Below are 55,544 nucleotides of genomic sequence, written 5' to 3' on the forward strand. Positions count from 1 at the left end.
TCTCTTATATCTTTTCACCTTTTTTTCTTTCTCCGCCCCCCCGCCGCGGGGGGGCCCCGCGGCCCCCCCCCCCCCCCCCCCCCCCGACAGTGGGGTGTGAGGCGTCGACGTCGGCGCTTCACATTCAAGCCTTACGCGTACCGCCCGTGGCAGTGCTTGTACTTCTTGCCTGAGCCGCACGGACAATCCTCGTTGCGGCCGATCTTGCCCCAGCTGGCCGGGTTCTTGGGATCGCGCAACGCGGCGTCGGTGGCCTGCGCTCCGAGCGTGACGCTGGCGAGCGCCATTTCGTCCTCGCCGGTGTTCGGGTCGAATTTGTGCGCTTCCATCTGAGGCAGCACCGGGGCTTCCTGCTCCGGCGGCACGATCTCGACCCGCATCAGCTGCGCCGTAACGGCCTCGCGCAGATGCGCGCTCATCTCCTGGAAAAGGTTGAACGCCTCGGTCTTGTACTCCTGCAGCGGATCGCGCTGGCCGTAGCCGCGCAGGCCGATGACCTGGCGCAGATGGTCGAGCATGATCAGATGCTCGCGCCAGAGATGGTCGAGCGTCTGCAGCAGAATGGTCTTCTCGACGTAACGCATCACGTCGGGACCCCATTGCCCGACCTTGGCCGCCATGTGCTCGTCGGCGCGGGTCTCGATGCGCGTGAGCAGCTCCTCGTCGGCGATGCCCTCTTCCTTGGCCCAGTCCTCGACCGGCAAGTCGAGATCGAGCACGCGCTTGAGCTCTTCCTTCAGGCCCGCGACGTCCCACTGTTCGGCATAGGCGTGCTCGGGCACGTGCTTGGCGACGAGATCGTCGATGAAGGCGTGGCGCATGTCGGCGACGGTCTCGGCGACGCTGTCGTCCTTCATCAGGTCGACGCGCTGGTCGAAGATCACCTTGCGCTGGTCGTTCTGGACGTTGTCGAACTTGAGCAAATTCTTGCGGATGTCGAAGTTGCGCGCCTCGACCTTCTGCTGCGCCTTTTCGAGCGCCTTGTTGATCCAGGGATGGATGATGGCCTCGCCCTCTTGCAGGCCGAGACGCTGCAGCATGCTGTCGAGGCGATCCGAGCCGAAGATGCGCATCAGATCGTCTTCCAGCGACAGGAAGAATTTCGAGCGGCCGGGGTCGCCCTGACGGCCGGAACGACCGCGGAGCTGGTTGTCGATGCGGCGGGATTCGTGGCGTTCGGAGCCCATGATGTAGAGGCCGCCGGGCTTCTTCACCGTCTTGGCGGGCTTCGAACCCTTCGCCGGCTCGATCTCGACCTCTTCTTCGGCCTTCAGCACGATGTCGCGGAAGTGCTCGATGTCGGCCTTGATCTGCTCGATCTTCAAGGCCTTCTCGGCCTCGTCCTCGATCGAAGCGGCCTCCTGCTGGATGCGCATTTCCAGCGAGCCGCCGAGCTTGATGTCGGTGCCGCGGCCGGCCATGTTGGTCGCGATCGTGATCGCGCCGGGGACGCCGGCTTCCGCGACGATGTAGGCTTCCTGCTCGTGGAAGCGCGCGTTCAGCACCGCGAACAGCTTTGCCGGCTTGCCGGCGCGGGCCGCGGCGTACAGCTTCTGCATCGAATTTTCGCTGCCGAAATCGATCTGCCGATAGCCGTGCTTCTTGAGATATTCGGCGATCACTTCCGATTTTTCGATCGAGGCGGTGCCGACCAGCACCGGCTGCAGCCGCGCGTTGGCGCGCTCGATCTCGGCCAGGATCGCGGCGTATTTCTCGTTCTGGGTGCGATAGACCTCGTCGTCCTCGTCGAGACGGGCGACCGGCAAATTGGTCGGGATTTCCACGACCTCGAGCTTGTAGATGTCGAACAATTCGTCGGCTTCGGTCAGCGCCGTGCCGGTCATGCCGGCGAGCTTTTCGTACATCCGGAAATAGTTCTGGAAGGTGATCGAGGCCAGCGTCTGGTTTTCCGGCTGGACCTGCACGTGCTCCTTGGCTTCCAGCGCCTGATGCAGGCCTTCCGAATAGCGGCGGCCCTGCATCATGCGACCGGTGAACTCGTCGATGATGACGACCTCGTCGTCGCGGACGATGTAGTCCTTGTCGCGCGTGAACAGGGTGTGGGCGCGCAGCGCCTGGTTGATGTGGTGCACGACGGAGACGTTCTCGACGTCGTAGAGCGACTCGCCCTTGAGCTGGCCGGCATCGCGCAGCAGCGTCTCGATCTTCTCCATGCCGGCTTCGGTCAGCGTCACTGTGCGCTGCTTCTCGTCGACGTCGTAGTCGGACTTGTCGAGCTTGGGCAGGAAGCCGTCGATGGTGTTGTAGAAGTCGGAGCGGTCGTCGAGCGGACCGGAAATGATCAGCGGCGTGCGCGCTTCGTCGATCAGGATGGAATCGACTTCGTCGACGATGGCGTAGAAGTGCGGCCGCTGGACCATGTCCTCGAGCCGGTACTTCATGTTGTCGCGCAGATAGTCGAAGCCGTATTCGTTGTTGGTGCCGTAGGTGATGTCGCAGGCATAGGCCGTCTTGCGCTCGGAATCGTCGAGGCCGTGCACGATCACGCCGGTGGTCAGGCCGAGGAAGCCGTAGATCTGGCCCATCCAGGCGGAGTCGCGGCGGGCGAGGTAGTCGTTGACGGTGACGACGTGGACGCCCTTGCCGGCGAGCGCGTTGAGGTAGACCGCGAGCGTTGCGACCAGGGTCTTGCCTTCGCCGGTCTTCATCTCGGCAATGTCGCCCTCGTGCAGCACCATGCCGCCGATCAGCTGGACATCGAAATGGCGCTGGCCGAGCGTGCGCTTGGCGGCTTCACGGACCGTGGCGAAAGCGGGGACCAGAAGGTCGTCCAGGGTCTTGCCCTCGGCGAGCTGCTGCCTGAACTCGACGGTGCGGGCCTTGAGGGCTTCGTCGGAGAGTTTCGAAACCTCGGGCTCCAGCGCGTTGATCGCGTTGACGCGGGACTGATATCCCTTCACCCGCCGGTCGTTGGCGGAGCCGAAAAACTTGCGGGCGAGCGCGCCGATCATGCTTAGTTCCTGTGTTCGCGATTCAACCGCGTTCGCGTTGCAGCCAAGAGGTTGTCACCCGCCTGCCTATCAACTCACCGTGACGCCTGCTGGGCGCCGGAGCCCGGACTGCGGGGGGTCCATCCGCCATATGGGTGGGAGTTGGGCAAGTCTGGGTTCAACGGCCAAAAACGCAGCAAAATAAACGCCATCGCATGGACGCGACCGGGCAGAGATATGGCCCGGTCAGGGCCTTGTCAACGGCGGGTGCATTGCGGCTAATTCATCATTTTGACAGACTTTTCGCGTTGCCAAGGCCCCCTGAATTGGGCGAGTGTCCGCCCCGCTCGAGCAGCCCCCTGCTTCAACAAAAGGATTTTCCATGACCACCTCGTTCCCGGTAACCAAAACCGGCCTGCGCTTCGGCCTCGCCACCGCCCTCGTGGGCTGCCTTGCGCTGGCGCTGATCGCAGGTCCCGGCCGGGCTGCCGACGATCCGGTGCTGGCGAAGGTCAATGGCGCGGAAATCAAGAAGAGCGACGTCGCCATGGCCGAAGAGGAACTCGGGCCGAGCCTTGCCCAGATGGACCCGGCGACCAAGGACGAGAACGTCCTGTCCTTCCTGATCGACATGAAGATCGTCGGCAAGGCCGCCGAAGACAAGAAGCTCGCCGACGGCGAGGAGTTCAAGAAGCGGCTCGCGTTCGCCCGCAACCGCCTGCTGATGGACAGCCTGCTCGCCGGCGAGGGCAAGGCCGCCACCACCCCGGATGCCATGAAGAAGGTCTATGAGGAGGCCTCCAAGCAGATCACCGGCGAGCAGGAAGTGCACGCCCGCCACATCCTGGTCGAGACCGAGGACGAGGCCAAGGCGGTGAAGGCCGAGCTCGACAAGGGCGCCGATTTCGCCGAGCTCGCCAAGAAGAAGTCCAAGGATCCGGGTTCGGCCGACGGCGGCGACCTCGGTTTCTTCACCAAGGAGCAGATGGTGCCGGAATTCTCGGCGGTCGCCTTCGCGCTCGAGCCGGGCAAGATCTCCGACCCCGTGAAGTCGCAGTTCGGCTGGCACGTCATCAAGGTCGAGGAAAAGCGCAACCGCAAGGCGCCGGACTTCGAGCAGGTCAAGGCGCAGATCGAGCAGTATGTCACCCGCAAGGCCCAGGCCGATTACGTCGCCAAGCTGCGCGCGGAAGCCAAGGTCGAGCGGCTGGACCAGCCGGCGGATGCTGCCAAGGACGCCAAGCCGGCTGATGCGGCCAAGCCTGCCGATGCGAAGCCGTCCGACAGCAAGATGGCGCCGCCTGCGAAGAAGTAAGAATTCGCTGTCACTTCGGTGACGTGAAGAGTATCTAAGCCTTTGTGATGCCCGGCCCCCGCGCCGGGCATCTGCATATCCAGATCCCATCAAGGCGCCCGCGATGTCCTCCTCCGTCTCTCCCCTCGCCCCGAAACACGTTCCCGACATGCCCGTGATCGCGGGGGTCCGTCTCGCGACGGCCGAGGCCGGCATCCGCTACAAGAACCGCACCGACGTGCTGCTCGCGGTGATGGACAAGGGCACCGCGGTCGCCGGCGTCTTCACCAAGTCGAAATGCCCCTCCGCGCCGGTGGAATGGTGCCGCGCCAAGCTGAAGGGCGGCAAGGCGCGCGCGCTGGTGGTGAATTCCGGCAACGCCAATGCCTTCACCGGCAAGACCGGTCGCAGCTCCACCGCGCTGACCGCGAAGATCGCGGCCAAGGCCGTCGGATGCACCGAGGGCGAGATCTTCCTGGCCTCGACCGGCGTGATCGGCGAGCCGCTGGATGCGACCAAGTTCGACGGCGTGCTCGGGCGGCTCGCGGAAACCGCCGAGGCCGGCGATTATCTCGCCGCCGCCAAGGCGATCATGACCACCGACACCTTCCCGAAGGTCGCAACCGCGACCGTGAAGCTCGGCAAGGCCAAGGTCACCATCAACGGCATGGCCAAAGGTGCCGGCATGATCGCCCCCGATATGGCGACGATGCTGTCCTTCATCTTCACCGACGCACCGATCGCGCCGGCCGCGCTGCAGGCGCTGCTCAAGAGCGGCGTCGAAGACACGTTCAACGCGGTGACGATCGACGGCGACACCTCGACCTCGGATACGCTGCTGGCGTTCGCCACCGGTGCTGCCGCAGAACACGGCGCGCCGAAGATCAGCCGCGCCAGCGACCCCCGCCTGAAAGCCTTCGTCAAGGCCTTCAACCAGGTGCTCGCCAATCTTTCCGAGCAGGTGGCCCGCGACGGCGAAGGCGCCCGTAAGCTGGTCGAGATCACCGTCGAGGGCGCCAAGACCAAGGCCTCGGCGCGCAAGATCGCGATGTCGATCGCGAACTCGCCGCTGGTGAAGACCGCAATCGCCGGCGAGGACGCCAATTGGGGCCGCGTGGTGATGGCGGTCGGCAAGGCCGGCGAGCCGGCCGACCGCGACAAGCTCTCGATCTCCTTCAACGGCATCCGCGTCGCCAAGAGCGGCGCGCGCGATCCGTCCTATGACGAGGCGCAGGTGTCGGAAGCGATGAAAGCGCCGGAGATCGCGATCAAGGTCTCGCTCGGCCTCGGCAAGGGCCGCGACCGCGTGCTGACCTGCGACCTCACCAAGGAGTATGTCGCGATCAACGGGGATTACAGGTCGTAAGCGTCCCGACCGGCGGCTATTTCGTGATGTGCGCAGTGATCAGCGCCTGATTGAACATGGCGTTCAGGGCGGCCGTGATGTCCGCCGGGGTATTCGCCGTATAGAAGTAGCCCGGCGTCGCGCAGCCCTGCAGGCTCGCCGGAATGAGCGGTATGTTCCAATTGGCGTAATCGTCCTCGTCATTGGCAAAAGACGCGTTCACCGGATCGATCACCTGGTAAGGAATGTAGAGCACCGAGATGATGATACCCTTGTCCTTCAAGGGTTTGCAGACGGTCGCCGGATTGATGACCGTGGCATGGTTACTGCCCGACCAGCCTCCATTCGGAACGCCTTTGACTTGCGGATCTTGTGCGCCGTCGGTGACGAGGAATACATAGGGTCGCGCGTTGCTCGAGGCGCTGCCGTCGCCGGCGCTGACGATCAAGCTGTTGAGCGAACTCAACGCGTTGTCGATATGGGTGCCGCCCGATCCGAGAGCCGTATTCATGTTGGTGTCGAGCAACGAAGCGAGGTTGGCGGCTGCGTAGTTGATTGTCGACGGATTCGTCGAAGAACCGTTGATGCTGGACGTCAGCGGAAAATAGTTCTTATCGAGGTACTGAATGAACGGATAGATACCAATCCGGAATTGATTAGCGACCTTCATGCTGCTGTTGGCGGTGATAAACAGCTGGTTCACGGCGTAGCCGACCGCATCCAGCCGGAGCTGAATGCAGTTATCGGTTCCGGCGGTGGGGCAGTTCGCAACGGTCGGAAGGGTCGAATACAGTGAGCCCGGTAGACCGGACACGACTGAAGACGACAGCTTCTTGCCCTTTGGATACGTTGAATTCACAGTCGTCGTCGAAAGCAGACCGGCATAGCCGCTTTGACTGACGCGCGAGATCGCATAGCCCAGACAGTAATTGTTGGTAGGATATCCCTGCGTTCCGCTATCGGTGCACGCACTGTTCTGGGGCGCGAAATGGCAGGCCAAGGTGCAGCCTGTGGGGTATTGCCTGAAGTTGTCCGGGTTGATCGATTGCATTCGGACGGCCTCGGCCGAGGTCGACGGCAGGCCCATGGATCCGGAGACGTCGAGCGTGAGATAGAAATCGAGATAGGGCGGCAGCGACGCGGAGGCATTCGAGGTGCCGGAGACGCTGAGCTTTTGGTAGCCGAGAATCTTCAGGAAGGTGACGGGGACGTCGGCACTGAACTGGACGCTGGCGGCCACGGCGATCCCAGTCTTCGTCACCGTGCTGTTGCGAGACAAGTTGGGCGGTGCCGTGACATTGCTCATGTTGGCGTCGAACACGTTATTGGCGTCGTTCACGCCCTCCGTGACGGAGCCATTGCCCGTCATGGCTGCGGCAGCGATAAAGCCGGGGGCCTTCTGTGAGACGGCGGCGACAGCGGCGCCATCGGCAGCAGCTTGCAGCTTTGCCTTCATCCTGGTCGCCATCGAATAGTCGACGGCGCAACCGATGAACGTGATCAGGGGGACGCAGCAGATTGCGAAGATCACCGCGACATTGCCGCGGCGATCGCGGAGAAACCGACGGAAGATGGGACGAAACTCAACGCGCATGGATCTGGCCCGGAATAGTTTCAGCGTTTCCACTCTAGGAACCGTGGATTAAATATGACTTATGGAGACCTCGGAAACACGGGCCGTCACAGGGTTAACGAACCGTTGCGGATGATCCTTCAGCGAGCGGAATTCCAGGGATGGCTGATCTCAAACTGACGCTCGTGGTGGCTTGCGCGCTGGTCGACGCCGACAAGCGCGTCCTGATCGCGCAGCGCCCCGAGGGCAAGACGCTGGCCGGCCTCTGGGAATTTCCCGGCGGCAAGTGTGAGCCCGGCGAGCGGCCGGAACAGAGCCTGATCCGCGAACTCCACGAGGAGCTCGGCATCAGCGTCGCGGAGCCCTGCCTGGCGCCGCTGACATTCGCGAGCTACGGCTACGAGACCTTTCACCTCCTGATGCCGCTCTACATCTGCCGGCGCTGGGAGGGACAGGTCACGCCACGCGAAGGCCAGACCCTGGCCTGGGTTCGCGCCAACAAGCTGCGCGACTATCCCATGCCGCCCGCGGACATTCCGCTGATCCCGCATTTGATCGATTTACTGATGTGAGCTCGGACCTCATCCTGAGGAGACCGCGCAGCGGTCGTCTCGAAGGATGGCTGCGGATGAGAGCCGGGCCTGCATGGTTCGAGATGGCGCCGACGCGCCTCCTCACCATGAGGAGTTACGTCCCTCCCGCCTTCTTCACCGCCTCCGCCAGGCTCGCCTTCGCTGATCCGGGCTTGAGCGGCTGCTGCTGGCTCGCATGCGGGGCCCAGCCTGAGAGCCAGATGATGTCGAATGTCGCACGGATGCGGCCGTCGGCATCGGCAAAGCGTTCCGCGTAGATTTCAGCCATCCGCAGCAGCGTCGATCGCCGGCTGGGCGTGCGTCGCCGTTCGATCAGCACATTGGCGGCGCCCATGCGCCTGATATCCTGCATCAGCGCGAAGGCATTGCCATAGCGCACCACGACGCGGTCGACATCGGTGACCGGCAGCGCAAATCCTGCCCGCTGCAACAGCGCGCCAACGTCGCGTAAATCGGCAAACGGCGCCACACGCGGCGAAACACCGCCCTCGCATTCGGCCTCGGCGGCGGCAAAAGCCTGGCGCAGCTCGGTCAGGCTGTCGCCGCCGATCATCGCCGCCAGCAGAAGGCCGTCCGGCCTCAGCGCGCGACGGATTTGCGCGAGCACCCCCGGCAGATCGTTGACGAATTGCAGCGCCAGCGCCGAGACCACGAGGTCGAGGCCCTCGGGCGCAAAGGGCAGCTTCTCCGCACCCGACGTATCGAGCTCAATGCGCTCGATCGAGGGCAGTCGCGCGCGCAACACGGCGAGACCCTCGCCGGGCGTCCAGAGATCGGCCGCTGTACGAAACTCCCGCATCACTGCGGCCAGCCGGTCGGACATGTCCTCGGCGACCCGATCCAGCAGGAAGCTCACGGCACCTTGCGCCTGCGCGCGGCGCTGTCGCGCGTGCAGCAAAGCACGGTCGAACAGAGCGGGCGCGGTTTGCGGGGTTGTGGCCATGGCGCTGGTTACGCCGATCATGCTGGTTCTGGCAATCCACTGCGCGCGGCGCTAGCCTTGCCTCGTGGAGGCCGACGCCGGCCCCCGTGTTCCAAACTAGCAATGCGCACCAGGTCCGCGGCGCCGGAGCGTCAAACGATGATCACCTGTTATCTGCGATACGAGATCCCCCCGGACAAGCTCGCCGAATTCGAAGCCTATGGCAGGATGTGGCTGGAACTGGTGCCAAGATTCGGCGGCATCCACCACGGGTACTTCCTGCCATCGGAAGGCGCGAGCGACGTCGCCCTCGCAATGTTCAGCTTCCCGAGCTTCGCGGCGTACGAACAATATCGGAAGGACAGCGCCGAAGATCCGGACGTCCAGAAAGCGATCGAATTCGCAAGGCAAACGCGCTGCTTTCGCCGTTATGAGCGATCGTTCTTCCGGCCCGTGCTGCCGAAAGAGCCGTAGGCCGGGCGCGGACGAGAACAGCCCATTGGCTTGAGCGTGGCGCAGGACGGCGCTAGCCTTGCCCAATGGGCGCCGAGGCATCACCACCACGCTCCATTTCCAGCCATCTGCGCGGCGCGCTCGAGGCCTGCCGCGGGGTATTGGCCCATCTGCCACGGCTCGCGCTCGACATCGCGCTGCCGACGCTGTGCGTGTCCTGCCGCGAGCCGGTCGATGGCGAGGGCGTGTGCGCTTCGTGCTGGGCGCGGCTGTCGTTCATCGAACGGCCCTACTGCCCACGGCTCGGCATTCCCTTCGTCTATGACCCCGGCCCCGACATGCTATCGATGGAGGCCATTGCGAGCCCGCCGGCCTACCAACGGGCGCGCGCTGCGGTGCGCTATGACGACGTCGCGCGCACCCTGGTGCATGCGCTGAAATACCAGGACCGCACTGATCTCGCGCCGGCCATGGGGCGCTGGATGGCGCGGGCGGGCGGCGAGTTGCTCGCCGGCGCCGACATGCTGGTGCCGGTGCCCCTGCATTGGCGGCGGGCCTGGCGCCGCCGCTACAACCAATCCGGCGCCCTGGCACGCATCATCGAGCGGCAGAGCGGGGTGAAAGTGAAAGCTGAGGTGCTGCGCCGGGTACGCGCCACCGAGCAGCAGATCGGCCTGTCGCGGGCCCAGCGCGCCACCAATGTGCAGGGCGCATTCCAGGTATCCCCGGACCGTCAGGCGGACGTCCAGGGTCGGCGCATTGTCCTCATCGACGACGTCCTGACGTCGGGTGCGACGCTGGATGCCTGCGCGCGAGCCCTGCTCCGGGCCAAGGCGGCGCAAGTGGACGTGCTGGTGTTTGCCCGGGTTGTCGAGAGCCGGTGAAGTCCCATATAATTCAATGAATTCATGACATGAAAGCGCCAGACAAGATGACCGCTGCTGTCGAGATCTACACCAGGCCGGGCTGCGGCTATTGTTCCGCCGCCAAGTCGCTGCTGACCCGCAAGAAGGCGACGTTCACGGAGTTGGATATCGCCAAGAACCCGTCCTGGCGCCAGGAGATGTACGATCGCTCCGGCGAGGGCTCGACCTTCCCGCAGATCTGGATCGGCGGAACCCATGTCGGAGGCTGCGACGAACTCTACGCGCTCGATCGTGAAGGCAAGCTCGACGCCATGCTCGAAAGCGTCAAGGCGGAGTCATGAGCGACAACAGGACCTTCACGGCAGCGATGGTGCAGATGCGCACCGGCCTGATGCCCGAGCCAAGCCTCGCGCAGGCCACCAGGCTGATCCGCCAGGCTGCGGCCAATGGCGCCGACTACGTGCAGACGCCCGAAGTCAGCAATATGATGCAGCTCAACCGCAAGGCCCTGTTCGAGCACCTCCAGAGCCAAGACGACGACAACTCGCTGAGGGCGTACCGGGCGCTCGCGGCCGAACTGAAGATCCACATCCATGTCGGCTCGCTGGCGCTGCGCTTTTCGGACGAAAAAGCGGTCAACCGCTCGTTCCTGATCGGGCCCGAGGGCAATGTGCTCGCGAGCTACGACAAGATCCACATGTTCGACATCGAGCTCCCTGACGGCGAGAGCTATCGCGAATCCGCCAATTACCAGCCGGGCGAGACGGCCGTGATCTCCGACCTGCCCTGGGGCCGCGTCGGGCTGACGATTTGCTACGATGTCCGCTTCCCCGCGCTCTACCGCGCGCTGGCCGAAAGCGGCGCGTACTTCATCACGGTGCCCTCGGCCTTCACCCGCAAGACCGGTGAAGCGCATTGGCACGTGCTGTTGCGTGCGCGCGCGATCGAGACCGGTTGCTTCATCTTCGCCGCGGCGCAGGCAGGGCTGCATGAGAACAAGCGGGAGACCTATGGCCATTCGCTGATCATCGATCCCTGGGGCGAGATCCTCGCCGAAGGCGATGTCGAGCCCGGCATCATCATGGCACAAATCGATCCGGCCAAGGTCGAGACCGCGCGCCGCGCGATCCCCTCGCTCCAGCACGGCCGCCGCTTCGGCGTCGCCGACCCCAAGGCCGGGCCGGACCACCTGCATCTGGTGCGGGGATCGGCATGATCCGCTACGCGCTCCGCTGCGACCGGAGCCACGACTTCGAGAGTTGGTTCCAGAGCTCGGCCGCGTACGATTCTCAGGTGAAGCGCAAGCTCGTGACTTGTCCGATCTGCGGCTCGGCCAAGGTCGACAAGGCGATCATGGCGCCGCGCATCGTCGGCAAGAAGGGCCGCGGACGCGCCACGCCGCCGCCTGAGCCCACCGCCACGACGACCGCGCCCGAGGCTGCGCAATCCGCACCGACCTCGCTGTTGATGGCGCAGGAGCGCGAGCTGCGCGCCAAGCTCAAAGAGCTGCGCGATCACATCGTGAAGAACGCCGACAATGTCGGTGAGCGATTCGCCAATGAAGCCCGCGCGATGCATTACGGCGACAAGGAGCACCGTCCGATCTACGGCGAAGCCTCGCCCGACGAGGCCAAGTCGCTGATCGACGAAGGCATCGAGGTGTCGCCGCTGCCGACGCTGCCGGAAGACCGGAATTAGACTCCCACCAGCACCGCCACGCCGAGCACGATCAGCGCGATGCCGATAATTTCGCGCGGCGCGATCGGCTGCTTGAACGAGTAATAGGCCACGCCTTGCGCGAACAGCACCTCGATCAAGGCCAGCGTGCGGACATTGGCGGCGGCCGTCAGCGCGAACGCCAGGAACCAGAACTGCGAGGCGAAGGCGCCGGTGAAGCCGGCCAGCATTGAGGGCCGCCACATTGAGAGGATGCCCTGAAGCACCTTTGGCGCGCGCCAGAGCAGATAGATCGTCAGGATCAACGTCTGCACGAACAGGCCGAGCACCAGCGTGAACGATGCCGCCGTCACGAACGAGACATCAGGCACGTTGATGATGGCGCCGCGGAAGCCGACCGCTGACAACGCGAACGCCGCCGCCGCGACGAGACCGGTGATGGTCGGCTTCAATTCGGCAAAACTCTTCTCGCCACCGGGCCGTAGCGCGGTGATGACGACGCCGATTGTCGCGATCACGATCGCCAGCACCTTGAGCCATGTCAGATGATCGCCGAGGAAGACGAAGCCGAAGATGGCGGTCTGGATCGCCTCGGTTTTCAGATAGGCCGTCGTCACCACGAAGGAGCGGTCGTTCATGGCGAGCAGCATCAGGCCGGTCGCGACGATCTGGCTGAGCGCGCCGAGCAGCAGCCACGGCCAGAACACACCGGGCGGCATGCCGAGATGATCGCCGGTGGCAACCAGCACCACTGCCAGGAACAGGAGCGAGAACGGAAAGCCGAATAGGAAGCGGATATTGGTCGCGCCCCAAGTCCCCAGCGGCTTTGTCAGTGACCGCTGCATCGCATTGCGCGCGACCTGGCCGAGCGCGGCAATGACGGTGAAGGGAATCCAGAGGCTGGCGATGGTGAACATGGGGAAATGGGTGGGAGGGCCAATGATTGCGGCCAACCTGCCGCTAGCTGTTCAATGGGTCAACCACACGAACGTCATGGGAGCGATGCTATCGCCAAATTCATCGTCGTCCTGGACAAGCGAAGCGCAGATCCAGGACCCATTACCCCTGGGAGTGGTTTGGCGAAGACTCGAGATTATCTGTCTCGCGCCACAACTTCTCCCAGGGGTAATGGGTCCTGGCTTTCGCCAGGACGACGCCGAATGTTTGGAAGCAGCAACGCCTCACACCATGCCTTCCGCCACCACCATGTAGTTCACGTCCATGTCTGACGAGAGGGTCCATTTGTCGGCGAAGGGTGAGTAGACGACGCCGGTCTGCTCGGTGATGACCAGGCGGTTGTCGAGCAGGTATTTCGTCAGTTCGTCGGGGGTGACGAATTTGTTCCACTCGTGGGTGCCGCGCGGCAGCCATCGCAGCACATATTCGGCGCCGACGATGGCGAGCGCAAAACTCTTCCAGTTCCGGTTCAGCGTCGAGACCACCATCAACCCGTTCGGCTTCAGCATCGCGGCGCAGCGCTTCAGGAAAACGCCGACGTCGACGACGTGCTCGACCACCTCCATCGCCAGCACGATGTCAAAGCGCTCGCGCGGGTCGATCTCCTCAACCGTGGTGCAGCGATAGTCGATCGCGAGATGCGCCTTGTCGGCATGCAGCTTCGCGGCCGCGATGTTGCTGACCGACGGATCGACGCCGATGACCTGCGCACCCAGGCGCGACAGCGGCTCGCAGAGCAGGCCGGCGCCGCAGCCGATATCGAGCACGCGCAGACCGCCGAGGCAGTTGAGGCTGCGCAAATTGCGCTCGAACTTGCGGCAGGCGGCATCGCGGATGTAGCCGAGCCGCAGCGGGTTGATCCGGTGCAGCGGCGCCATCTTGCCGTTGGGGTCCCACCACTCGGCCGAAAGTTTTGAGAATTTCGCGATCTCGGCGGCGTCGACGGTCGAGCCCGGCTGCGGGCTTGCGGTAGCGGAAGTATTTTGCTGCATGCTCATGGGTTGCGCGCGGTCCTACCGCGTGGTGATCGAACTGCGGAAGGCGAGCGGCGAGGCGATGGTCCGGATGGTTTCGCGACCTTCCCCCACGCCATTGATGGTGACGTCGCCATAGTTGAGAATACGTCCGAGAATGGTCTGATTCACATCGACGCTCTCGACCTTATCCAGCGCCATCTCGAAGGTGCGGCGCTTGATGAAGCCGGTCTTGTGCACGACCCGCAAATTGGTCACGTCGGTCTCGGTGGTAAAGCGATGGAACCAGCCCTTCACGGTCCAGTACAGCGCCGCCAGAGCCACTAGGCCGGCCGCGACCAGACAGAGCAGGACGAGCCCCTCGACGATGGTTTGCCGGGACAGGACGAACAGGACCAGCGCCACGATCCAGGCCAGGATCGCCGGAAAATAGAAGATCCAGTGCGCATTGGTCGAATACAGCACCCGCTCGCCCGGTTGCAGGATCTCGTCGATGTAACGCGCCATGACCTCGAATAACCCATTGCCCGGATTGGCCCGCGCAGGAACCTGCTTGCCCCCGGCCCCGCCCCTCTGTATACGCGCGGTCGGTATCGCAGGCACCCGTCCAGCGCGGGTCACCATACTTATCCTTATGAGGGAATGCACGCGTCGTCATGAGCCGCCTCGTGATGAAATTCGGCGGCACATCCGTCGCCAACATCGAACGTATCCGCAACGTCGCACGCCATGTGAAGCGTGAGGTCGACGCCGGCCATGAAGTGGCCGTGGTCGTCTCGGCGATGTCCGGTAAAACCAACGAGCTGGTGGCCTGGTGCACCGAGGCCTCGCCGATGCACGACGCACGCGAATACGACGCCGTGGTCGCCTCGGGCGAACAGGTGACGTCCGGCCTGCTTGCCATCGTGCTTCAGGGCATGGGTATCCAGGCCCGCTCCTGGCAGGGCTGGCAGATCCCGATCACGACCAGCGACGCCCATGCTTCGGCCCGGATCGAGGGCATCGACGGCAGCGAGATCATCAAGCGCTTCAGGGAGCGCAAGGAAGTCGCCGTGATCGCCGGCTTTCAGGGCATCAACCCCGAGACCAACCGCATCACCACGCTCGGCCGCGGCGGCTCCGACACCTCGGCCGTGGCAATCGCCGCCGCCGTCAAGGCGGACCGCTGCGACATCTACACCGACGTCGACGGTGTCTACACAACCGATCCGCGAATCGTGCCGAAGGCGCGCCGGCTCGACAAGATCGCGTTCGAAGACATGCTGGAGCTGGCCTCCCAGGGCGCCAAGGTGCTCCAGGTCCGCTCAGTGGAACTCGGCATGGTCCACAACATGCCGATTTTCGTCCGCTCGAGCTTCGACAAGCCCGAGGATATCGACCCGCATGCCAACCAGCCGCCCGGCACGCTGATCTGCAGCGAGGAGGAGATCATGGAAAGCCACGTCGTCACCGGCATCGCCTTTTCGAAGGACGAGGCCCAGATCTCGGTACGCCAGATCGAGGACAAACCCGGCGTGGCGGCGTCGATCTTCGGCCCGCTCGCGGAGGCCAACATCAACGTCGACATGATCGTGCAGAACGTCTCCGAAGACGGCAAGACCACCGATCTCACCTTCACGGTCCCGGCCGCCGACTATACCAGGGCCAAGGAGACCATCACCGCGGCCAAGAGCCAGATCAATTACGCCCGGCTCGACACCGCGACCGACGTTGCCAAGATCTCGGTGATCGGCAGCGGAATGCGCAGCCATGCCGGCGTCGCCGCCCAGGCGTTCTCGGCCCTCGCAGGACGGAATATCAACATCCGGGCCATTACAACCTCCGAGATCAAGTTCTCGGTTCTGATCGACACCGCCTATACCGAGCTTGCGGTGCGCACGCTGCACACGCTCTACGGTCTCGATCAGGCGTAGGCTAATTTTCTCTTAGCGGTCGCAGCAAACGCTGAGGTCTCCACACTTTCGCGTTTGGCAGGCGTTTTGCTTGGCAAAACAAGCCCCAATTCGCTATACGGCGAACAGGGTGGGCTGCCAGAAACTGTGCCCCAGTTGAGGCGGTGCTGATTCGGCCCAGGCAACCGCCGGGGCCGGCGCCGGACGAGCAAATTTGTTGTTTTTCTGGATTTCTGGGCGAGCCGCCGCGGGCCCTTTCGGCCCCGGCTGACGAAGGAGATTGACGGTTCATGCGGAGCGCGTCGGGAGGTCCCCGCGTCTTGTTGAGACGGCTCCGCGAAACCATGGCGGAGCAGGTCTCGGCCCAGGAGCGGCTGGACAAGATCGTGGTGCTGATCGCCGCCAACATGGTGGCCGAGGTGTGCTCGGTCTATGTGCTGCGCGTCGACAACACGCTCGAGCTCTATGCCACCGAAGGCCTCAACCGCGAGGCCGTGCATCACACCGTGCTCAGCGCCCATGAGGGCCTTGTCGGCCTGGTCGCCAGCGAGGCAACCCCTCTCAACTTGAACGACGCGCAGAGCCATCCGGCCTTCTCGTTCCGCCCGGAGACCGGCGAAGAGATCTACCACTCCTTCCTCGGCGTGCCGATCCTGCGCGCCGGCAACACGCTCGGCGTGCTGGTGGTGCAGAACCGCGCCAAGCGCAACTATGTCGAGGAGGAACTCGAGGCGCTTCAGACCACGGCGATGGTGCTGGCGGAGCTGATCGCCTCCGGCGAGCTGTCCGCGCTGGCCCAGCCGGGCCATGAGCCCGCCGCGCGCCATTCGGCGCAGAAGGTCGGCGCCATCCTGTCGGAAGGCATCGCGCTCGGCCACGTCGTGCTGCACGAGCCGCGCGTCGTCATCAAGGACTACATCGCCGAGGACCTGCCGAAGGAGATCAAGCGGCTCGACACCGCGCTCGCCAAGCTGCGCGCCGATCTCGATCGCATGCTGGAGCGCGGCGACGTCGCGGAAGGCGGCGAGCATCGCGAGGTGCTGGAAGCCTACCGCATGTTCGCCAACGACCAGGGCTGGTCGCACAAGCTGCACGAGGCGGTCGCCACCGGCCTGACGGCGGAAGCCGCCGTCGAGCGTGTGCAATCCGACACCCGCGCGCGCATGCTGCGCTCGACCGATCCCTATTTACGCGACCGGCTGCATGATCTCGAGGATCTCGGCTATCGCCTGATGCGGCAACTGGTCGGCCAGGATCACGCGCCGTCACGCGAACAATTGCCCGACAATGCCATCGTCATCGCCCGCGCGATGGGCCCGGCGGCGCTGCTCGACTACGACCGCAAGCGCCTGCGCGGCATCATATTGGAGGAAGGCACCGCCAATTCCCACGTCTCGATCGTGGCGCGCGCGCTCGGCATTCCCGCGGTCGGTGAGGTCCCGAACGCGCCTGGGATCGCCGATCCCGGCGACGCCGTCATCGTCGACGGTACCTCCGGCATGATCTATGTGCGCCCATCGCAGGAGGTCGAAGCGGCCTTCGCGGAGCGCGTGCGCTTCCGCGCCCGCCGCCAGGCGCAGTATCTGGCGCTGCGCGACCTGCCCTGCGTCACCAAAGACGGCCAGAAGGTCGAGCTGATGATCAATGCGGGTCTCGCGATCGACCTGCCGCATATCGAAGATACCGGCAGCGCCGGCATCGGCCTGTTCCGCACCGAGCTGCAATTCATGGTCGGCCAGAGCCTGCCGCGCACCAGCGACCAGCTCGCGCTCTATCGCACCGTGCTGGATGCCGCCGGCACCAAGCCCGTCACCTTCCGCACCCTCGACATCGGCGGCGACAAGGCGCTGCCTTACATGGAGGCGGTGATCGAGGAGAATCCCGCGCTCGGATGGCGCGCGATCCGGCTCGGGCTCGACCGTCCCGGGCTGTTGCGCGGCCAGATCCGCGCCCTGCTGCGCGCCGGCGGCGGCCGCGCGTTGCGCATCATGTTCCCGATGATCTCGGAGGTGGGTGAATTCGATTCGGCGAAGGCGCTGGTCGAACGCGAGCTGACCTATCTGCGCCAGCACGGCCACACACTGCCGGAGCGGATCGACATCGGCACCATGGTCGAGGTGCCGGCGCTGCTCTATCAGCTCGACGAGCTTCTCAAGAAGGTCGACTTCATCTCGGTCGGCTCCAACGATCTGTTCCAGTTCCTGTTCGCGGTCGACCGCGGCAATGCAAAGGTCTCCGAACGCTTCGACACCATGTCGGCGCCGATCCTGCGTGCGCTGCGCGACATCGCGCGCAAGTCGCAGGAGGCGAAGAAATCGCTGTCACTCTGCGGCGAGATGGCCTCGAAGCCGATCGGCGCACTGGCCCTGATCGCGATGGGCTATCGCTCGCTGTCGCTCTCGGCCACCGCGCTCGGCCCGGTCAAGGCGATGGTGATCGATCTCGACGCCAAGAAGGCCGAAGCGATGCTCGGCCCGTTGCTGGACGCGCCCGCCGGCAGCGTCTCGATCCGGCAGAAGCTGACGGAATTTGCCGAGGCTGAAGGCCTGGCGTTGTAGCGGGCCTGTCGCCCCTTCCTGCCGCCTCGCCCTTTCCCGCATTTTGAGACTGAACCGATGTCGTCACTCCCCGAAGCCAAACTGGACGTCCTGCTCGCGCATCACGCCTCGCTCGAAGCCGAATCGCTCGGTCAGCTCGCCTCCGAACGCTATGTGCAGATCACGCGTGAGCTCGCCGAGCTCACGCCATTGATCGAAGCGGTCAAAACCTATCGTTCGGCCGTCAAGGAGCTCGCCGACACCGAGGCGCTGATCGCCGATCCCGCGACCGATGCCGAGATGCGCGCCATGGCGGAAGCCGAGCGCGACGAGCTGACGCCGAAGATCGAGGATCTGGTCCAGAAAATCCGCGTCGCGCTGCTGCCGAAGGACGCCATGGACGACCGCAACGTGGTGCTGGAAATCCGCGCCGGCACCGGCGGCGACGAGGCTTCGCTGTTCGCCGGAGATTTGTTCCGGATGTACGAGCGCTTCGCGGCCCTGCAGGGCTGGAAGGTCGAGGTGATCTCGGCGAGCGAAGGCAGCGTCGGCGGCTACAAGGAAATCATCGCCGAGGTGCAGGGCCGCGGCGCGTTCTCGAAGCTGAAGTTCGAGTCCGGCGTGCACCGGGTGCAGCGCGTGCCGGACACCGAGACGCAGGGGCGCATCCACACATCCGCCGCCACGGTCGCCGTAATGCCCGAGGTCGAGGAGGTCGATGTCGAGATCCGGAACGATGATTTGCGTATCGAGACCATGCGCGCCGGGGGCGCCGGCGGCCAGCACGTCAACAAGACCGAATCGGCGATCCGCATCACCCACATCCCGACCGGCATCGTGGTGATGATGCAGGACAGCCGCTCGCAGCACAAGAATCGCGCTTCTGCCATGAACATCCTGCGTTCGCGCATTTACGACGCCGAGCAGCAACGCCTCGACGCGGCGCGCTCGGCCGAGCGCAAGGAGAAGGTCGGCTCCGGCGATCGCAGCGAGCGCATCCGCACTTACAATTTTCCGCAAGGACGCGTCACCGATCACCGCATCAATTTGACGCTCTACAAGCTGCCGCAGGTGATGGCGGGCGAAGCGCTGGGCGAACTGACCGACGCGCTCACCACCGAGCATCAGGCTGCGCAGCTCGCCGCCCAGGGCGCGGCGGCGTGAGGATCTGACGTCGCGTCAAGCCCCGCTGGAGGCGCGGAACGACTTCAGGAGCCGGCTCAATGCCGGGCTCGCGGCGCGGCGGAGCTCCTCGAGGTTCTTGCGCGAGAGCGCCTGGAGCTTCTGCTCACCCTTTTTCGTCAGCTTGAGATGAACGCGTCTGGCGTCTTCAGGGTCGGCAATGCGGCTGACCAGCCCAAGCTTCGCGAGGCGGTTGATCAGTTCCACGGCGGAGTGATGCCGGATCAGCAGAAACCGCGCGACATCACCGATGCTCGCGGGACCCGGACGCACGAAGCCCTTGATCCCAAGCAGCGCCTGATGTTGCGTCGGCGTCAATCCCTGCTGTGCTGCGGCTGCCTCGCTGAACGCCAGAAAGCTTCGGATCTGGTAGCGGAACTGCGCCAGCCCAGCATAGTCGGAGTCGCGCATCGTGCGGCGGCGTGAAGCCCGCGCAGGTATCGCCGCCGTCGACCGTTGCGCCTTCTTCGCCTGAACCATGCCGTGCCCCTCCGTTCTTGCCACTCGGCAACGCGGGCAGCCCAGCCAAAAGTAGCAAGCAGCGGCGCCGGGACCAACCAGCGGGAACTCCGGATACACAGCTATCCGTCGATCTATTCGAAGCTGGACAGCAGGATCTTCACCAGGATGACCTGGAACGCGATCGGGATGCGGACGCTTTTCCGCCGGATCGAGCGCTGCAGCGCGCCGGCAATCTCGGCGCTGGTCAAGGCACCCGCGGATGCATTGCCAATCAACTCCGCCCACATCTGCGACAGCGAGCCTCCGGGCGGGATCACCGGCTTGATCGTCACGCCACAGCCCTGCGCCCAGTCGATGATTTCCCTCATCGTGTGAGGACCGCAATTGCGCGCGGTCGCGAGGCGTTCGGCCGTCAGCGCAAGCAGCAACTCGCGCGAGGGCGACCAATTCCCCTTCGGCGGCTGCTCGGCAGTGAGCTCGACCGCGAGCTCCTTGAGGACGTTCTGGGCGCGCACGCTCAGCTTCTGCATCGGACCGGGTGCGCGCTTCGCCTGAGCGGGGCCGACGGCGGGCCCGCGCCGGCCGGCCGGCCAATTACGCGGATCCGGCATGCGCGACGCATCGCCGGATTGCGGTGTCGCCCGCTGCCCGTTCGCCTCTTCCACCGGCCACGCCGCCTCCTGCCGCCCCGCACCTTGCGGCCATGACCGTCGCTTCCGGGTACCCGCCACTGTCGTCTGCCGCGCCATTTTTCTCGCCGAACCCGCCAGCCTCGTACTCACAAAGGCTAATATATATCGTGATACGATATGTTTTCACGAGATAATTTTCGGCGTTCGACCAAAGACGAAATTGACAGAAGGCGTTCACAAGCAATGCTTGCGCCCAGGAGCTACACGCGGATGTGACGTGCCCGGCGCGGGCAGGCCCTCGAGGCCGGCCGCCGCCGGACAGGTCGTGCTTTGCCTGCAAACAACAACGATGTTCGGAGGAAACGATCATGACTGACAATCTCGTCCGCCGCGGCCTCTCGCGCCGTGGCCTGCTTCAGACCACCGCGGGCCTCATCGGCGGCGCGGTACTGCCGGGAATGCCGGCGTTTGCCGAGGACAAGCCGGCGATCGGCTCCTACCCCGCGGGGGTTTCGGGCTCCACCGCCTTCATCGGCATCTCGGTGCCGCGCACCGGCACCTATGCCGTGCAGGGTGAAGACGAGCTCAAGGGCTACCAGCTCGCGATCGAGCACATCAATGAAGGCCATGAGCTGATCAAGAAGATCTCGCCCAAGACCAGCAAGGGCGTACTCGGCAAGGAGCTGAAGTTCGGCGTCGCCGATTCCGCGGCCAAGCCGAACGAGGCGGTGCAGGCGCAGCAGCGCTTCATCAGCGAGAACAAGGCGATCATGATCACCGGCGGCACGTCGAGCGCCGTTGCGGTGGCGCTGAACAAGCTCGCCCAGCGCGAACATGTGATTTTCGTATGCGGCATTTCCGGCTCGAACGACACCACTGGCAAGGATTGCGTCCGCTACGGCTTCCGGCAGAACTTCTACGGCCAGACTGCGGCTGCAGCGATCGGCCCGGTGATGGTACGCGAGTTCGGCAAGGGCAAGAAGGCGGCGTATCTGACGCCCGACTACACCTACGGCCACACGGTTACCAAGTCGATGCAGGACTTCCTCGCGACGGCCGGCTGGACCACCGTGACCAACCAGGTCGCCCCGCTCGGCGCCCCCGACTACTCCTCGTACCTGCTGAACGTCGCGAATTCCGGCGCCGACGTGCTCATCAACGTCAACTGGGGTCACGACGCCGTGCTGTCGACCCAGCAAGCCAAGCAGTTCGGCGTGCTCGACAAGATGAAGCTGGTCGTGCCGTACCAGGTGCCTTTCATCGCGCGCGAGACCGGCGGCCTGATGCAAGGCGTCTACGCCGCCACCGACTATTGGTGGACCATCGAAGACAAATTCCCGCTGGCCAAGATGTTCAACGAAGCCTTCGAGAAGAAGTACGGCTACAAGCCCGAATGGGGCGCGGAGAACGCCTATGTCAGCTTCGCGCATTGGGCGCACATGTGCGAGCAGGCCGGCAGCTTCAGTCCGCCCGACGTGATCAAGGCCTACGAGAAAGGCGAGACGATCCCCTCTCTCGTCGGCGACGTGCATTACCGTCCCGAGGACCATCAGTGCGTTCGCCCGGTGATCATCGTCAAGGGCAAGCAGCAAAAGGACATGAAGAACAAGGAAGACTGGTACGATGTCGTCGAGATTGTCCCCGGTGAGGGCCTGATGCAGAAGCCCGACGCCTTCGGCTGCCATCTCGGCGACTACAGCTGAGACCTCGCTAATTCCTGTGACGCCGCGGACTGCACTCCGGTCCTGCGGCGTCACCCTTTTTGGACGCGCACCCTCGCGCGCCACAACAGCGATTGTCGCATGATAAGTTGGCCCAACCTCGTTTCACAGCTTTTCAACGGGCTCGCGCTCGGCGCTCTGCTCGCGCTGATCAGCTCCGGCCTGACCATCATTTACGGCACGCTCGGCGTGCTCAACCTCGCGCACGGCGCGATGTTCATGATCGGCGGCTATGCCGGCTTCGTCGCTTATCAGTACACGGAATCGTTCATCCTTGCGGTGATCGCGGGCTCGCTGTTCGTGATGCTGCTCGGCGTTCTCATGGAACGCGTCATCATCCGCCATTTCTATCATCGTCCGCACGAGGATCAGCTGCTCGTGACCTTCGGGCTCGGCATCTGTTTCGTCGAGCTCGTGCGCCTGATCTTCTCGAGCCAGTCGCAGCTGGTGCCGCCGCCGGCGCTATTCCAGGGCATCACCAATCTCGGCTTCATGTTCTATCCGACCTACCGCCTGGCCGTCGTCGGCATCGTCGCGGTCGCGCTCGGCGCACTGTTCATCGTCCTCTACCGGACCCGGCTGGGCATGATTGTGCGCGCCGGCATCGAGGATTCGGTGATGGTCGATTCGCTCGGCATCAACGTCTACCGCGTCTTCATGGTGGTGTTCGGCATCGGCGCGATGGCCGCCGGCTTTGCCGGCATCGTCAACGCGCCGGTGGTGTCGCTGACACCGGGCATCGGTGACGACATCCTGGTCCAGACCTTCGTGGTGGTCGTGATCGGCGGCGTCGGCTCGTTCCCCGGCGCGATTCTCGGCGGCCTGATCGCCGGCGAGATCATCAGCGTCACCTCCATGTTCAACCCCGGCTACGCCTATGTGATGCTGTTTGCGGCGATGACGCTCGTACTCGTGGTACGACCGCATGGCCTGCTCGGCGTCCAGGGCCGCGAGTAAGCGATCACCTGATGCTCAAGCAACGCCCGTTTCTGATCGAAGCCCTGACTGCGATCGGCCTGATCGCAGCCCCCTTCGTGCTGCCTCATCTCGGCTTCGCGCCGAACACCGTGAACAGGATCCTGGTCTGGGGCCTGTTCGGGCTCGGCTTCGACATCCTGTTCGGTTTCACCGGCCTGCTCTCGTTCGGCCAGTCCGCCTTCTACGGCACCGGCGGCTTCGTCGCCGCCTACCTGCTGACGCGCGCGGGCTTCGGCAACGTGCTGGGTGCGCTGGTCATCGGCATGATCGCGGCCGCCGCGACCGGCTATCTGATCGGCCTGATCGCGTTGCGCCGCACCGGCATCTACTTCGCGATGATCACCGTGGCGATCGCGGAAGTGTTCTTCTTCGTCGAGTTCAATCCGCTTTCCGATTTCACCGGCGGCGAAAACGGCCTGCCCGGCGTGCCGACGCCGAGCTTCGATCTCGGCTTCACCTCCATCCACTTCACCAATGGCTGGTCGCTCTATCAGTTCATCGCGCTGTGCTACTTCGTCGGCGTCGTCATCGCCCTCAGGATCGTGCGCTCGCCGGTCGGCGCGATTCTGAGTGCGATCCGCGACAATCCGCTGCGCGCCACGGCCGTCGGCCACAACATCCATGGCTACAAGCTGACCGCCTTCGTGATCGCAGCCGCTTATGCGGGCTTCGCCGGCGGCCTGCTCGGCGTGCTCCAGGCTTTCATGCCGCCCGACGCCTTCACCTTCGACACCTCGGGCCAGCTCGTGATGCAGACGGCCATCGGCGGCAGGGGAACGTTGTTCGGACCGCTGGTCGGCGCAACCGTTTGGCTCTTCCTTCAGGACTTCCTCCAGTCGGCGCTCGGCCTCGGCGCGGCCTGGAAGCTGGTGCTCGGCGTCGTGTTCGTGCTGCTGGTCTGCTTCCTGCGCGGCGGCATCATCGGCGGTCTTGCCGATCTCTACCGCCTCGTCTCGGGAAAGCGAAAGCAGACGGACGCGGAGATGGACCAGGAGGCCGCTGACGCCGCGGCCGCGCTGCAACCCCCACCGGCTCCGATGCAGGCCAAGGAAGTCGAGCATCCCGCCTATTCCGGGCCGATCCTGAAGGCCACCGGCCTGACCAAACGCTATGGCGGCCTCGTCGCCAACAGCGACATCGATTTCAGCGTCAATCAGGGCGAGCTGCGCGGGATTATCGGCCCCAACGGCGCCGGCAAATCGACCTTCTTCAAAATGCTGACCTGCGAGATCGCGCCGAGCTCCGGCCAGATCGTGTTCGAGGGGCGCGACATCACGGGATTAAAGATCACCGAGGTCTGCCAGCTCGGCCTCACCAAGAGCTACCAGGTCAACCAGCTCTTCACCGGGTTGACGGTGCGGCAGAACCTGACGATCGCCGCGCTGGCCGAGCTGCGTGGAAAATTCCGGCTCGACCTGTTCCGCAAGCTCTCCAGCGTCAAGGGCCTGACCGAGCAGGTGGAGCACACGCTTGCCCTCGTCAATTTGAGCCGCCGTGCCGATACGCCGGTATCCGAGCTCGCCTATGGCGAGAAGCGCAGACTGGAAATCGGACTCGCGCTCGCCACCTCGCCGCGCCTGCTGCTGCTCGACGAACCGCTTGCGGGCATGAGCCCACGCGAGCGCGTCGAGACCGTCAAGCTGCTCAAATCGATCGCGCGCGGGCGCACCATGATCATCATCGACCACGACATGGATTCGCTGTTCGAGCTGGTCGAGCGCGTGACAGTGCTCCAGGAAGGCAAGGTGCTACTTGACGGCACGCCGGAGGAAATCAAGGCCAACGCTGCCGTGCAGGAAGCCTATCTCGGCGGAGTTCACGGAGAGATCGCCGCATGAGCCTGATCGAGGTCAACGGCCTGAACAGCTATTACGGGGACTCCCACATCCTGTTCGACGTCGCCATGCGGGTCGAGCGTCATGAGGTGGTGGCGCTGCTCGGCCGCAACGGCGCCGGCAAGAGCACGACGCTGAAGAGCCTGATGGGCGTCCTGACGCCGCGTAGCGGCAGCGTGAAGTTCGACGGCATTGATATCGCCGGGCGAAAGAGCCACAGAATCGCCCAGGCCGGCATGCAGCTCGTGCACGAGGAACGCCGCATCTTCGGCAGCCTGTCGGTGGAAGAGAATATCCTGCTCGCCGGCATCACTGCGCCGAAACGCTGGCCGCTCGACCGCATTTACGAGATGTTTCCGCGGCTAAAGGAGCGGCGCAGCAACCGCGGCACCGAGCTGTCCGGCGGCGAACAGCAGATGCTCGCTATCGCGCGGGCGCTGGTGCGCGATCCCAAGATCGTGCTGCTGGACGAGCCGTTCGAGGGGCTTGCACCCGTCATCGTCCACGATCTCGTCAAGGCCTGCCGCGAGCTCGCGGCCGCCGGCCAGACCATCGTGCTGGTCGAGCAGAATTTGGCGGCGACGCTGGCGCTGGCGACGCGGATCTACATCATCAACAACGGACATATCGTGCACGAGGGGCCGGCGCGGGAGCTCAAGGCCCAGCCGGAGCTGCTCCAGCGCTATCTCGGCGTCTAGAGAGCGGCGATCATTCGCCTGGCGTGAGTGGCGAGCACCGTCGTGTCCTCCTTGTGCGTCTGCGCTGGCAGCAGCTCGATTCCGGCCCTGACAGGCATGACGTGCATGTGCAGGTGAAAGACCACTTGGCCGCTGGCGGGCTCGCTGAACTGCTGAAGGATGATGCCCTCGGCGTCGAACGCCTTCATCGCGGCAATCGCGATTCGCTTGGCGGTTCGGGCGACCGCGGCGAGGTCGTCATCCGCGATGTCGAGGATGCCGCGGGCCGGCGCCCGGGGAACGACCAGCGTGTGCCCGGGCGAACGCGGCATGATATCGAGGAAGGCGAGGCTGTGGTCGTCCCGGAAAACCTCGAAGCAGGGGACCTCGCCGCGCAGGATCTTTGCGAAGACGTTCTGATCGTCGTAGGGCGTCATGGACCCTTCTTCATTGCGAGGCGGGATCTGACGCGCTCCTTTCCGTTGACGCAAGCAAGCCAGCCGATCTATCCACGATGCCAGGCAGGATGGTTCCATTGGCGACAGATTTCGATCCCGGACATAGCATCGAGAGTGCGCGGCGCGCGCTTACGGCACGGCTGCAATCGGCCGGCATCGAGCAGCCCGCCCTCGATGCGCGCCTGCTCGTCGGGGCTGCGCTGAGGCTTGATCTGACCGGCATGGTGACGCAGGCGGCCCGGCAACTCGCACCTGAAGAGGCTGCGCGGCTGGAAGCATATGCGCAACGCCGGCTCGCGCATGAGCCGGTCGCCCGCATTCTTGGCGCCCGGGAATTCTGGGGCCTGCCGTTCCAGCTGTCCGAGGCCACCCTGGTGCCGCGGCCGGACACCGAGACCGTCGTCGAGCTGGCACTCGAAATCTTTCGCGAGCGGCAAGCCTCCCATCAGATGCGCATCGCCGATATCGGCACCGGATCCGGCGCCATCCTGCTCGCGCTGCTGCACGAAATTCCCGGCGCCTTCGGGGTCGGCACCGATCTCAGTCTGACCGCGCTCAAGACCGCAAGAGACAACGCCGCAGCTCTGGGCCTCGGCGACCGCGCCAGCTTCGTCGCCTGCTCCTACGCAGCGGCGCTCCGCGGCCCGTTCGACCTCGTCGTGTCGAACCCGCCCTACATCCCGTCGGCGGAAATTCCGAAACTGAGCATCGAGGTGCGCGAGCACGATCCGCATCTGGCGCTCGACGGCGGCAATGACGGTTACGACGCCTATCGCGCCCTGATCCCGCAGGCGAGCGAACGTCTCGCCCCCGGCGGGGCACTGATCGTCGAGGCCGGACAGGGCCAGGCCCGAAATATTGAAACCTTGATGACGGCTGCCGCGTTAGTCGTGGACAGGCCGCCCAAGGCCGATTTGGCGGGCATTCCCCGGGCGGTTTCGGCCCGGAAAATGCCCCCATAAAAGCCGGATTGGGCTGCAAAAAACCTCTTGGAATATCCCTTGGGAACGACTACCTTCCGATCAACACATCGGTGCCGGCCCCGTAGACCTACGGGCGAAAGCCGGGCTCTCGGGCGAGAGCTTACTGATAATGGTTCCAAGCCGCAGGTCCTGTTGAGCGCGATGGCCATTTGAGCTGCGCTGCTTACCGACCGCAACGTGAACGAAAGCCTGATATTGCGCTTGAAGACTTACGCAACAAAGCAGGGCTTGTTTCGGCAGGCGATATGAATGGGTTCGCTGGCGATGGATGCTGGCGGTGGGGAACGCGTCTTTTGTTGAACGCGACGGTCGACGAACATCGGCAGGGATCAATCCGCTCTTGCGTGCGGTTGCGCGCAAGCGATGTGAACCGCTGTCATCAGGTCACTCTCGGCAATCAGTAATGCGTGCAACCTTTAGGGCTGGAATTAAAGGCAGGACATGAGAAACGGTCAGAACAAGCAGCGGATGCGCAACCGCAACAACAATAATAATAACAATAACAACAATAATAACCGGCGCGGCCAGAACCCGATGACCCGGGTCTACGAGTCCAACGGACCCGACATCAAGATCCGCGGCACGGCTTCGCATATTGCTGAAAAGTATCTCCAGCTTGCGCGCGACGCGCGCTCCTCCGGAGACCCCGTTGCGGCCGAGAACTACTACCAGCATGCCGAGCATTATTTTCGCCTGATCGCGACGGCTCAGGAGCAGTTCCGGCAGAACCAGCAGCCGCGCGGCGACGAGCCCATCAGCAACAGCAGCGGCGACGACGGCGAGGACGACGGCGAGAATTTCTCGAACTTCGGCCAGGAGCCGGGTTTTGTCCCGCAGCCGCCACCGCAGCCCTTCACACGCGACCGCGACGGCCAGCGCGATCATCAACCGCGTGATCATCAGCCCCGCGACAACCACTATCAGCGCGACAACCAGCAGCCGCGCGAGCATCGCGAACGCGACCATCGTCCGCAGCCGCAATATCAGCCACAGCCGCAACCGCTGCCGCTGAACCAGCCCCAGCCCGTCGTCGCCGACGCCGTCAGCGTCGATCGTCTGCCCTCCTTCATCACCGGCCCGCAGCCGCAGGTGAGCGGTGGCGCGCCCGGTCAGGCCGGGTTCGAGGGTGGTGGTGGTGGCGAGCGCTTTCCGCGGCGGCGCCGCCGCCCGAATGGCCCGCGCCCCGAGCGCGAAGCCGCTCCGGCCGCCTCGAGCGACGAAGTGGCTCCCGGCGAGTAAGCCGCATTCACACGTTATCTTGCGCCAGATACCCTGACCTGAATCGTCCCGGCATGTCCGGGACGATTGTTTTTAGCCGCGCGTCGCCGTCGTCGAGGACGGCACCAGCACCGGCTTCGCCAGCGAGGGAATCAGTCGCGCCCGCTCGCGCTTGGCGGGGATCGCGCGGTAGACCTGCTTGGTCGCCTCGACGATGTGCACGCCGGCGAAAGGCAGCGACAGCGCCGCGCCGGCCCGCTCCCACATCTGTGCGGATTTCAGCACCCAGCCGCCGGCATAAGGCGGCATGAACAGCGCCTCGCCCCAGGCGGTCGGCGTGAACCAGGTCTGGCGCAACAGGTCGGTGATCTGCGAGCGCGAATAGGGCCGACCGTGACCGAACGGCGTGCTGTCGGTGCGGGTCCAGACCCCGCGCCGGTTCGGGATGACCGCAATCACACGACCGGACGGCGACAGCACGCGCCACGCCTCGCGCAGCAGCGCGGCCGGATCGTCCGACATTTCCAGTGCGTGGACCAGCAGGATGCGATCCACCGCGGCGTCGGGAAGCGGCAGCGAGAACTCATCCACCAGCGAGGCGAGCGCCGGCCGTCCCGTCGGCCATTTCAGGACGCCCTGGGCCGACGGCATGAAGGCGATGCAGCGCTCCGCATCCTCGCGGAACAACCCGAGATAGGGCGTGGGATAGCCGAAGCCGAGCACCCGCTGGCCGTCGACGCGCGGCCAGCGCTCCCGAATGCCGCGATTGATCATTTGCCGCGCCACAATCCCGAGGCGACGGGAGTAGAACTCGCGGAGGTCGACGACATCAATGGTCATGATCGCAATGTAACATGCACGAGGTGGCCCCCGCGCGCGGAATATTGCATTGCCTGCGCAACGTTAACGCCATATTTGTCTGACGGAGCTGAGCGCGATCGGAGATGACATGGCCGCCGAAATTCGTACTTTCACCTGTTTAAACGACAATTTCGGTTATCTGATCCATGATGTGGAAACCAAGGCGACGGCGTCGATCGACGCGCCGGAGGCCGGCCCCATCGTGAGGGCGCTCGAGCGCGAGGGTTGGCAGCTCACCGATATCCTGATCACCCATCATCATGGCGATCATGTCGGCGGGGTCGCCGAACTCAAGCAGAAATACAATTGCCGCGTCGTCGCGCCGCATGACAAGACGACCAAAATCGCAGACGTCGACCTGCGCGTCGCCAATGCCGAAATCGTCAAGGTCGGCAGCTTGCTGGGGCGCGTATTGGAGACGCCGGGCCACACGCTCGACCACATCTCCTACGTGTTCGACACCGAGAAAGCGCTGTTCGCCGCCGACACGCTGTTCTCGATCGGCTGCGGCCGCGTGTTCGAGGGCACCTATCCGATGATGTGGGATTCGCTTCTGAAGCTGCGCGCCCTGCCCGACGACTTCAAGCTCTATTGCGGCCATGAATACACGGCTTCCAACGTCAAGTTCGCGCTGACCGTCGATCCCGACAATGCGGCGCTGCAGGCGCGCGCGGCGGAGGTGGCGAAGCTGCGGGCCGAGAACAAGCCGACCATTCCCTCGCTACTTGGTGACGAGAAGCGCACAAACGTGTTCCTGCGCGCCGACGAACCATCGGTCGCAGCCAGGCTGCACATGAAGGGCGCGGATGCCACCGCGGTGTTCGGCGAGCTGCGCGAGCGCAAGAATAAATCTTGAAGAACAAATCCTGACGATCAAACCCTGACGGGAATCGATGCCGACCGCAGCCGAGATCATCGCGCGCCTCGAACTCCGCCCGCATCCCGAGGGCGGGCATTACCGCGAGACGTTTCGCGACCAGACCACGGACGCCAACGGCCGGTCACGTTCGACCCTGATCTATTTCCTGCTGGCGCGCGGCGAGCGTTCGCACTGGCATCGCATCGATGCTGTCGAAAGCTGGCACTATTACGCCGGCAGCCCGCTGACGCTGCGTATCGCCCATGACGGCTGCTCCCAGCACGAGGTACGGCTCGGTACGGACCTGTTGAACGGCGAGCGGCCACAGGCGATCGTGCCGGCGGATGCGTGGCAGACGGCGGAGACCACCGGCGAGTGGACCCTGGTCGGCTGCACCGTGGCGCCGGCCTTCGAGTTCGCAAAATTCGAGCTCGCGCCGAAGGGATGGGAGCCCTGAATCTTAATCTGGAATCGGGTGGGTTCGGTTCGCGTCACGCCTTAGGACAGCGCTTCCAGCGAACAGGAGCGCACGATGCACGGAACACTCGGCCCCACCGCCGTCCAGATCGACCCGGCCATTTTGTATTTCGGCACGCCCGTCGTCCTCATCGGCTCAACCAATGAAGACGGCACTTCCAATCTCGCGCCGATGTCGTCGGCATGGTGGGTCGGGTGGCGCTGCATGCTGGGACTGGCCCGGAATTCCAAGACCACCGAGAACATGATTCGCACCGGCGAATGCGTGCTCAATCTGCCGTCCGCCGATCTCGTCGCCGTGGTCGATCGCCTCGCACGGACCACAGGATCGGATCCGGTGCCGCCCGGCAAACTCTATCGCGGCTATCGGCACGAGAAGGACAAGTTCGGTCGTGGCGGACTAACCGTGCTGCCGGGCGAAACAGTCGCCGCACCGCGTGCGGCCGAGTGTCCCGTGCAGATGGAAGCCAAGGTCGCCCATGTCCATGAGATGGCACAAGACGACGCGGTTTGGCGCGGCAATCTCGCTGCGATCGAGGTCCGCATCACCCGCGTGCATGCGCATCCCAACATCATGATGGACGGTGCAAGCAACCGCATCGATCCGGACAAATGGCGGCCGCTGATTCTCAGTTTTCAGGAATTCTACGGCCTGACGCCGCAACGCTTGCAGCGCTCCGAACTCGGACAGATTCCGGAGGCGATGTATCGGCCGCCGGGTTGGCAGCCGGCGCTTTAGCGGCGCCCTCACCGTTTCCTCGACACCATGTCCTTGGCCGCGATCAAGCCGCCGCCGGCGATCAGGATCGCGGCGATGGCGATGTTGGCGCTCGCCTTCGCAAAGCCAGCGGCGATGAGGAAGCCAGTCGAGAGTAGCGGCGTCGCGTAGGATGCGGCGCCGAGCACGCGGATGTCGCCGCGCTTCATGCCGATGTCCCAGGCGTAGAACGCAGCACCGACCGGACCGATGCCGAGCGCGATGACGGAGAGCCATTGCAGCGTCGTGTCCGGCCATACCGTGGCTTCAAGCAGGCCATGCATCAGCGCGGCAAGCAACGCCGTGGCGAGGCAGAATCCCGCGACCGCATCGGTCGGCACCGCCTTCAATCGCCGCGACAACACCGAATAGATCGCCCACACGAAGGCTGCGATGAAGGCCGCGGCCAGACCCGGCAATTGTCCCTGCGTGAAGCCCGAGGTGTTCCCGGCGAACAGCAGCACGGTGCCGACGAGACCGAGCACGGCGCCGACGACGTGATGCACGGCCAGCCGCTCGCCCGGCAGAAACGACGAGAACAGCACGATCAGAAGCGGCCACAGATAATTCAGCAAGCCGGCTTCAGCCGGCGGCGCGAAGCGCAGCGCGAGGAAATAAAGCGCGTGATAGCCAAACAGTCCGCCGACACCGACGATCCACACGGCCAGCGGCTGACGCAGGCTTTTGGCCGCCGAGCCGCGGCCGATCCAGGTGAGCAGGCCGACGAGACCGCCGATCGCGAACGTCATCGCGGCCAGCTGGAACGCCGGGATCTTTCCGGTCGCCACCGTCATCACCGACAGTAACGACCACATCAGGATCGCGGTCAATCCGATCAGCGTCGCAGTGCGGGGAGTCATCGGCCACATACTCTCGTCATGGCGGGCTTGTCCCGGCCATCCACGTTCTTTCGTGGCGACGGATGTTGTAAGGCCGTGGATGCCCGGGACAAGCCCGGGCATGCCGAAGTTACCGATATGATCGAACGTGATGCCTGCGCATCACACCATGTATTGGCCGCCGTTGACGGTCAGCGTCGAGCCGGTGATGGCGCCGGCCTCGTCGGCGGCAAGGAACACGACCGCGCGCGCGATTTCCTCGGGCTCACCGAGACGGCCGATCGGGATCAGCGGCAAGATGGCCTTTTCCAGCACGTCCTTCGGCACCGCCTGCACCATCTCGGTGTTGATGTAGCCGGGGCAGATCGCATTCACGGTGATACCGCCCTTGGCGTTCTCGATCGCCAGCGCCTTGGTGAAGCCGATCTCGCCCGCCTTCGCCGCCGAATAGTTCACCTGACCGAACTGACCCTTCTGCCCGTTGATCGAGGAGATGTTGATGATGCGGCCGAACTTGCGTCCACGCATGCCCTCGATGACCTGGCGCGACATGTTGAACAGCGAGCCGAGATTGGTGCCGATCACGGCGTTCCATTGCTCGAGGCTCATCTTGTGGAAGGCGCCGTCCTTGGTAATGCCGGCATTGTTGACGAGCACGTCGATTGGGCCAACCTCGGCCTCGACCTTCTTCACGCCCTCGGCGCAGGCATCGAAACTGCTGACGTCCCATTTGTAGACGGCGATGCCGGTCTCGGCCTTGAACTTCTCCGCCGCCGCGTCGTTGCCGGCATAGCTCGCCGCAACCTTGTAGCCGGCCGCCTTCAGCGCCTTGCCGATGGCAGCTCCGATGCCCCGCGTACCACCCGTCACCAATGCAACACGTGCCATATCGTATTTCCTTCCCTTGGACTCTTCGGACGTTTCTGTGTGATCGTTTTTAACGGTGGATTATGCGGTTGGTTTGACGGACATCAAGAACAAAACGCCCGGCATCGAGCCGGGCGTTTCTCTTTAGTCGAGGCTTGTACGGTTGCGAAGAATATTTGATTTGCAACCGCTGCTTTTTTAATCGCGTGCAACGCACTCAGTCACGTGTGCAACGCACGCGCAAATGACGCACCAACTATCTCAGTCGCGCGCCACACACATCGCGATGCCCATGCCGCCGCCGATGCACAGCGTGGCGAGGCCCTTCTTCGAATCCCGCTTCTGCATTTCGTGGAGCAGCGTCACCAGCACGCGGGCGCCGGAGGCACCGACCGGATGGCCGATCGCGATCGCGCCGCCGTTGACATTGACCTTCGAGGTATCCCAGCCGAGATCCTTGTTGACGGCACAAGCCTGCGCCGCGAAGGCTTCATTGGCTTCGATCAGGTCGAGATCGCCGACGTTCCAGCCGGCCTTCTTCAGCGCGGCGCGCGAGGCCGGGATCGGGCCCGAGCCCATGATCTTCGGATCGACGCCCGCCTGCGCCCAGGACACGATGCGCGCGAGCGGCGTCTTGCCTTCCTTGGCGGCCTGTTTGGCGGTCATCAGCACCACGACGGCGGCGCCGTCATTGATGCCGGAGGCCGAACCCGCGGTGACCGTGCCGTCCTTCTCGAAGGCGGGACGGAGCTTCGCCATCGCGTCGACCGTTGCGCCATGGCGCGGATATTCGTCGGCGCTGACGACGACATCGCCCTTGCGTCCCTTGATGGTGACGGGAACGATTTCGTCGTTGAATCTACCGGCCTTCTGCGCGGCCTCGGCCTTCTGCTGCGAGGCGACCGCGAACTCGTCCTGCTGGGCGCGGGTGATCTGCCACTGCCGCGCGACGTTCTCGGCGGTGTTGCCCATGTGATAGCCGTTGAAGGCGTCCCACAGGCCGTCCTTGATCATGGTGTCGATGAATTCGACCGCGCCCATCTTGACGCCGCCGCGCAGATACTGGGCGTGCGGAGCCATGCTCATGGATTCCTGGCCGCCGGCCACCACGATCTCGGAATCGCCGTTGAGCAGCGCCTGATAGCCGAGCGCAACAGTGCGCAGGCCCGAACCGCAGAGCTGGTTGACGCCCCAGGCCGGGCTCTCGACCGGAATGCCGGCATTGATCGAAGCCTGGCGAGCCGGGTTCTGGCCTTGGGCGGCGGTCAGGATCTGGCCCATGATGACTTCGGAGACCCGGCCGGGCTCGATGCCGCCGCGCTCCAGCGCGGCCTTGATGGCGATGGCCCCGAGATCATGGGCGGGAAGGGTTGCGAACGCTCCGTTGAAGCTTCCGACCGGGGTGCGGGCGGCGCTGACGATGACGACATCGTCTGACATGGGCATCTCCTGGGTTGAATGGGGGCAGAGGGGGCTGGGGAAACGGCTCGCCAGTCTCGGACGGCATCCTGTTAACGTCGTTGAGGCATGTCAATCGGCCGGCGGCCGAATTCATCCCGCAGCGCATTCAAAATAGCGTTCTTGGCGCTTTCGCAAGCACGTTTTTGCTGCCCGATTAACCGTGGCGCACAAAACGGTAGCGTGACCCCTTTGAAAATGCTTATTTTGTTGCGTTGCGTACTCTTCCCGCCCTGCGGCATAGCCCGACAGGTTCCCGTTCTCCGCGCTTGCAAGTGAGAGCCCATGGCGAAATCAGACCAACCCACCACCATCAAGAAATACGCGAACCGCCGGCTCTATAACACCGGAACGAGCACTTACGTGACGCTGGAAGACCTCGCCTCCATGGTCAAGGACGGCGAAGATTTCCTGGTCTACGACGCCAAGACCGGCGACGACATCACCCGCTCCGTGCTTGCCCAGATCATCTTCGAACAGGAGAACAAGGCCGGCCAGAACCTGCTCCCGACCACCTTCCTGCGCCAGCTGATCCGCTTCTACGGCGACAGCATGCAGATGGTGGTGCCGAAATATCTGGAGCAGGCCATCGCGTCGCTGACGCAGGAGCAGGAGAAGTTCCGCAAACAGATCGCCACCTCCCTGTCCGGAACCCCGTTTGCGCCGCTGGAGGAACAGGTCCGCCGCAACATGGAGCTGTTCCAGCAGACCTTCTCGATGTTCAAGCCTTTCGCGCCCGGCGCAGCCCGCCCCGCGGGCTCCGCGGAGCCGGCCCCCGAGGCGACTGCCGAAGCGCCGAAGGACAGCAACATCGACGATCTGCGCCAGCAGATGAAGGACATGCAGGAACGCCTCGAGCGGATGTCGAAGAAGGACGAGTAGATCGTCCCTCTGCGCCGGCTCCCGGCAAGCCGGAGGACGCGCATGTCCGACCGAAGCACCCATTGGGACAATGTTTACGCCACCAGGGGCGAAGCCGAGGTCAGCTGGTTTCAGAACAGTCCGGCGACTTCGCTTGCAATGATCCGGGCGGCCAATCCGGACCGCGCGGCCGCCCTCCTCGACATCGGCGGCGGCGCATCGCGACTTGTCGATGCTCTCCTGCTGGACGGATATCGCGACGTCGCCGTGCTGGATCTCTCTGCCAATGCGCTTGACGCTGCAAAGAAGCGGATCGGCGCAGCCGCTTCGACGGTCGACTGGATCGTTGCCGACGCCACGACATGGCGCCCGGCAAAGACCTACGATCTATGGCACGATCGGGCGGCGTTTCACTTCCTGACCGACTCCCGCGACAGGACCGCATACATCGAGCGGCTGCGGTCGGCGGTTGCGCCCGGCGGCCACGTCATCATTGCGACGTTTGCACTCGACGGCCCCGAGAAATGCAGCGGCCTGCCGGTGCAGCGTCATGACAGCGCGAGTCTTGCGGCGGAGCTCGGGCCGGGATTCGAGCTCGTCGAAACGCGCAACGAGGCGCACCAGACGCCGTGGAATTCGATGCAGGCGTTTCAGTTCAGCCGGTTCAAGCGACGCAGCTAGGACAGTGCTATTCAAGCCGCCAGCTTCACGGCATGGGCAAAGTCCCAATAGAGCTTGCGCGCGCGAATGTAGAGCGGGCCCGGCTGCAGCTCGCGATCGTCAATGCGGATCACCGGCGCGACTTTTGCGAAATTGCCGGTGGAAAAGATCTCGTCGGCGGCGAGGAAGTCGGCATAGCGCAGCGTCTTCTCGACCACGGTGACGCCGTCGGCGCGAAGCAGGCTGATGACGCGCTGGCGGGTGACGCCGTTGAGAAAAGTGCCGTTCGGCGCCGGTGTGTAGACCACGCCGTCCTTGGCCATGAACACGTTGGAATTGCCGAACTCCGCGACGTTGCCGAGCATGTCGAGCATCAGCGCGTTCTGGAAGCCGCGCGAGGCGGCCTCGGCAAGCGCGCGCGAATTGTTCGGATAGAGACAGGCGGCCTTGGCCTCGACCGGCGCGCACTCGGCGGTGGGCCTGCGGAACGGCGACAGCGTGATCGCATTGCCGACGGGTTTCGGCATTGGCGCCTCGTAGATGCATAGGCACCAATCAGTGGTCTCGGGATCGAACAGCACGCCGCCGCCCGAGCCGTTCTGCGCCCAATACATCGGACGGACGTAGAGCTCGGCATTCGGCGCGAAGCGCGCGATGCCCTCATTTGCGAGTGTCATCCAGGTTCCGGTATCGACCACCGGCTTCAGCCCAAAGTTGATGGCGGACTGATTGGCGCGGGCAACGTGGCGGTCGAGATCGGGCGCGACGCCTTCGAACACCCGCGCGCCGTCGAACACGACCGAGCCGAGCCAGGCCGCATGCGTGCGCGGACCCATGATCGGCACATTGCCGTCATGCCATTTGCCCTCGAAGAAGGTCCAGCTTGGCGAATATGCAATGGGCTTTTTGATCTCGGCCATGACCGGCCTCTCCCTTGGCGTGGTGCCGCATTATAGCGCCACTATTGGGCGCAATTTCTAAATGATTCCCTGCGGGAAAATGGTGAGTTACCCTCCCGGACGGGGAAAGGAAGCACCATGCCGCTCGATCCGCTCGCAAAGCGTTTGTTGACCATGATGGCTGCGGCTGCGCCGCAGGCACGGAGCCGGCCCAGCGTGGAGGCACGGCGGCAATCATTGGCAAAGCTGATGCAGTTTGCGCGCGCCGATGCGCCTGACGTGACGACGTCCGACGGCATGCTGCCTGGTCCCGGCGGCGCGCTGCCCTATCGCCTCTATTCACCGGCAGGCGCCGATGATCGCGCGCCCGGCTTCGTGTTCTTTCACGGCGGCGGGCTCGTTGCCGGCAGCATCGCCACGCATGACCGCATCGCGGCGGCGCTGGCACATGCGACCGGCTGCCGCCTCGTCTCGGTCGATTACCGGCTGGCGCCCGAGCACAAATTCCCCGCCGCCGTGGACGATGCGGTTGCTGCCACCGAATGGGTGGCGCGCGAGGCCGCATCGCTCGGCATCGACGCCGGACGTCTGGTGCTCGGCGGCGATTCCGCCGGTGCAACGCTCGCCGCGATCGTGTGTCAGGAGGCGGCGCAGACAGCTGGCCTTTCCATCGTCGCGCAATGCCTGATCTGCCCGGTGCTGGATTTCGAGGAGGCCTCGCCGTCGCGGCAGGCGTTCGCCGAGGGGCACCTGATCGACCGCGTCACGATCGAAGCCGATCTCGCCGATTATCTGCCCGAGGACCTTGATGCTGCCGATCCGCGCATCTCGCCCTTGCGCGCGACACGGCTTGCGGGCCTGCCGACCGCCATTATCCACACCGCCGAGTTCGACCCGATGCGCGACGAGGGCAATGCCTATGCCCGCAAGCTGCTCGCTGCGGGCGTCACGGTCGAGCACGTCTGCCACGAGGGCATGGTCCATAATTTCCACGCCATGGGCGCAATTCTGCCGCAGGCGCAGCTCGTGCTGTCGCAGATCGGTGAGCAGGTCAGGCGGGCGGTGGGGACGTGAAGCACCTCCTCTTGCCGTCTCCCGCAACGGGAGAGGAAAGAGAATGCCTCACGCTCTCGCCTCGATGACGGAACGCGCCGCCGCGACGTAGTTTGGCCAATGCGCATCCGCATAACGCTCGGCCTGTCGCGCGCAGGTGACGTCGGGCGCATGCGCAGCCGCGATCATGCGCGCAAAGCGCTCTTCGGCGACCGTCACGTCGTCGGACGCGGCCGAGGGCGCGGCTCCTGCGGCGGTCGGCGCAACGGCGAGTCCCGCCAGTCCGGCGAGCAGGATGCGGCGTGACGTGTCCATGGCTGTCGTTCCCTCTTCATTGCACTTCGATCGTGACCGGCGATGCGTCGCCATGGCGGCGGCAGGGTACCGTGACGCCTCCGTCCAGTCCAGCAGCTGAGCCAGCGTGGTCAGTCTGGCACCGGCACGTCGAACGTGTTGAGCGTCACCGACACCATGCAGTAAATGCCGACGAGATAGGACAGTTCGGCCGCGCCGTGCTCGCCGAATTCCTTGACGGCGGCCCGATAAGTCAGTTCCGGCAGCACGCCGCCGCTGACCAATGCGGACGCCACATCGTAGGCGACCGCCTCCTGCTTGGTGAGATCGACCGGCCGCTGTCCGGCGACGATGGTCGCGAGCTTCTCGTCGGAGAGGCCGCGCTGCTCGGCGACCAGCACATGCGCATAGAGCTCGTAGCCGGAGCGGAAATGCGAGCCGGTGACGAGGATCGCGACCTCACGCACCGGCGCCGGCAGCAGCGGGTTCGCCGCGATCGCCTTGACCAGCTCCCACACTGGCTTGCCGAAGCGCGGCTCGCGGATCCATGGATTCCAGGGCCCGAGCAGCGCGCCATCGTCGCGCACGTTCACAAAGCCCTTGAAGTGATCCTTGATGCCGGCTCGCATGTCGTCGTAGAGCGGCTTCTGTTCGGCACTCAGGTCTTTCGGATCGAGAATGGGAAGGCGCACGGCAGGTCTCCTCGTTGAGAAGCCGCGAAACTCGCCCGCACGCGCGCGCAAGGCAAGTGAAGTTGCCGTGACATTCGGTTCGGGGCGAGCGACCCGATGGCGTCGGTTACGATGCCTCCGGCCGCACCAGCGGCTCGCCCAGCGTATGCATCAGCCGGTTGGCCCAGCCGAAGATCGCGGCCGACAGCACCAGGTCGAGCTGCTCAAGCTCGCTGAGCCCGGCCTCGCCAAGTGCGCGCGCATCGTCTGCGCTCGCTTCGATCGGAGTCGTCGAGAGTTTTGTAGCGAAATTGAACAGGGCCTGCTCGCGTGCCTCCAGCGTGGCATCGCGCTCGTCGGTAAAGATCTCCTCGACGACCTCTTTGCGCCCGGAGTAATTGATGAAGCGTGAGGCGTGCACGGCGGCGCAATAGATGCAGCGGTTGACGACCGAGGCACTCAGCGCGCCGAGCTCGCGCTCCGCCGGGGACAGTCCGTCCTTGCCATACATAATGAGGTTGAACAGCGGCGAGCGCACCGCGAGCGACTCCGGGTCATGCGCCAGCGTCAGCACGTAAGGCGAGACGCCCTTGTTGGAGGGGGTGACCTTCATCGCCGCGAGCTGCTCGGGCGTCGCCGAGGCGAGCTCGACCGGCGTGACATAAGGCGACCAGGTCGGGATCGTGGTAGTGAAGTTGTGGACGACCTCGCTCATCAGGCTTCGATCTCTTTCAGGAGCCTGAGGCCGGCAAGGACCCGCAGCTGGTAGTTCACGAAGGCGCCAAGCTCGGACAGCCGCACGATATCGGCCTCGCTGACGCCGGCCGCCTTCAGCGCCGCGATGTCCTGTCGCGTCGACTCGCGCGGCGAAAGCGTCAGCAGATCGGCGTGGCGGGCCATGGCATCGTGCAGGGGATCGCCACACACACCGCCGGGCCGGGCGAGCACGGCGAAGTCAAGATCGCTCGAATGCGCCAGATAGGAGTCGTAGTGCGCGGTCAGCGCCTCGTCGCCGACATGCCGGCACATCCGCGCCGCGAGTGCCGCCCGCAAGCCGTGGCTCAGACCGCCGGGCTCGCGCGGCAGCAGCACCGCGTCATGGGCTGCTTCGCTGAGGCGCAAAATCTCGGTGCGGGCGTTCAGAGCGTGGCCGAGCCGCGACGCCGCGGGCACCCCGACAATGGTTTCGATCAGCGTGGTCAAGCACTGCTCCGCAAGCTCTGTGGATTGGCGACGTCCTCGACGGCGAGCGCCGGCGGCTGCGCCGTATCGAGAAACGCCGACAGGGCAGCCTCGATCGGCATCGGATCAAGGCCGCGAGCTTTTAGCCACGTGGGATCATAATAGGTCTGCCGGTAGCGCTCGCCGGAATCGCAGATCAGCGTGACCAACGATCCGGTTTTGCCGGCGGTGCTCATCTCCGAGGCAATGCGGCAGAGCGCCAGGAAATTGGTGCCGGTCGAGCCGCCAACTGGCCGGCGCAGCCGGCGCGACAGCACGTTCATCGCTGCGATCGTTGCGACATCCGGGATCTTCATCATGCGATCGACGACGCCCGGCACGAAGGAGGGTTCGCAGCGGGGCCGACCGACGCCTTCGATCAGCGAAGGCCGCTCGCAGACATGGGAGCGGTCCTGCGAGCGGAAGCAGTCGAAGAAGGCGGAATGCTCGACATCGGCAACGCACAGCCGCGTCGGGTACTGGCGATAGCGCAGATAGCGTCCGAGCGTGGCCGAGGTGCCACCGGTGCCCGCCCCCATCACGATCCAGTCCGGCAACGGACGCGTCTCGCCCTTCAATTGCGTAAAGATCGATTCGGCGATGTTGTTGTTGCCGCGCCAGTCGGTGGCGCGCTCGGCGAAAGTGAACTGGTCCATATAGTGGCCGTTCAGCCGGGCGGCGAGCGCCGCCGCTTCCGCATAGAGTGCACGGCCGTCATCGATCAGATGGCAGTTGCCGCCGTAATGCTCGATCGCGGCGATCTTCTCTGCCGAGGTCGTGCGCGGCATCACGGCATAGAAGGGCACGCCGATCATCTGTGCGAAATAGGCTTCCGACACCGCGGTCGATCCCGACGAGGCTTCGACGACGGGCGTGCCTTCGCGGATGTGGCCGTTGCAGAGCGCGTAAAGGAAGAGCGAGCGCGCGAGCCGGTGCTTCAGGCTGCCGGTCGGATGCGTGGACTCGTCCTTCAGATAGATGTCGATGCCGGCGAGAGCCGGCACGATCAGCCGGATCAGATGCGTGTCGGCCGTGCGGCACTGGTCGGCCTCGATCGCCGCCACGGCCTCATCGACCCAGCCGCGCCGATAGGCCGGTCCGGCCGGATTGTGGTGGCGAAAGGGGTTTGGCTCCATCGACATGACCTCAACTTCCCATAATACCTATTGCACATCAAGAAATATTGTTCATTCTATATTCGCATAATTCGGACAACCAGACCATGAACCAGGACGTTATCGACATTCGCCTTCTCGAGGCCTTCGCCGCCGTGATGTCGGCCGGCAGCATCACCGGTGCGGCGCGGTTGCTCGGCCGTTCGCAGCCGGTCACGACGCGTCAGATCCAGGATCTCGAGGCTGACGTCGGCTATCTCCTGTTCACCCGGAATGGCCCGCGCATCAGCCCGACACCGAAAGGCCTCCTGTTTCATGCTGAGGTCGAGCGGCTTCTGATGGGCCTGAAGCACATCCGCCAGCGTGCCAACGCGATCGGCGCGGGTGCGCTTCCCGTGCTCAGCCTGGCGGCGATCCCGGCGCTGGCGGCCGGCTTCGTCCCGGCTGCGCTCGCAGCGCTCGAACGCGAGTTGCTACCAAGCCAGATCCACGTGCAGGCGCTCTCGGCCGAGAATGTGGTTCAATCGGTGCTGTCGCAGTCGGTCGATTTCGGTCTTGCGAGCCTGCCGATCCAGCATCCCGGACTCGATGTGCAGTGGGTCTGCGAGGTGCCGTGCGTTGCGTGCCTCGCGATGGATCACCCGCTGGCGAAGAAGAAGGTCATTCGCCTGAAGGATCTTAGTGGCGTCCGGCTGCTGACGATGGCCAACCCCTACCGGCTTCGCCGCCGCGTGGAGGAGGCGCTGGAGCGTGAAGGTGTCGTGCCCGCTGAGGTCATCGACACCAACGCTTCACTGACGGCGATTGCCATGGCCAAGCAGACGCTCGGCATCGCCGTGGTCGAGCCGGTGCTGACTTCCAGCCTGCCGGTTGAAGGCGTCGTCACCCGGCCGTTGGATGTGTCCATTTCGTTCCTGTTCGCCGCGATTGCGCCGACCGGGCGCGAGCTGACGCCGACGGTTGCCGCGCTCAACGGCGCTCTGCGCGCCGCGGTCGCGCTGATGCCTGGCGCAAGGCTCCATAGCGGCGCCACCGCGCTAGCCGAGGCCGGCGACGAAACCACTAAATTCGAGAAAGCTTCCTCATGACGATGACACCTGGTGCGGCGGGCCTCGGGGCACTTGAAGCGCGCCTGAAGCAGGATCTGGCCTGGCTCGAACTGCCGGCCAAGTCATGGGTGCCCCGCCGCGTCGTCGATGGCGAGGGCGTCGTCGACGTCGTCATCGTCGGTGCCGGCATGGCCGGCCTCGTCGCCTCCGCCATGCTCAAGCGTCTCGGCGTCGACAACCAGCTCGTGCTCGACCGCGCGTGCGCAGGCGAGGAAGGTCCCTGGGTCACGTTCGCGCGGATGCGGACGCTGCGCTCACCCAAGGAATTGACCGGCCCCGCGATGGGCATGCCGGCGCTGACCTTCCGCGCCTTCTACGAGGCGCAATATGGCGAGCAAGCCTGGCAGGCGCTCGACCGCGCGCCGCGCACGGTATGGATGGATTACTTGATATGGTACCGCAAAGTGCTGGGCCTGCCCGTCCGCAACGGGGTCTCGGTTGAGCGTATCCACGCGCGCCCCGATGAATTGTTCGCGCTCGAAATCAGCGAAGGTGGCACGTCGCGACACATTCTCGCGCGGCATGTCGTCCTGGCGACGGGGCGCGACGGCCTCGGCGGCGCTTACGTGCCGCCGCTCGCCGACGGCATCGACCGGCGCTTCTGGGCCCATTCCTCCGACCCGATCGACTTCGAAAAGATTCGCGGCAGGCGCGTGGCCGTCGTCGGCGCGGGCGCATCCGCGATGGACAACGCGGCGATGGCGCTGGAGGCGGGCGCCGCGCGCCTCGATCTCTTCATCCGGCGCGCAGACATCCCGCGCGTCAACAAATTCACCGGCATCGGCAGCCAGGGGGTCGTGCACGGCTTTGCCGGCCTGACGGACGACTGGAAATGGCGCTTCCTCGATCACACGCTGAAAGCGCAGACGCCGCCGCCGCGGCAGAGCGTGCTGCGCGTCTCCGCCTATCCGCAGGCGCATTTCCATCTCGCAAGCCCGATCGATGATCTCGTCGTCAAAGAGGATCATCTCATGGTGACGACGCCGAAGGGCCGCTATGCGACCGACTTCATCATCTTCGGCACCGGCTTCAAGGTCGACCTCGCGTTGCGCGACGAGCTTGCCGCGTTCGCGCCGCATATCCGCTTCTGGAGCGATCGCTTCCCGACGCCTGACGGCATGAACAATGCGGAGCTGGAAAACTCGCCCGACCTCGGCGACAGATTTCAGTTCCTGGAGAAGCAGTCAGGCGCCTGCCCGATGCTGGCACGGCTGCACTGTTTCAACTATCCGGCGACGCTGAGCCACGGGAAACTTTCCGGCGATATTCCGGCGATCAGCGAGGGCGCCGACCGGCTCGCGCGCGGCATCGTCCGCCGCCTCTTCGTCGAGGATCGCGAGATTCATTTCGCCAACCTCAAGGCCTTCGCAACGCCGGAACTCGCCGGCGACGAATGGCAGGATGCCGACGCCACCCATCAACCCGCCGAATAGGCACAACCGGACAGGCAAGCGAGAGATGCAGACGAACAGGAAGGCCATCGTGGCCGCGGTCGCCGGCAACGCAATGGAGTGGTACGACTTCACCGTGTTCGCGCTGATGACACCGGTCATCAAGAACCTGTTCTTTCCGGTCGACCCCAAAATTCCAGGCAGTGAGATCAACGCGCTGCTGCTGACGACCGCGCTGTTCGGCACCGGTTTCTTCATGCGGCCGATCGGCGGCCTCGTGCTCGGCTATTTCGGCGATCGCAAGGGGCGGAAGGCGGCGATGACGCTCGGCATGGGCATCATGGCGCTGTCGGTCGCGCTGTTGGCATTGACGCCGACCTACGCGACAGCCGGCATTGGGGCACCCCTGATCGTGCTGCTGGCGCGGCTGTTACAGGGCTTTTCGGTCGGCGGCGAGTTCGGTACTTCGACCGCCTATCTGATCGAAGCGGCGCCTCCCGGCCGCACCGGCTTCTATGGCTCGTGGCAAATCGCCGGCCAGCTCATGGCCAACGTGCTCGGCGCAGTGCTGGGCGCCGCCCTGACGCTGACCTTCACGCAGGAGCAGCTTGCCGCCGGCGCCTGGCGTATCCCCTTCTTCGTCGGCCTCGTGATCGTTCCGATCCTGCTTTATATGCGCGCCAGCGTCATCGAGCCCGAAGCGTCCCGGCGCAGCATGGCGACGGTGCACAAGGAAGATTTCATCGCCGCGCTGAAGAATCCCGGCCGCAATTTCCTGATCGGCATGGGCATGGTGGTGGCAAGCGCCGTGTCGTTCTACGTCACCTTCGGCTACACCGTGACCTACGCCAAGGAGGTGCTGAAGCTGCCGCTGATGCAGAGCTTCCTGGTTCAGATGATCGCGGCGATCGTGATGGTGATGGTGATCGTCGTTCCCGTTGCCGGCGCCGTCTCCGACCGCTACCCGCGCAGGCCGCTGCTGCTGGTCTCGCTCATTGGCTATTTCGTCTCGCTGTATCCGCTCTATAGCTGGGTGATCTCCGAGCCGTCGATCGCAAGGCTCCTGGTCGCCCAGGTCGTCATCGGCTTCTTCAGCGCCTTCTTCCTCGGCGTCTACTGCACCACGCTGGTCGAGCTGTTCCCGATCCGCGTCCGCTCGACCGCGCTTGCCATCGTCAACAATGTCGCGGTGCTGGTATTCGGCGGCTTTGCCCAGTTCTTCGTGACATGGCTGATCGCGCTCACCGGCTCCCCGCTGGCGCCGATCTTCTATGTGATGATCGGCGTCGGCCTCGGGCTGATCGCGGTGATCGCGATGCGACCGGAGGACGCCGGACGGGAGCAGGTCGCGGACGGCATCGTCGAACAGGCGTTGTGAGGCCGTTCAAAACTCCAGCGGTGCGTTGTCGACGACTTCCTTCATCACGAAGAAGGTGCGGGTCTGGCGCACGCCGGGCAGCGCGATCAGCTGCTCGCCATGGATACGGTTGAAGTCCTCCATGTCGCCGACGCGGATCTTGAGGAAATAGTCGAAGTCGCCGGCGACGAGGTGGCAGTCGAGCACGAATTTCAGCCTGGTGATCGCCTGCTCGAAGATCGCAAAGCTCTCCGGCGTCGAACGGTCGAGCACGACGCCGACCATCACCAGCGTGCCCTTTGCCACCTTCTTCGGCGCGACCATGGCGCGGACGGCGGCGATGAAGCCGTGCTCGAACAGGCGTTGGGTGCGGCGATGACAGGTGGCGGGACTGATGGCGACGGTTTCGGCCAGCTCGGCATTGCTGAGCCGGCCGTTATTTTGCAGCAATCGCAACATCTTAAGGTCGATACGGTCGAGGCGGGCGGACATGGAAGAAGCTTCCGTGGCGAGCGTCTATTCCGGAAGGAATAGCACATATTGGCGCCCTTATCGCAAGATCGAGCGCAATAAACGCGCAATATTTGAAAGCACCTTTTTGCGGCGCGATGTTAGTGTTTTCGCAGACATTTAACGCCAATCGGGATGACCTGACGATGCTCGAAAAATTCGCGCGCTATCCGCTGACCTTTGGTCCGACGCCCATCGAGAAGCTGGAGCGGCTCTCGAAGCATCTCGGCGGCAATGTCGAGGTCTACGCCAAGCGCGAGGACTGCAATTCCGGGCTCGCCTATGGCGGCAACAAGCTGCGCAAGCTCGAATACATCATCCCCGACGCGATCGCCTCGAACGCCGACACGCTGGTCTCGATCGGCGGCGTGCAGTCCAACCACACCCGCATGATCGCGGCGGTCGCTGCCAAGATCGGCATGAAGTGCCGCCTGGTGCAGGAAGCCTGGGTGCCGCACGAGGACGCCGTCTATGACCGCGTCGGCAACATCATGCTGTCGCGCATCATGGGCGCCGACGTGCGCCTGGTCGACGACGGCTTCGATATCGGCATTCGCAAGAGCTGGGAGGAGGCCATCGAGGAGGTGAAGGCGGCGGGCGGCAAGCCCTACGCGATTCCCGCCGGCGCCTCCGTGCACAAATTCGGTGGGCTCGGCTATGTCGGCTTCGCTGAAGAAGTGCGCAAGCAGGAAGCCGAGCTCGGCTTCAAGTTCGACTACATCGTGGTCTGCACCGTCACCGGCTCCACCCATGCCGGCATGCTGGTCGGCTTCGCCGCCGATGGCCGCGCGCGAAAGGTGATCGGCATCGACGCGTCGTTCACCCCGGCGCAGACCAAGGCGCAGGTGCTCTCGATCGCGCAGAACACGGCCAAGCTTGTCGAACTCGGCCAGGATCTCGTCGCAGACGACGTCGTTCTGATCGAGGATTACGCTTATCCAGCCTATGGCGTGCCGTCGGAAGAGACCAAGGAGGCGATCCGCCTCAGCGCGCGTCTCGAAGCCATGATCACCGATCCCGTCTACGAGGGCAAGTCGATGCAGGGCCTGATCGACCTTACGCAAAAGGGCTATTTCGAGAAAGGCGCGAAGATCCTCTACGCCCATCTCGGCGGCGCGCCGGCGCTGAACGGCTACGGGTATGCGTTCCGGAACGGCTAGCGCGTCGGTGATGTGAGGCGGCGCGCACCTCCCCACGAGTGTCGTCCTGGCGAAAGCCAGGACCCATTACCCCGACTGCCAATTGTTGAAACACGCTGAGGCAGTCAGCGTGCCTTTTCCTACGGCCTGTGGCTATGGATCCCGGATCGGCGCTCCGCTTCGCAGCGCTTGTCCGGGATGACGGCGGGGGTGTGGCGCGCCCTACCGCGTCCTGACAATCTGCAGCAGCTCGTCGCCGTAATGCTCGAGCTTCTTGTCGCCGATGCCGGGCACATTGCGCAGCTCGTCCAGCGTGGTCGGCCATGCGCGAACGATGCCGTCGATGGTGGCGTCGTGCAGCACGACGTAGGCCGGCACGCCACGTGCGCGGGCAATCTCCGAGCGCCATGCTCGTAGCCGCGCGCGCAATTCAGGATCGACATCGCCCTGCGCCGCGCCGGCCGCAGGCGCAAGATCACCGCGGCGGGACTTGGCGCGGCTTGAACGGATCCGGGCGCCGGGCGCTTCTTCGCGCAGCCACACTTCCGTTTCGCCCCGCAGCACGCCGCGCGACGAATCCGTCAGCTTAAGCGCGCCGAACGCTTCGCTGTCACTCAGCAAATGTCCCATCGCCACGAGCTGCCGCAGCACCGTGCGCCACTGCTTCTCGTTGAGCTCGCGTCCGATGCCGAAGACGGTGAGCTTGTCGTGACCGAACTGCGTCACCTTCTCGGTGAGCCGTCCGATCAGCACGTCGATGAGGTGCATCGCGCCGAAGCGCTGCCCGGTGCGATAGGCACAGGATAGCAGTTTTTGCGCCAGCACCTTGCCGTCGCGCATTTTCGGCGGCATCAGGCAATTGTCGCAATTGCCGCAGCCCTCGCCCATCACGATCTCGCCGAAATAGGCGAGCAGCCGCCGGCGCCGGCAGTGCGGCGTTTCGGCCAGGCCAACAAGCGCATCGAGCTTGCCGATCGAGACCCGCTTGAATTCGTCGGAGCCGCTCGACTCGTCGATCATACGGCGCTGCTGCACGATGTCCGAGAGACCGTAGGCCATCCAGGCCGCCGACGGCTTGCCGTCACGGCCGGCGCGCCCCGTCTCCTGGTAATAGGCCTCGATGCTCTTGGGCAGATCGAGATGCGCGACGAAACGCACGTCCGGCTTGTCGATGCCCATGCCGAAAGCGATGGTCGCGACGATGACGATGCCGTCCTCGTTGAGGAAGCGGTCCTGGTTGCGCGAGCGCACGCTGCTGTCGAGCCCGGCGTGGTATGGCAACGCGGCAATGCCGGCATCGTCGAGCGCGGCGGCGACCTCCTCGACCCGTTTGCGGGACAGGCAATAGACGACGCCCGCATCTCCCGCGTGACGCTCCCGGATGAAATCCTTGAGCTGCGACACCGCGTTGCGCTTGTCGACGATCTCGTAACGGATGTTGGGACGATCGAAGCTCGAGACGAAGTGCGGACTGTCTGCAAGGTGAAGCCGCTCGACGATTTCCTTGCGGGTCAATTCGTCGGCAGTCGCGGTCAGCGCGATGCGGGGAACGTCGGGAAAACGCTCGGCGATGACCGACAGGCCGACATATTCGGGGCGGAAATCATGGCCCCATTGCGAGACGCAATGCGCCTCGTCGATAGCGAACAGCGCCACCTTCGCCCGCGCCAGCAGCGCCAGGCAGCGCGGCGTCAGCAGCCGTTCCGGCGCGACATAGAGCAGGTCGAGATCACCCGCGATCAGGCGCCGCTCGATGTCGGACGCTTCCTGCGGGGTCAGCGACGAGTTCAGCGCGGCGGCGTTGACTCCTGCTTCGAGCATGGCGGCGACCTGATCGCGCATCAGCGCAATCAAGGGCGACACCACGACACCGCAGCCTTCGCGCAGCAGTGCCGGCAATTGATAGCACAGCGACTTGCCGCCGCCGGTCGGCATCAACACCAGGCAATTGCCGCCGTCCGTGACGTGCCGGATGATCTCACCCTGCGCGCCGCGGAACCCGGGCAGGCCGAACACCGAACGCAGCACCGACAACGCATCGCGGCCCTGGGCCGGCGCGGACAGCGGAGCGGTGGAAGGAGAGGACATGGGCATGTCGGGGTGAGGCCGTGAGATTCGTCCCAAGGCCAGTCGCATGACCGCGCAGGCGTGGCAAGACCGTTTGCTCCGCCGGACGCCGCCTTCCCCCACCCTTTGTGGGAAGAAAACTTTCTTACGCGCCGATCCGTCGCAGCGCTTCCGCGACCGTCACGATCGGCATGTCGCGCTTCCCGGCGGCCTGCAGCGCATGGCGCATCAGGTGCGGCGTGCAGCCATATGGGCTCGGCGCGTCGGCGACGTCATGACCGTAGAAGATCAGCCAACCGCCGCTCTCGACCGCCTCGTCGAAATAGCGATCGACACCCGTCGTATTGATCTCGCGATCGACCAGGGGCGAGGCGCGCAGGAACTGGAGGTCGATGACGTCGCGATTGACGCCGGGAAGGATGCCGCGCGCCGAGCGGAAGGTCTTGGCGAGCTGCGGCTTGCGCCACACCGACGCGATGCCATAGGGGTAAGCGAAATTTTCCAGCGTGATCGAGGAATCAATGCCGCGAAAATGGCTGCGGTTTCGCTCGATCTCCCGGGCCATGGCGGTCTCGTCGAGACCGACCGCGCTCTGGTGCGAGAAGGTGTGGCAGGCAATCTCGTGTCCGGCCCGGTGAAGCCGCACGATGGCGTCGTTCGACAGGCCGTGCCAGTGGTCCGAGGGACGATCGACCAGGCTGCCGGCGAGATAGAAGGTACCGCGACCGCCATGCTGCTCCAGAAGCCCGGCGCCCTCGCCTGCGGCGCTATCGGGGGCATCGTCGAAGGTGAAGCTCACCATGGGCGCATTCGCGGGCAGCCGATGCGGCGCGGCGCGGAAATGCCGGGCCAGCCGATTGCTCACGCGTCCCTGGAGTGCCGACCACACGACTCGCATTTCCTGTCTGTCCCGCCCCTCACTGAAGCATTCGTACGCTGCTCGAGGCAAGCTTCACACTTCGTTAGTCCTAACGTCGAGCTCGTCGTCCCGACCTAACGCGCAAGCACCGACGCATCGGTCCCCGCGCCGAGATATTGCAGCCAGTTCCGGAACAATGCCGCCGCGGCGCTGCCAGCGGCGATATCGGTGCGCAAATTCAGCGCGGGCAGCTCGTTGCTGAGCGCGGGGTGGCGCTGGTGCCTTGCCTGCTTCTCGAAGCGGACCAGCTTCTCTTCCGTCGCAGCGTCAAAATAGCTCACGGGCAAATGCGGATAATTGTCGCGCTCACGCGCGAGATAACGGCCGATGTCGCGCAGATATTCACGCTGAAGCGACAGCGCGTCATATTCCGGATGGCCCTGGAAGAACACGAAGCGGCTGGCATATTGCCGGACGAAGATGTCGACGCCGGCCTTTGCCGAACGCGTCAGCACCTGGTAGCCGGCCTGCGCGAGGTCGCTCTCGGCGATCTCGTTCAGGCGCGAATGCGAGACCTTGAGCGGCGCAGGCGCGGCCCGCGTCAGCGGATCGCCGGTCACGGCTTCGCAGTCGAAAATGCCGTGACATTTGGCGGCGAGCGGCCGCCGTTCGATGCGGTCGAGATGCAGCACCGCGGCGTGCGCAGCGAGGCACGACCAGATCGTCGAGCGCGTGTTGACCTTGGCCCAGTCGATCAGCTCGGTGAGGTCGCGCCAGTACGGTTCCTGGTCGAGCTCGGGCGCGATCGGCTCGGCGCCGGTCACGATCAGGCCGTCGAACCTGTGGCGCCTGAGCTCGGTGAGTTCCGAATATTCGCTATCGACATGCCACTTCGCTTCCGGCGAGCGCTTGACCGAGGGCAGCGAGAAGCAGTGAAAGCGGATGCGGCGCGGACCTGCTGCGGCTTGCAGCAGCTTCATGAACTGCCGCTCGGTCGCCTTCAGCGCCGGATCCGGCATGTTGTTGATCAATCCGATGGTGAGCTCTGTGTCGCCGTGCTCGCGCGCCAGATCGCCCGCCCCCGGCACCAGCGCCGGGCTCGATATGCCTTGATCCCTGTCGATCAGGATCGTCATCGGCGCCGCCGCCTACTCCGCGGCCTGGAGGCGCGCGGACCGGCAGGCCTTTTCCAGGGCCTGGTCGAGGTCCTCGATGATGTCCTGGCAATGCTCGATGCCGATCGACAAGCGGATCGTTTCCGGCAAAACGCCGGCGACCCGCTGCTGCTCGGCAGACATCTGCCGGTGCGTCGTCGAGGCCGGATGGCAGGCCAGCGACTTGGCATCGCCGATATTGACGAGGCGCGTGATCAGGTTCAACGCATCGTAGAAGGACTTGCCGGCTTCCATGCCGCCCTTGATGCCGAAGGTGAACAGCGACGAGGCGTTGCCGTCGAGATATTTCTGGACCAGCGGATAATAAGGACTGTCCGGGAAACCGGTGTAATTGACCCAGGCCACGCGCGGATCCTTGCGCAGGAATTCGGCGACCTTGCGGGCATTCTCGCAGTGGCGCTCCATGCGCAGCGCGACGGTCTCGATGCCCTGGAGCAGCAGGAAGGCGTTGAACGGCGACAGCACCGAACCCATGGTGCGCTGATAGATGCTGCGCGCGCGCTCAATGTACGCCGTCTTGCCGAAGCGCTCGGCATAGACGAGGCCGTGATAGGAGGCGTCCGGCTTGTTGTAGCCGGGGAAGCGATCGACGTGCTTGGCCCAGGGGAAATTTCCGGAATCGACGATGGCGCCGCCGAGCGTGGTACCATGGCCACCCAGGAATTTCGTCAGCGAATGCACGGCGATGTCGGCGCCGTAATCGAACGGCTTGAGCAGGATGGGGGTTGCAACGGTATTGTCGACGATCAGCGGCACGCCATGGGCATGGGCGATCTTCGCCAGTGCCTCGATGTCGCAGACATTGCCGGCGGGATTGCCGATGGTTTCGGCGAACACGGCGCGGGTGTTCTCGTCGATCAGCTTTTCGATCGCCTCGGGCTTGTCGCTCTCGGCGAAGCGGCCGGTGATGCCCTGCCGCGGCAGGATGTGCGAGAGCAGCGTATGCGTGGTGCCGTAGAGCTGCGGCACGGAAACGATGTTGCCGCCGTGATCGGCGACGTTGACGAAGGCGAAATGCAGCGCGGCCTGCCCGGTCGCGACCGCAAGCGCGCCGACGCCGCCCTCGAGCTCGGCGATACGTTTCTCCAACACCGCGCTGGTCGGATTGGCGATGCGGCTGTAGCGATAGCCTTCGGTCTCGAGATTGAAGAGCGCCGCGCCGTGATCGGCGCTGTCGAAGGCGTAGGCCGCGGTCTGGTAGATCGGCACGGCAACAGCGTGCGTGGTGGCTTCGGGCTCGTAGCCGGCGTGAATAGCGATCGTCTCGTTGCGCATCGTGCCACCTCCGCGTGGAGCGGGCCGCACTTATTGGCCTGTATGAGGCATGTGCGTTGTCCGCCGTCCCTCTGTTAGAGGCGGGTGGTAAAGCGGACAATAATTCGTCTAGAGATCGAGGAAGTAACCCTAACGCTTGTTGGGGAATTGGCTAAAATTCAAGTCAAATTGGATTAATGAAGTTTTGTGGTTTGCGGCGGCAACCACGCTGCACTCCCTTCCCCCCTTGTGGGAGAAGGTGGCGCGAAGCGCCGGATGAGGGGTCTCTATCCATACGGCCAAGCTTGCGTTAGCGGAGAGAGACTCCTCACCCGTCTCGCCGCTGCGCGGCGCGCCACCCTCTCCCACAAAGGGAGAGGGAAACAAACTTCGCTGCCCTATCAGTCCATCTGTTCCCATAGCCGACGAGCGAGCACACCAGCCCGCTTCTCGATCGCAGCCGCTGCATCGAGCGCGAGGTCCTCGCGATAGCGCCCGGCAATGAGCTGCACGCCGATCGGCTTGCCATCGTGCAGCATCACCGGCACCACGGCGCCAGGCAGGCCCAGCACGTTGATCGCGGAGATGAAGCGGATCTCGCCCCAGAAAATCTCGCGCACGCGCTCGGGGCTAACCGTGTCCTCGCGCGGGCCTGGAATCGACTTCACCGTGGTCGGTGCCAGTACCACCGGATATTCCTCGAAGAACAATTGCCAGGCGCGGATGTGGCCGTTGCGCGCGGCGGTCGCCTGCATCCAGGCCTTGAGGTCGAGCACGTTGGCCTTGGCTTTCATGCCGCCCCACGCCTTGTGGAAGTCTTCGGACGTCACCTTCAGCATGCCGGCTTCCTGCATCACCATCGTCTCGTTGGTGATGATGTCGCACCAGGTCTGCCAGACGCCGTCGATGTCGGGCACATCGACCTCGCTGACGCGATAGCCGGAACGCTCCAGATGATCGGCGGCCTGACGCAACGCCGCCGCGACGTGCGGATCGACGTCCATGTCTTCAGGGATCCTGGCGAGCGCGACCTTGATCGGCCCCTTCGACTTCGGTCCGACCAGCGGCGCCGGCACCCACCAGGGATCGCGCGGATCGCGCTGGCTCATCACCTCGAGCGCGAGCCTGACGTCGGCGACGTGGCGGGCGAGCGGCCCCTGCGCCGACATCAGATGCGCCAGCATCGGCCGCTCGGCGGTTGCGCTCGCGTTGAACGCAGGAATACGCCCCTGCGTCGGCTTGATAGTCACAACGCCGTTGCAATGCGCCGGCCAGCGCAGCGAGCCGCCGATGTCGTTGCCATGCGCGATGGTGCCGATGCCGGCGGCGACCGCCGAACCCGCACCGCCCGAGGAGCCGCCACAAGTGATATCAGGATCCCAGGGATTGAGCGTCAGCCCGTGCAAGGGATTGTCGGTGAAGCCGCGGAAGGAGAATTCCGGCGTGTTGGTGAGGCCGATGACGACCGCGCCGGCCTTTTTCAGGTTGCGCACCACGGGCGAATCCGACGGCGCGATGAGATCCTTGTTGGCCGGCACGCCGTTGAAATTGGGACGGCCTTCGTAATCGACATTCTCCTTGATCGTGATCGGTACGCCGTGCAGAAGGCCGAGCTCGCCGCCCTTGGCGCGCCGCTTGTCGGCCGCATGGGCCGCAGCCAGCGCTTCCTCCGAGAAATCCACGACGACGGCGTTCAGCCTCGGATTGACGGCACGCATCCGCTCGAGATGCGCCTCGACAGTCTCGACCGCGGAGATAGCGCCAGAGCGGATGGCGGCCGCGGTCTCGACCGCCGACCATTGCCAGGCCGGCCCTTTGGGGCGGCGTGGTGCGGACGATTTGCGCGGAGCGGCTTGCTTGACCGGCTTCGTTGCGGCCTTCGCGACCTTGCCCTTGCGAACGGCGCTTGTCTTGCCGGAGGTCCTCGCTGCTTTCTTCGCAGCACTTTTCTTCCTGGTCGCCGTCTTCTTCGCCACGTCGCATCTCCTCACATTGCGCCGCGGAAGTTATGGAGGTCACACGGCCGTGTACAGGCGCGTTTCTGCATGGCGCGCGATCGCGACGAAGCCGCGAGAGACACTAATGAGGTCGTCTCCGTGACGCATGTATTGGTTGAATGATGGAATTAACTACCGCCAGATTGCTTTATCGCGACCGGGTTTTGACGCCGCCATTTGGACAGCGACAAATTGGAGCATTTGCCTGCAGCCGCATATTATTCCATCTCGGTGGCGATTGCCGATGGAAGGGTGTCGCGGAGGGGCGCGAGGGACGGAAGGTATGGGTTGGCCGGACGGGGCTGATGGCGGAGAGAGTGTCCATTTGATTAGAGCCCTAAGAAGCTCGGCTGGGCGCGCACAGCGCCTTAAATCACCCGGACTTGGCCCGTCGGATGCTCGAGCAGCCCCGCAGAAGATCGCCATATCCCGCGCCTGCCGCAGGGGTATAGCCATGGGCACATTCTTCCTGCTCCTTTATTCAGGGCGCTTCCTAGATTAATGCCCAACGGCTGCTGGTGGCAACGGAGGTAGATGGAGAGCCTTTCAAGCAGAGAAAAGTAATGAGCACCATGTCGGCCGGCGGCTTCGGTCAGCGGCTCAGTGGAAAATCAGCCTTCAATTCAAAAAGAGAATTTCTGACTCTTTACAGGAGTCTGCGAATACTCTTAGCTCACAAAAAAGAGGGTGGCCGAAGCCACCCCCAGGTGAGCACACTTTACGCAACGCTACTGGGTCTGCCTTTGCCGTGTCACCGGCTGGGCAGACCTCGGCAGTGAGCAGTTACGCTCTCCCACCGGCCGAAGCGGAAGCGGACGTAAGCCCGCACCGGCACCGGCATCTGCATAGGACAAGAAGGCCACATGGCCACTCTCCTTTTGCCGAAGCGAGGGTAGTCCTCGCCGCCTCAGAAGCGCTTCTTACGCCCCGCCCGTTCAGGGCGCCGAAGGCTTGAAGCTGGCAATAGGTGTCGCGTGCCGACTCACTGAAGTTACCACGCCCGGCGCGGATCGAGGAGTCAGGTTCCCGATCTGTGCACTTATGCACAGGCGCTAGTCTGCGACCGCCGGAGTTAGAGGCCGATCTTATCCCGTCCAAGGAATGTCAGATCGGGTGATCTCTATTGTATCGCCCACAAGCTCCCTAGCACGCGAAGCGCGCCTTCCCTGATCCGGGCCTGGCCCAACGATAATCCGCGTTATAGGTAGGCGCCCTCCCGCGTGGCTTAGCAGCGTGATGTGCTTGCGGATTGTCGTGCCATCGGCACCCAAAACCTTGCGCGGCTCGACCAGAGGTCGGTCAACAAATGCTGGAAACTGAGCCTTTGTCCTTTCCGACAAATAGCGCGTCCCGGGCATTGCAACTATCCTGACCTCGTTTTCTTCGCGAAATCCATGATGCTTGAAGAGCGTCGTGGCGGCAGCAAAGGGAGCAAACCCATCCTCTATCATCTCGGGCGTCTGCCTTTTGTTAAGCAATTCCCCGACGTATTGCTCGCACCTCTCCAGGAGCAATTTGAATTTTTCTTCGATGTCAAAATCTTCGACGGAGTAGATCGCTTTGGCGAGATTTAGGTGAGTGAAATAGGCCTGATCGAAGTCAGTTAGAAGAAGT

53 protein-coding genes are annotated in these 55,544 nt (G+C 64.4%); 28 read left to right on the forward strand and 25 right to left on the reverse strand.

The window, feature by feature from the left end:
- Positions 1-131: 131 nt before the first annotated feature.
- Positions 132-2,972, reverse strand: coding sequence for a preprotein translocase subunit SecA (secA, locus tag AC0L3A_RS22405; protein ID WP_007599197.1), 2,841 nt, complete (start codon positions 2,970-2,972; stop codon positions 132-134).
- 361 nt (positions 2,973-3,333) lie between these two features.
- Between secA and AC0L3A_RS22410 the strand changes: the two genes are divergently transcribed.
- Positions 3,334-4,266 carry a peptidylprolyl isomerase gene (locus tag AC0L3A_RS22410; RefSeq protein WP_007599196.1) on the forward strand — a complete coding sequence of 311 codons (933 nt, stop codon included), beginning with the start codon at positions 3,334-3,336 and terminating at the stop codon, positions 4,264-4,266.
- A gap of 103 nt (positions 4,267-4,369) precedes the next feature.
- Positions 4,370-5,611 (forward strand): bifunctional glutamate N-acetyltransferase/amino-acid acetyltransferase ArgJ, encoded by a 1,242-nt coding sequence (gene argJ / locus AC0L3A_RS22415; protein ID WP_007599195.1) that lies wholly within the window; start codon positions 4,370-4,372, stop codon positions 5,609-5,611.
- A gap of 16 nt (positions 5,612-5,627) precedes the next feature.
- On the opposite strand, the gene AC0L3A_RS22420 is transcribed toward argJ, so the two are convergent.
- The gene (locus tag AC0L3A_RS22420; RefSeq protein WP_007599194.1) at positions 5,628-7,184 is read right to left on the reverse strand and encodes a TadE/TadG family type IV pilus assembly protein; all 1,557 of its coding nucleotides are present in this window, start codon (positions 7,182-7,184) and stop codon (positions 5,628-5,630) included.
- 140 nt (positions 7,185-7,324) lie between these two features.
- On the opposite strand from AC0L3A_RS22420, the gene AC0L3A_RS22425 reads away from it, so the two are divergent.
- A complete protein-coding gene (locus tag AC0L3A_RS22425; RefSeq protein ID WP_007599192.1) occupies positions 7,325-7,735 on the forward strand; it encodes a (deoxy)nucleoside triphosphate pyrophosphohydrolase in 411 nt (136 codons plus the stop codon).
- A 115-nt stretch (positions 7,736-7,850) separates the two neighbouring features.
- Here the strand turns inward: AC0L3A_RS22425 and AC0L3A_RS22430 are convergent, their stop codons facing one another.
- Positions 7,851-8,720 (reverse strand): methyltransferase domain-containing protein, encoded by an 870-nt coding sequence (locus AC0L3A_RS22430; protein ID WP_007599189.1) that lies wholly within the window; start codon positions 8,718-8,720, stop codon positions 7,851-7,853.
- A gap of 117 nt (positions 8,721-8,837) precedes the next feature.
- Here AC0L3A_RS22430 and AC0L3A_RS22435 point away from each other — a divergent pair, with 117 nt between their 5' ends.
- The 5 genes from AC0L3A_RS22435 (at position 8,838) to AC0L3A_RS22455 (ending at position 11,695) form a co-directional block, all read left to right on the forward strand.
- Positions 8,838-9,152, forward strand: a complete 315-nt coding sequence (locus tag AC0L3A_RS22435; protein ID WP_007599187.1) for an NIPSNAP family protein — start codon at positions 8,838-8,840, stop codon at positions 9,150-9,152.
- Between the two features lie 65 nt (positions 9,153-9,217).
- Complete coding sequence (locus tag AC0L3A_RS22440; RefSeq protein WP_007599185.1) at positions 9,218-10,015, forward strand: ComF family protein; 798 nt, start codon at positions 9,218-9,220, stop codon at positions 10,013-10,015.
- A gap of 47 nt (positions 10,016-10,062) precedes the next feature.
- Positions 10,063-10,338: a glutaredoxin 3 gene (gene grxC / locus AC0L3A_RS22445; RefSeq protein ID WP_035995401.1), complete on the forward strand. Its 276-nt coding sequence runs from the start codon at positions 10,063-10,065 to the stop codon at positions 10,336-10,338.
- Positions 10,335-11,213 carry a carbon-nitrogen hydrolase family protein gene (locus AC0L3A_RS22450; RefSeq protein ID WP_007599182.1) on the forward strand — a complete coding sequence of 293 codons (879 nt, stop codon included), beginning with the start codon at positions 10,335-10,337 and terminating at the stop codon, positions 11,211-11,213. The genes grxC and AC0L3A_RS22450 overlap by 4 nt, the downstream gene beginning before the upstream one ends.
- A complete protein-coding gene (locus AC0L3A_RS22455; RefSeq protein ID WP_007599181.1) occupies positions 11,210-11,695 on the forward strand; it encodes a DUF1178 family protein in 486 nt (161 codons plus the stop codon). The genes AC0L3A_RS22450 and AC0L3A_RS22455 overlap by 4 nt, the downstream gene beginning before the upstream one ends.
- Here AC0L3A_RS22455 and AC0L3A_RS22460 read toward each other — a convergent pair.
- The 3 genes from AC0L3A_RS22460 to AC0L3A_RS22470 form a co-directional block, all read right to left on the reverse strand.
- Positions 11,692-12,591 (reverse strand): EamA family transporter, encoded by a 900-nt coding sequence (locus AC0L3A_RS22460; protein WP_007599180.1) that lies wholly within the window; start codon positions 12,589-12,591, stop codon positions 11,692-11,694. The two genes, AC0L3A_RS22455 and AC0L3A_RS22460, sit on opposite strands and share 4 nt — an antisense overlap.
- Before the next feature lie 264 nt (positions 12,592-12,855).
- Positions 12,856-13,629 (reverse strand): bifunctional 2-polyprenyl-6-hydroxyphenol methylase/3-demethylubiquinol 3-O-methyltransferase UbiG, encoded by a 774-nt coding sequence (gene ubiG, locus AC0L3A_RS22465; RefSeq protein ID WP_007599179.1) that lies wholly within the window; start codon positions 13,627-13,629, stop codon positions 12,856-12,858.
- 15 nt (positions 13,630-13,644) lie between these two features.
- Complete coding sequence (locus tag AC0L3A_RS22470; RefSeq protein WP_007599178.1) at positions 13,645-14,112, reverse strand: PH domain-containing protein; 468 nt, start codon at positions 14,110-14,112, stop codon at positions 13,645-13,647.
- A gap of 149 nt (positions 14,113-14,261) precedes the next feature.
- On the opposite strand from AC0L3A_RS22470, the gene AC0L3A_RS22475 reads away from it, so the two are divergent.
- From AC0L3A_RS22475 to prfA, 3 genes are all read left to right on the forward strand, one after another.
- A complete protein-coding gene (locus AC0L3A_RS22475; protein WP_035993939.1) occupies positions 14,262-15,518 on the forward strand; it encodes an aspartate kinase in 1,257 nt (418 codons plus the stop codon).
- A gap of 269 nt (positions 15,519-15,787) precedes the next feature.
- Entirely contained in the window at positions 15,788-18,055 is a 2,268-nt protein-coding gene (ptsP, locus tag AC0L3A_RS22480) for a phosphoenolpyruvate--protein phosphotransferase (protein ID WP_007599176.1), read from the forward strand.
- A gap of 57 nt (positions 18,056-18,112) precedes the next feature.
- Complete coding sequence (prfA, locus tag AC0L3A_RS22485) at positions 18,113-19,198, forward strand: peptide chain release factor 1 (RefSeq protein ID WP_007599175.1); 1,086 nt, start codon at positions 18,113-18,115, stop codon at positions 19,196-19,198.
- 15 nt (positions 19,199-19,213) lie between these two features.
- Here the strand turns inward: prfA and AC0L3A_RS22490 are convergent, their stop codons facing one another.
- Both AC0L3A_RS22490 and AC0L3A_RS22495 read right to left on the reverse strand, forming a co-directional pair.
- Positions 19,214-19,696, reverse strand: coding sequence for a MarR family winged helix-turn-helix transcriptional regulator (locus AC0L3A_RS22490; protein ID WP_007599174.1), 483 nt, complete (start codon positions 19,694-19,696; stop codon positions 19,214-19,216).
- A gap of 113 nt (positions 19,697-19,809) precedes the next feature.
- Positions 19,810-20,427 carry a hypothetical protein gene (locus AC0L3A_RS22495; protein ID WP_245285964.1) on the reverse strand — a complete coding sequence of 206 codons (618 nt, stop codon included), beginning with the start codon at positions 20,425-20,427 and terminating at the stop codon, positions 19,810-19,812.
- Positions 20,428-20,678: 251 nt separating this feature from the next.
- Between AC0L3A_RS22495 and AC0L3A_RS22500 the strand changes: the two genes are divergently transcribed.
- The 4 genes from AC0L3A_RS22500 (at position 20,679) to AC0L3A_RS22515 (ending at position 25,542) form a co-directional block, all read left to right on the forward strand.
- The gene (locus tag AC0L3A_RS22500; protein WP_007599170.1) at positions 20,679-22,013 is read left to right on the forward strand and encodes a substrate-binding protein; all 1,335 of its coding nucleotides are present in this window, start codon (positions 20,679-20,681) and stop codon (positions 22,011-22,013) included.
- Positions 22,014-22,112: 99 nt separating this feature from the next.
- A complete protein-coding gene (locus AC0L3A_RS22505; protein ID WP_007599169.1) occupies positions 22,113-22,988 on the forward strand; it encodes a branched-chain amino acid ABC transporter permease in 876 nt (291 codons plus the stop codon).
- 11 nt (positions 22,989-22,999) lie between these two features.
- A complete protein-coding gene (locus AC0L3A_RS22510) occupies positions 23,000-24,847 on the forward strand; it encodes a branched-chain amino acid ABC transporter ATP-binding protein/permease (protein WP_007599167.1) in 1,848 nt (615 codons plus the stop codon).
- Complete coding sequence (locus tag AC0L3A_RS22515; protein ID WP_007599164.1) at positions 24,844-25,542, forward strand: ABC transporter ATP-binding protein; 699 nt, start codon at positions 24,844-24,846, stop codon at positions 25,540-25,542. The genes AC0L3A_RS22510 and AC0L3A_RS22515 overlap by 4 nt, the downstream gene beginning before the upstream one ends.
- Here the strand turns inward: AC0L3A_RS22515 and AC0L3A_RS22520 are convergent.
- Positions 25,539-25,958: an HIT family protein gene (locus tag AC0L3A_RS22520; protein WP_007599163.1), complete on the reverse strand. Its 420-nt coding sequence runs from the start codon at positions 25,956-25,958 to the stop codon at positions 25,539-25,541. The genes AC0L3A_RS22515 and AC0L3A_RS22520 overlap by 4 nt on opposite strands.
- Before the next feature lie 89 nt (positions 25,959-26,047).
- Between AC0L3A_RS22520 and prmC the strand changes: the two genes are divergently transcribed.
- Both prmC and AC0L3A_RS22530 read left to right on the forward strand, forming a co-directional pair.
- Positions 26,048-26,941: a peptide chain release factor N(5)-glutamine methyltransferase gene (prmC, locus tag AC0L3A_RS22525; RefSeq protein ID WP_007599161.1), complete on the forward strand. Its 894-nt coding sequence runs from the start codon at positions 26,048-26,050 to the stop codon at positions 26,939-26,941.
- Positions 26,942-27,403: 462 nt separating this feature from the next.
- Positions 27,404-28,201, forward strand: coding sequence for a DUF4167 domain-containing protein (locus tag AC0L3A_RS22530; RefSeq protein WP_007599159.1), 798 nt, complete (start codon positions 27,404-27,406; stop codon positions 28,199-28,201).
- Positions 28,202-28,273: 72 nt separating this feature from the next.
- Here AC0L3A_RS22530 and AC0L3A_RS22535 read toward each other — a convergent pair whose 3' ends face one another.
- Positions 28,274-29,020, reverse strand: coding sequence for a class I SAM-dependent methyltransferase (locus tag AC0L3A_RS22535; RefSeq protein ID WP_007599158.1), 747 nt, complete (start codon positions 29,018-29,020; stop codon positions 28,274-28,276).
- Between the two features lie 109 nt (positions 29,021-29,129).
- On the opposite strand from AC0L3A_RS22535, the gene gloB reads away from it, so the two are divergent.
- From gloB to AC0L3A_RS22550, 3 genes are all read left to right on the forward strand, one after another.
- The gene (gloB, locus tag AC0L3A_RS22540; protein ID WP_007599156.1) at positions 29,130-29,897 is read left to right on the forward strand and encodes a hydroxyacylglutathione hydrolase; all 768 of its coding nucleotides are present in this window, start codon (positions 29,130-29,132) and stop codon (positions 29,895-29,897) included.
- A 37-nt stretch (positions 29,898-29,934) separates the two neighbouring features.
- Positions 29,935-30,357: a cupin domain-containing protein gene (locus AC0L3A_RS22545; protein ID WP_007599155.1), complete on the forward strand. Its 423-nt coding sequence runs from the start codon at positions 29,935-29,937 to the stop codon at positions 30,355-30,357.
- 75 nt (positions 30,358-30,432) lie between these two features.
- On the forward strand, positions 30,433-31,116 hold the full coding sequence (locus tag AC0L3A_RS22550; RefSeq protein WP_007599153.1) for a flavin reductase family protein: 684 nt from the start codon (positions 30,433-30,435) through the stop codon (positions 31,114-31,116).
- Between the two features lie 8 nt (positions 31,117-31,124).
- Here the strand turns inward: AC0L3A_RS22550 and yddG are convergent, their stop codons facing one another.
- From yddG to AC0L3A_RS22565, 3 genes are all read right to left on the reverse strand, one after another.
- The gene (yddG, locus tag AC0L3A_RS22555) at positions 31,125-31,994 is read right to left on the reverse strand and encodes an aromatic amino acid exporter YddG (RefSeq protein WP_007599152.1); all 870 of its coding nucleotides are present in this window, start codon (positions 31,992-31,994) and stop codon (positions 31,125-31,127) included.
- 141 nt (positions 31,995-32,135) lie between these two features.
- Positions 32,136-32,861, reverse strand: coding sequence for an acetoacetyl-CoA reductase (gene phbB / locus AC0L3A_RS22560; RefSeq protein WP_007599151.1), 726 nt, complete (start codon positions 32,859-32,861; stop codon positions 32,136-32,138).
- A gap of 240 nt (positions 32,862-33,101) precedes the next feature.
- The gene (locus AC0L3A_RS22565) at positions 33,102-34,280 is read right to left on the reverse strand and encodes an acetyl-CoA C-acetyltransferase (RefSeq protein WP_007599150.1); all 1,179 of its coding nucleotides are present in this window, start codon (positions 34,278-34,280) and stop codon (positions 33,102-33,104) included.
- Positions 34,281-34,583: 303 nt separating this feature from the next.
- Between AC0L3A_RS22565 and phaR the strand changes: the two genes are divergently transcribed.
- Together phaR and AC0L3A_RS22575 are read left to right on the forward strand one after the other, a co-directional pair.
- Positions 34,584-35,180 carry a polyhydroxyalkanoate synthesis repressor PhaR gene (gene phaR / locus AC0L3A_RS22570; RefSeq protein WP_007599149.1) on the forward strand — a complete coding sequence of 199 codons (597 nt, stop codon included), beginning with the start codon at positions 34,584-34,586 and terminating at the stop codon, positions 35,178-35,180.
- A gap of 42 nt (positions 35,181-35,222) precedes the next feature.
- Complete coding sequence (locus AC0L3A_RS22575) at positions 35,223-35,840, forward strand: class I SAM-dependent methyltransferase (RefSeq protein ID WP_007599148.1); 618 nt, start codon at positions 35,223-35,225, stop codon at positions 35,838-35,840.
- Positions 35,841-35,851: 11 nt separating this feature from the next.
- Here the strand turns inward: AC0L3A_RS22575 and AC0L3A_RS22580 are convergent, their stop codons facing one another.
- A complete protein-coding gene (locus AC0L3A_RS22580; protein ID WP_007599147.1) occupies positions 35,852-36,739 on the reverse strand; it encodes a branched-chain amino acid aminotransferase in 888 nt (295 codons plus the stop codon).
- A 117-nt stretch (positions 36,740-36,856) separates the two neighbouring features.
- On the opposite strand from AC0L3A_RS22580, the gene AC0L3A_RS22585 reads away from it, so the two are divergent.
- A complete protein-coding gene (locus AC0L3A_RS22585) occupies positions 36,857-37,792 on the forward strand; it encodes an alpha/beta hydrolase (RefSeq protein ID WP_007599146.1) in 936 nt (311 codons plus the stop codon).
- A gap of 48 nt (positions 37,793-37,840) precedes the next feature.
- On the opposite strand, the gene AC0L3A_RS22590 is transcribed toward AC0L3A_RS22585, so the two are convergent.
- The 5 genes from AC0L3A_RS22590 to AC0L3A_RS22610 form a co-directional block, all read right to left on the reverse strand.
- On the reverse strand, positions 37,841-38,086 hold the full coding sequence (locus AC0L3A_RS22590; RefSeq protein WP_354063361.1) for a hypothetical protein: 246 nt from the start codon (positions 38,084-38,086) through the stop codon (positions 37,841-37,843).
- 110 nt (positions 38,087-38,196) lie between these two features.
- The gene (locus AC0L3A_RS22595) at positions 38,197-38,757 is read right to left on the reverse strand and encodes a carboxymuconolactone decarboxylase family protein (RefSeq protein ID WP_473255206.1); all 561 of its coding nucleotides are present in this window, start codon (positions 38,755-38,757) and stop codon (positions 38,197-38,199) included.
- 106 nt (positions 38,758-38,863) lie between these two features.
- Positions 38,864-39,451, reverse strand: coding sequence for a peroxidase-related enzyme (locus AC0L3A_RS22600; protein WP_354159956.1), 588 nt, complete (start codon positions 39,449-39,451; stop codon positions 38,864-38,866).
- Positions 39,451-39,939 (reverse strand): CMD domain-containing protein, encoded by a 489-nt coding sequence (locus tag AC0L3A_RS22605; protein ID WP_007599142.1) that lies wholly within the window; start codon positions 39,937-39,939, stop codon positions 39,451-39,453. Before AC0L3A_RS22605 ends, AC0L3A_RS22600 begins: the two co-directional genes overlap by 1 nt.
- Entirely contained in the window at positions 39,936-41,093 is a 1,158-nt protein-coding gene (locus AC0L3A_RS22610; protein ID WP_007599141.1) for a PLP-dependent cysteine synthase family protein, read from the reverse strand. Before AC0L3A_RS22610 ends, AC0L3A_RS22605 begins: the two co-directional genes overlap by 4 nt.
- An 86-nt stretch (positions 41,094-41,179) precedes the next feature.
- On the opposite strand from AC0L3A_RS22610, the gene AC0L3A_RS22615 reads away from it, so the two are divergent.
- From AC0L3A_RS22615 to AC0L3A_RS22625, 3 genes are read left to right on the forward strand one after another with little or no spacing between them, the layout of a single operon-like run.
- A complete protein-coding gene (locus AC0L3A_RS22615; RefSeq protein ID WP_007599140.1) occupies positions 41,180-42,160 on the forward strand; it encodes a LysR family transcriptional regulator in 981 nt (326 codons plus the stop codon).
- On the forward strand, positions 42,157-43,614 hold the full coding sequence (locus AC0L3A_RS22620; RefSeq protein ID WP_473255207.1) for an NAD(P)-binding domain-containing protein: 1,458 nt from the start codon (positions 42,157-42,159) through the stop codon (positions 43,612-43,614). The genes AC0L3A_RS22615 and AC0L3A_RS22620 overlap by 4 nt, the downstream gene beginning before the upstream one ends.
- Positions 43,615-43,639: 25 nt before the next feature.
- The gene (locus tag AC0L3A_RS22625) at positions 43,640-44,950 is read left to right on the forward strand and encodes a citrate-proton symporter (protein ID WP_473255208.1); all 1,311 of its coding nucleotides are present in this window, start codon (positions 43,640-43,642) and stop codon (positions 44,948-44,950) included.
- Between the two features lie 6 nt (positions 44,951-44,956).
- Here the strand turns inward: AC0L3A_RS22625 and AC0L3A_RS22630 are convergent, their stop codons facing one another.
- A complete protein-coding gene (locus AC0L3A_RS22630) occupies positions 44,957-45,421 on the reverse strand; it encodes an Lrp/AsnC family transcriptional regulator (RefSeq protein WP_007599137.1) in 465 nt (154 codons plus the stop codon).
- Positions 45,422-45,585: 164 nt separating this feature from the next.
- Between AC0L3A_RS22630 and AC0L3A_RS22635 the strand changes: the two genes are divergently transcribed.
- On the forward strand, positions 45,586-46,599 hold the full coding sequence (locus AC0L3A_RS22635) for a 1-aminocyclopropane-1-carboxylate deaminase (RefSeq protein WP_219679422.1): 1,014 nt from the start codon (positions 45,586-45,588) through the stop codon (positions 46,597-46,599).
- Between the two features lie 201 nt (positions 46,600-46,800).
- Here the strand turns inward: AC0L3A_RS22635 and recQ are convergent, their stop codons facing one another.
- From recQ to AC0L3A_RS22660, 5 genes are all read right to left on the reverse strand, one after another.
- Positions 46,801-48,666: a DNA helicase RecQ gene (recQ, locus tag AC0L3A_RS22640; RefSeq protein WP_035993930.1), complete on the reverse strand. Its 1,866-nt coding sequence runs from the start codon at positions 48,664-48,666 to the stop codon at positions 46,801-46,803.
- A 124-nt stretch (positions 48,667-48,790) separates the two neighbouring features.
- Entirely contained in the window at positions 48,791-49,534 is a 744-nt protein-coding gene (locus AC0L3A_RS22645; protein WP_088941380.1) for a polysaccharide deacetylase family protein, read from the reverse strand.
- Between the two features lie 104 nt (positions 49,535-49,638).
- Positions 49,639-50,640, reverse strand: coding sequence for a homoserine O-succinyltransferase MetA (gene metA, locus AC0L3A_RS22650; protein WP_007599131.1), 1,002 nt, complete (start codon positions 50,638-50,640; stop codon positions 49,639-49,641).
- Between the two features lie 12 nt (positions 50,641-50,652).
- Positions 50,653-51,954 carry an O-acetylhomoserine aminocarboxypropyltransferase/cysteine synthase family protein gene (locus tag AC0L3A_RS22655; protein ID WP_007599130.1) on the reverse strand — a complete coding sequence of 434 codons (1,302 nt, stop codon included), beginning with the start codon at positions 51,952-51,954 and terminating at the stop codon, positions 50,653-50,655.
- Between the two features lie 380 nt (positions 51,955-52,334).
- On the reverse strand, positions 52,335-53,909 hold the full coding sequence (locus AC0L3A_RS22660) for an amidase family protein (RefSeq protein ID WP_473255209.1): 1,575 nt from the start codon (positions 53,907-53,909) through the stop codon (positions 52,335-52,337).
- A 1,415-nt stretch (positions 53,910-55,324) separates the two neighbouring features.
- On the opposite strand from AC0L3A_RS22660, the gene AC0L3A_RS22665 reads away from it, so the two are divergent.
- Complete coding sequence (locus tag AC0L3A_RS22665; RefSeq protein ID WP_473255210.1) at positions 55,325-55,504, forward strand: hypothetical protein; 180 nt, start codon at positions 55,325-55,327, stop codon at positions 55,502-55,504.
- Positions 55,505-55,544 lie beyond the last annotated feature (40 nt).

Source organism: Bradyrhizobium sp. MI1.3, assembly GCF_055811695.1.

What these genes read in the sequence shown, in the direction of transcription:
- AC0L3A_RS22615 (WP_007599140.1), top strand. Translation starts at nt 41,180, where the DNA reads ATGAACCAGGACGTTATCGACATTCGCCTTCTCGAGGCCTTCGCCGCC.
- AC0L3A_RS22565 (WP_007599150.1), bottom strand. Translation starts at nt 34,280, where the DNA reads ATGTCAGACGATGTCGTCATCGTCAGCGCCGCCCGCACCCCGGTCGGA.
- AC0L3A_RS22585 (WP_007599146.1), top strand. Translation starts at nt 36,857, where the DNA reads ATGCCGCTCGATCCGCTCGCAAAGCGTTTGTTGACCATGATGGCTGCG.
- ptsP (WP_007599176.1), top strand. Translation starts at nt 15,788, where the DNA reads ATGCGGAGCGCGTCGGGAGGTCCCCGCGTCTTGTTGAGACGGCTCCGC.
- AC0L3A_RS22580 (WP_007599147.1), bottom strand. Translation starts at nt 36,739, where the DNA reads ATGGCCGAGATCAAAAAGCCCATTGCATATTCGCCAAGCTGGACCTTC.
- AC0L3A_RS22440 (WP_007599185.1), top strand. Translation starts at nt 9,218, where the DNA reads ATGGGCGCCGAGGCATCACCACCACGCTCCATTTCCAGCCATCTGCGC.
- AC0L3A_RS22535 (WP_007599158.1), bottom strand. Translation starts at nt 29,020, where the DNA reads ATGACCATTGATGTCGTCGACCTCCGCGAGTTCTACTCCCGTCGCCTC.
- secA (WP_007599197.1), bottom strand. Translation starts at nt 2,972, where the DNA reads ATGATCGGCGCGCTCGCCCGCAAGTTTTTCGGCTCCGCCAACGACCGG.
- AC0L3A_RS22420 (WP_007599194.1), bottom strand. Translation starts at nt 7,184, where the DNA reads ATGCGCGTTGAGTTTCGTCCCATCTTCCGTCGGTTTCTCCGCGATCGC.
- AC0L3A_RS22630 (WP_007599137.1), bottom strand. Translation starts at nt 45,421, where the DNA reads ATGTCCGCCCGCCTCGACCGTATCGACCTTAAGATGTTGCGATTGCTG.
- AC0L3A_RS22520 (WP_007599163.1), bottom strand. Translation starts at nt 25,958, where the DNA reads ATGACGCCCTACGACGATCAGAACGTCTTCGCAAAGATCCTGCGCGGC.
- prmC (WP_007599161.1), top strand. Translation starts at nt 26,048, where the DNA reads ATGGTTCCATTGGCGACAGATTTCGATCCCGGACATAGCATCGAGAGT.
- AC0L3A_RS22545 (WP_007599155.1), top strand. Translation starts at nt 29,935, where the DNA reads ATGCCGACCGCAGCCGAGATCATCGCGCGCCTCGAACTCCGCCCGCAT.
- AC0L3A_RS22495 (WP_245285964.1), bottom strand. Translation starts at nt 20,427, where the DNA reads ATGGCGCGGCAGACGACAGTGGCGGGTACCCGGAAGCGACGGTCATGG.
- AC0L3A_RS22425 (WP_007599192.1), top strand. Translation starts at nt 7,325, where the DNA reads ATGGCTGATCTCAAACTGACGCTCGTGGTGGCTTGCGCGCTGGTCGAC.
- AC0L3A_RS22625 (WP_473255208.1), top strand. Translation starts at nt 43,640, where the DNA reads ATGCAGACGAACAGGAAGGCCATCGTGGCCGCGGTCGCCGGCAACGCA.
- AC0L3A_RS22410 (WP_007599196.1), top strand. Translation starts at nt 3,334, where the DNA reads ATGACCACCTCGTTCCCGGTAACCAAAACCGGCCTGCGCTTCGGCCTC.
- AC0L3A_RS22575 (WP_007599148.1), top strand. Translation starts at nt 35,223, where the DNA reads ATGTCCGACCGAAGCACCCATTGGGACAATGTTTACGCCACCAGGGGC.
- gloB (WP_007599156.1), top strand. Translation starts at nt 29,130, where the DNA reads ATGGCCGCCGAAATTCGTACTTTCACCTGTTTAAACGACAATTTCGGT.
- metA (WP_007599131.1), bottom strand. Translation starts at nt 50,640, where the DNA reads ATGACGATCCTGATCGACAGGGATCAAGGCATATCGAGCCCGGCGCTG.
- phbB (WP_007599151.1), bottom strand. Translation starts at nt 32,861, where the DNA reads ATGGCACGTGTTGCATTGGTGACGGGTGGTACGCGGGGCATCGGAGCT.
- AC0L3A_RS22510 (WP_007599167.1), top strand. Translation starts at nt 23,000, where the DNA reads ATGCTCAAGCAACGCCCGTTTCTGATCGAAGCCCTGACTGCGATCGGC.
- AC0L3A_RS22635 (WP_219679422.1), top strand. Translation starts at nt 45,586, where the DNA reads ATGCTCGAAAAATTCGCGCGCTATCCGCTGACCTTTGGTCCGACGCCC.
- AC0L3A_RS22610 (WP_007599141.1), bottom strand. Translation starts at nt 41,093, where the DNA reads ATGGAGCCAAACCCCTTTCGCCACCACAATCCGGCCGGACCGGCCTAT.
- AC0L3A_RS22600 (WP_354159956.1), bottom strand. Translation starts at nt 39,451, where the DNA reads ATGAGCGAGGTCGTCCACAACTTCACTACCACGATCCCGACCTGGTCG.
- AC0L3A_RS22490 (WP_007599174.1), bottom strand. Translation starts at nt 19,696, where the DNA reads ATGGTTCAGGCGAAGAAGGCGCAACGGTCGACGGCGGCGATACCTGCG.
- AC0L3A_RS22470 (WP_007599178.1), bottom strand. Translation starts at nt 14,112, where the DNA reads ATGGCGCGTTACATCGACGAGATCCTGCAACCGGGCGAGCGGGTGCTG.
- AC0L3A_RS22655 (WP_007599130.1), bottom strand. Translation starts at nt 51,954, where the DNA reads ATGCGCAACGAGACGATCGCTATTCACGCCGGCTACGAGCCCGAAGCC.
- ubiG (WP_007599179.1), bottom strand. Translation starts at nt 13,629, where the DNA reads ATGAGCATGCAGCAAAATACTTCCGCTACCGCAAGCCCGCAGCCGGGC.
- prfA (WP_007599175.1), top strand. Translation starts at nt 18,113, where the DNA reads ATGTCGTCACTCCCCGAAGCCAAACTGGACGTCCTGCTCGCGCATCAC.
- AC0L3A_RS22430 (WP_007599189.1), bottom strand. Translation starts at nt 8,720, where the DNA reads ATGATCGGCGTAACCAGCGCCATGGCCACAACCCCGCAAACCGCGCCC.
- AC0L3A_RS22505 (WP_007599169.1), top strand. Translation starts at nt 22,113, where the DNA reads ATGATAAGTTGGCCCAACCTCGTTTCACAGCTTTTCAACGGGCTCGCG.
- AC0L3A_RS22530 (WP_007599159.1), top strand. Translation starts at nt 27,404, where the DNA reads ATGAGAAACGGTCAGAACAAGCAGCGGATGCGCAACCGCAACAACAAT.
- yddG (WP_007599152.1), bottom strand. Translation starts at nt 31,994, where the DNA reads ATGACTCCCCGCACTGCGACGCTGATCGGATTGACCGCGATCCTGATG.
- AC0L3A_RS22455 (WP_007599181.1), top strand. Translation starts at nt 11,210, where the DNA reads ATGATCCGCTACGCGCTCCGCTGCGACCGGAGCCACGACTTCGAGAGT.
- AC0L3A_RS22665 (WP_473255210.1), top strand. Translation starts at nt 55,325, where the DNA reads ATGATGCTTGAAGAGCGTCGTGGCGGCAGCAAAGGGAGCAAACCCATC.
- AC0L3A_RS22620 (WP_473255207.1), top strand. Translation starts at nt 42,157, where the DNA reads ATGACGATGACACCTGGTGCGGCGGGCCTCGGGGCACTTGAAGCGCGC.
- AC0L3A_RS22460 (WP_007599180.1), bottom strand. Translation starts at nt 12,591, where the DNA reads ATGTTCACCATCGCCAGCCTCTGGATTCCCTTCACCGTCATTGCCGCG.
- recQ (WP_035993930.1), bottom strand. Translation starts at nt 48,666, where the DNA reads ATGTCCTCTCCTTCCACCGCTCCGCTGTCCGCGCCGGCCCAGGGCCGC.
- AC0L3A_RS22435 (WP_007599187.1), top strand. Translation starts at nt 8,838, where the DNA reads ATGATCACCTGTTATCTGCGATACGAGATCCCCCCGGACAAGCTCGCC.
- AC0L3A_RS22515 (WP_007599164.1), top strand. Translation starts at nt 24,844, where the DNA reads ATGAGCCTGATCGAGGTCAACGGCCTGAACAGCTATTACGGGGACTCC.
- phaR (WP_007599149.1), top strand. Translation starts at nt 34,584, where the DNA reads ATGGCGAAATCAGACCAACCCACCACCATCAAGAAATACGCGAACCGC.
- AC0L3A_RS22475 (WP_035993939.1), top strand. Translation starts at nt 14,262, where the DNA reads ATGAGCCGCCTCGTGATGAAATTCGGCGGCACATCCGTCGCCAACATC.
- AC0L3A_RS22500 (WP_007599170.1), top strand. Translation starts at nt 20,679, where the DNA reads ATGACTGACAATCTCGTCCGCCGCGGCCTCTCGCGCCGTGGCCTGCTT.
- AC0L3A_RS22550 (WP_007599153.1), top strand. Translation starts at nt 30,433, where the DNA reads ATGCACGGAACACTCGGCCCCACCGCCGTCCAGATCGACCCGGCCATT.
- AC0L3A_RS22450 (WP_007599182.1), top strand. Translation starts at nt 10,335, where the DNA reads ATGAGCGACAACAGGACCTTCACGGCAGCGATGGTGCAGATGCGCACC.
- argJ (WP_007599195.1), top strand. Translation starts at nt 4,370, where the DNA reads ATGTCCTCCTCCGTCTCTCCCCTCGCCCCGAAACACGTTCCCGACATG.
- AC0L3A_RS22590 (WP_354063361.1), bottom strand. Translation starts at nt 38,086, where the DNA reads ATGGACACGTCACGCCGCATCCTGCTCGCCGGACTGGCGGGACTCGCC.
- grxC (WP_035995401.1), top strand. Translation starts at nt 10,063, where the DNA reads ATGACCGCTGCTGTCGAGATCTACACCAGGCCGGGCTGCGGCTATTGT.